The 57,671-nt window shown below is 38.6% G+C and carries 61 protein-coding genes and 2 pseudogenes (1 of these 63 running past the window's edge); 14 read left to right on the forward strand and 49 right to left on the reverse strand.

Translation table 11 applies throughout. The annotated features are described in order from the left end of the window. Positions 1-133: 133 nt before the first annotated feature. The 24 genes and pseudogenes from JOC49_RS08010 to JOC49_RS08115 all read right to left on the reverse strand — a co-directional run bounded on the left by JOC49_RS08010 (position 134) and on the right by JOC49_RS08115 (position 25,756). Positions 134-976, reverse strand: a complete 843-nt coding sequence (locus tag JOC49_RS08010; RefSeq protein ID WP_243423648.1) for a DMT family transporter — start codon at positions 974-976, stop codon at positions 134-136. A gap of 66 nt (positions 977-1,042) precedes the next feature. Then, positions 1,043-1,747, reverse strand: a complete 705-nt coding sequence (locus JOC49_RS08015; protein WP_204664143.1) for an ABC transporter ATP-binding protein — start codon at positions 1,745-1,747, stop codon at positions 1,043-1,045. Continuing rightward, positions 1,740-2,507 carry an ABC transporter ATP-binding protein gene (locus JOC49_RS13260; RefSeq protein WP_243423652.1) on the reverse strand — a complete coding sequence of 256 codons (768 nt, stop codon included), beginning with the start codon at positions 2,505-2,507 and terminating at the stop codon, positions 1,740-1,742. Before JOC49_RS13260 ends, JOC49_RS08015 begins: the two co-directional genes overlap by 8 nt. A 54-nt stretch (positions 2,508-2,561) precedes the next feature. Further along, positions 2,562-2,954: pseudogene (locus tag JOC49_RS13515) on the reverse strand (ABC transporter permease subunit); the annotation flags it as partial. Next, entirely contained in the window at positions 2,923-3,180 is a 258-nt protein-coding gene (locus tag JOC49_RS13520) for an ABC transporter permease subunit (RefSeq protein WP_423875383.1), read from the reverse strand. The gene JOC49_RS13520 and the pseudogene JOC49_RS13515, both read right to left, overlap by 32 nt. Positions 3,181-3,238: 58 nt before the next feature. Then, positions 3,239-4,404: pseudogene (locus tag JOC49_RS08025) on the reverse strand (ABC transporter substrate-binding protein). Between the two features lie 180 nt (positions 4,405-4,584). Then, on the reverse strand, positions 4,585-5,067 hold the full coding sequence (locus JOC49_RS08030) for a hypothetical protein (protein ID WP_204664145.1): 483 nt from the start codon (positions 5,065-5,067) through the stop codon (positions 4,585-4,587). A gap of 76 nt (positions 5,068-5,143) precedes the next feature. Further along, positions 5,144-6,823, reverse strand: a complete 1,680-nt coding sequence (locus JOC49_RS08035; protein ID WP_204664147.1) for a peptide ABC transporter substrate-binding protein — start codon at positions 6,821-6,823, stop codon at positions 5,144-5,146. Positions 6,824-6,881: 58 nt separating this feature from the next. Further along, positions 6,882-7,874, reverse strand: coding sequence for an ABC transporter ATP-binding protein (locus tag JOC49_RS08040; protein ID WP_204664149.1), 993 nt, complete (start codon positions 7,872-7,874; stop codon positions 6,882-6,884). Then, positions 7,864-8,883 carry an ABC transporter ATP-binding protein gene (locus tag JOC49_RS08045; protein WP_204664150.1) on the reverse strand — a complete coding sequence of 340 codons (1,020 nt, stop codon included), beginning with the start codon at positions 8,881-8,883 and terminating at the stop codon, positions 7,864-7,866. Before JOC49_RS08045 ends, JOC49_RS08040 begins: the two co-directional genes overlap by 11 nt. Positions 8,884-8,892: 9 nt before the next feature. Then, a complete protein-coding gene (locus tag JOC49_RS08050; RefSeq protein WP_204664151.1) occupies positions 8,893-10,092 on the reverse strand; it encodes an ABC transporter permease in 1,200 nt (399 codons plus the stop codon). A gap of 3 nt (positions 10,093-10,095) precedes the next feature. After that, the gene (locus JOC49_RS08055) at positions 10,096-11,022 is read right to left on the reverse strand and encodes an ABC transporter permease (protein ID WP_341534669.1); all 927 of its coding nucleotides are present in this window, start codon (positions 11,020-11,022) and stop codon (positions 10,096-10,098) included. 379 nt (positions 11,023-11,401) lie between these two features. Next, positions 11,402-12,022 (reverse strand): B3/B4 domain-containing protein, encoded by a 621-nt coding sequence (locus JOC49_RS08060; protein ID WP_204664152.1) that lies wholly within the window; start codon positions 12,020-12,022, stop codon positions 11,402-11,404. A gap of 9 nt (positions 12,023-12,031) precedes the next feature. Beyond that, positions 12,032-13,843 (reverse strand): ABC transporter ATP-binding protein, encoded by a 1,812-nt coding sequence (locus tag JOC49_RS08065; protein ID WP_204664153.1) that lies wholly within the window; start codon positions 13,841-13,843, stop codon positions 12,032-12,034. Next, positions 13,840-15,864 carry an ABC transporter ATP-binding protein gene (locus tag JOC49_RS08070; RefSeq protein ID WP_204664154.1) on the reverse strand — a complete coding sequence of 675 codons (2,025 nt, stop codon included), beginning with the start codon at positions 15,862-15,864 and terminating at the stop codon, positions 13,840-13,842. The genes JOC49_RS08065 and JOC49_RS08070 overlap by 4 nt, the downstream gene beginning before the upstream one ends. Continuing rightward, a complete protein-coding gene (locus JOC49_RS08075; RefSeq protein WP_204664155.1) occupies positions 15,857-16,303 on the reverse strand; it encodes a MarR family winged helix-turn-helix transcriptional regulator in 447 nt (148 codons plus the stop codon). Before JOC49_RS08075 ends, JOC49_RS08070 begins: the two co-directional genes overlap by 8 nt. Before the next feature lie 115 nt (positions 16,304-16,418). Then, positions 16,419-17,816: a sigma-54 interaction domain-containing protein gene (locus JOC49_RS08080; protein WP_204664157.1), complete on the reverse strand. Its 1,398-nt coding sequence runs from the start codon at positions 17,814-17,816 to the stop codon at positions 16,419-16,421. An 84-nt stretch (positions 17,817-17,900) separates the two neighbouring features. Further along, positions 17,901-18,551, reverse strand: coding sequence for a 3-oxoacid CoA-transferase subunit B (locus JOC49_RS08085; protein ID WP_204664159.1), 651 nt, complete (start codon positions 18,549-18,551; stop codon positions 17,901-17,903). An 11-nt stretch (positions 18,552-18,562) separates the two neighbouring features. After that, positions 18,563-19,210, reverse strand: a complete 648-nt coding sequence (locus tag JOC49_RS08090) for a CoA transferase subunit A (RefSeq protein ID WP_204664161.1) — start codon at positions 19,208-19,210, stop codon at positions 18,563-18,565. A 243-nt stretch (positions 19,211-19,453) separates the two neighbouring features. Further along, on the reverse strand, positions 19,454-20,863 hold the full coding sequence (cysS, locus tag JOC49_RS08095) for a cysteine--tRNA ligase (protein ID WP_204664163.1): 1,410 nt from the start codon (positions 20,861-20,863) through the stop codon (positions 19,454-19,456). Between the two features lie 21 nt (positions 20,864-20,884). Next, positions 20,885-21,553, reverse strand: coding sequence for a Crp/Fnr family transcriptional regulator (locus JOC49_RS08100; protein ID WP_204664165.1), 669 nt, complete (start codon positions 21,551-21,553; stop codon positions 20,885-20,887). Positions 21,554-21,618: 65 nt separating this feature from the next. Further along, positions 21,619-22,377 carry a pyruvate formate-lyase-activating protein gene (pflA, locus tag JOC49_RS08105; protein ID WP_204664167.1) on the reverse strand — a complete coding sequence of 253 codons (759 nt, stop codon included), beginning with the start codon at positions 22,375-22,377 and terminating at the stop codon, positions 21,619-21,621. Between the two features lie 3 nt (positions 22,378-22,380). Continuing rightward, positions 22,381-24,597: a formate C-acetyltransferase gene (pflB, locus tag JOC49_RS08110; RefSeq protein WP_341534670.1), complete on the reverse strand. Its 2,217-nt coding sequence runs from the start codon at positions 24,595-24,597 to the stop codon at positions 22,381-22,383. Between the two features lie 160 nt (positions 24,598-24,757). Continuing rightward, positions 24,758-25,756 carry a lipoate--protein ligase gene (locus JOC49_RS08115; protein WP_204664171.1) on the reverse strand — a complete coding sequence of 333 codons (999 nt, stop codon included), beginning with the start codon at positions 25,754-25,756 and terminating at the stop codon, positions 24,758-24,760. 125 nt (positions 25,757-25,881) lie between these two features. Here JOC49_RS08115 and ung point away from each other — a divergent pair, with 125 nt between their 5' ends. After that, positions 25,882-26,553: a uracil-DNA glycosylase gene (gene ung / locus JOC49_RS08120; protein ID WP_204664173.1), complete on the forward strand. Its 672-nt coding sequence runs from the start codon at positions 25,882-25,884 to the stop codon at positions 26,551-26,553. Here the strand turns inward: ung and JOC49_RS08125 are convergent. The 6 genes from JOC49_RS08125 to JOC49_RS08150 all read right to left on the reverse strand — a co-directional run bounded on the left by JOC49_RS08125 (position 26,550) and on the right by JOC49_RS08150 (position 32,399). After that, on the reverse strand, positions 26,550-27,080 hold the full coding sequence (locus tag JOC49_RS08125; protein WP_204664175.1) for a permease: 531 nt from the start codon (positions 27,078-27,080) through the stop codon (positions 26,550-26,552). The two genes, ung and JOC49_RS08125, sit on opposite strands and share 4 nt — an antisense overlap. After that, positions 27,077-27,553 carry a permease gene (locus JOC49_RS08130; protein WP_204664177.1) on the reverse strand — a complete coding sequence of 159 codons (477 nt, stop codon included), beginning with the start codon at positions 27,551-27,553 and terminating at the stop codon, positions 27,077-27,079. The genes JOC49_RS08125 and JOC49_RS08130 overlap by 4 nt, the downstream gene beginning before the upstream one ends. Positions 27,554-27,556: 3 nt before the next feature. Continuing rightward, positions 27,557-28,510, reverse strand: coding sequence for a dTDP-glucose 4,6-dehydratase (locus tag JOC49_RS08135; protein ID WP_204664178.1), 954 nt, complete (start codon positions 28,508-28,510; stop codon positions 27,557-27,559). Positions 28,511-28,518: 8 nt separating this feature from the next. After that, entirely contained in the window at positions 28,519-29,601 is a 1,083-nt protein-coding gene (locus JOC49_RS08140) for an aminotransferase class I/II-fold pyridoxal phosphate-dependent enzyme (protein ID WP_204664180.1), read from the reverse strand. An 82-nt stretch (positions 29,602-29,683) separates the two neighbouring features. Beyond that, positions 29,684-31,456, reverse strand: coding sequence for a rhodanese-like domain-containing protein (locus JOC49_RS13270; protein ID WP_243423650.1), 1,773 nt, complete (start codon positions 31,454-31,456; stop codon positions 29,684-29,686). 28 nt (positions 31,457-31,484) lie between these two features. Further along, entirely contained in the window at positions 31,485-32,399 is a 915-nt protein-coding gene (locus JOC49_RS08150) for a sulfurtransferase (RefSeq protein WP_204664182.1), read from the reverse strand. Positions 32,400-32,721: 322 nt separating this feature from the next. Here JOC49_RS08150 and JOC49_RS08155 point away from each other — a divergent pair, with 322 nt between their 5' ends. Next, positions 32,722-34,149: an ArnT family glycosyltransferase gene (locus tag JOC49_RS08155; protein ID WP_204664184.1), complete on the forward strand. Its 1,428-nt coding sequence runs from the start codon at positions 32,722-32,724 to the stop codon at positions 34,147-34,149. A 1-nt stretch (position 34,150) separates the two neighbouring features. Here JOC49_RS08155 and JOC49_RS08160 read toward each other — a convergent pair whose 3' ends face one another. Continuing rightward, a complete protein-coding gene (locus JOC49_RS08160; RefSeq protein WP_243423655.1) occupies positions 34,151-35,416 on the reverse strand; it encodes an ATP-grasp domain-containing protein in 1,266 nt (421 codons plus the stop codon). Continuing rightward, positions 35,367-36,134 (reverse strand): glycosyltransferase, encoded by a 768-nt coding sequence (locus tag JOC49_RS08165; RefSeq protein WP_204664188.1) that lies wholly within the window; start codon positions 36,132-36,134, stop codon positions 35,367-35,369. The genes JOC49_RS08160 and JOC49_RS08165 overlap by 50 nt, the downstream gene beginning before the upstream one ends. A 50-nt stretch (positions 36,135-36,184) precedes the next feature. Here JOC49_RS08165 and JOC49_RS08170 point away from each other — a divergent pair, with 50 nt between their 5' ends. Further along, the gene (locus JOC49_RS08170; RefSeq protein WP_204664190.1) at positions 36,185-36,406 is read left to right on the forward strand and encodes a sulfurtransferase TusA family protein; all 222 of its coding nucleotides are present in this window, start codon (positions 36,185-36,187) and stop codon (positions 36,404-36,406) included. On the opposite strand, the gene JOC49_RS08175 is transcribed toward JOC49_RS08170, so the two are convergent. After that, the gene (locus JOC49_RS08175) at positions 36,403-37,302 is read right to left on the reverse strand and encodes a LysR family transcriptional regulator (protein ID WP_204664192.1); all 900 of its coding nucleotides are present in this window, start codon (positions 37,300-37,302) and stop codon (positions 36,403-36,405) included. The two genes, JOC49_RS08170 and JOC49_RS08175, sit on opposite strands and share 4 nt — an antisense overlap. 171 nt (positions 37,303-37,473) lie before the next feature. Between JOC49_RS08175 and JOC49_RS08180 the strand changes: the two genes are divergently transcribed. The 4 genes from JOC49_RS08180 to JOC49_RS08195 all read left to right on the forward strand — a co-directional run bounded on the left by JOC49_RS08180 (position 37,474) and on the right by JOC49_RS08195 (position 40,321). Then, on the forward strand, positions 37,474-38,157 hold the full coding sequence (locus tag JOC49_RS08180; protein ID WP_204664194.1) for a YeeE/YedE thiosulfate transporter family protein: 684 nt from the start codon (positions 37,474-37,476) through the stop codon (positions 38,155-38,157). Positions 38,158-38,209: 52 nt separating this feature from the next. Next, a complete protein-coding gene (locus JOC49_RS08185) occupies positions 38,210-38,437 on the forward strand; it encodes a sulfurtransferase TusA family protein (RefSeq protein WP_204664196.1) in 228 nt (75 codons plus the stop codon). A gap of 32 nt (positions 38,438-38,469) precedes the next feature. Next, entirely contained in the window at positions 38,470-39,030 is a 561-nt protein-coding gene (locus JOC49_RS08190) for a YeeE/YedE thiosulfate transporter family protein (RefSeq protein WP_204664198.1), read from the forward strand. A 67-nt stretch (positions 39,031-39,097) separates the two neighbouring features. Beyond that, positions 39,098-40,321 (forward strand): FAD-dependent oxidoreductase, encoded by a 1,224-nt coding sequence (locus JOC49_RS08195; RefSeq protein ID WP_204664211.1) that lies wholly within the window; start codon positions 39,098-39,100, stop codon positions 40,319-40,321. 62 nt (positions 40,322-40,383) lie between these two features. On the opposite strand, the gene JOC49_RS08200 is transcribed toward JOC49_RS08195, so the two are convergent. The 12 genes from JOC49_RS08200 to JOC49_RS08255 form a co-directional block, all read right to left on the reverse strand. Then, the gene (locus JOC49_RS08200) at positions 40,384-40,989 is read right to left on the reverse strand and encodes an ABC transporter ATP-binding protein (RefSeq protein ID WP_204664213.1); all 606 of its coding nucleotides are present in this window, start codon (positions 40,987-40,989) and stop codon (positions 40,384-40,386) included. Then, complete coding sequence (locus JOC49_RS08205; protein ID WP_204664215.1) at positions 40,986-41,729, reverse strand: ABC transporter permease; 744 nt, start codon at positions 41,727-41,729, stop codon at positions 40,986-40,988. The genes JOC49_RS08200 and JOC49_RS08205 overlap by 4 nt, the downstream gene beginning before the upstream one ends. Further along, positions 41,722-42,693, reverse strand: a complete 972-nt coding sequence (locus JOC49_RS08210) for an ABC transporter substrate-binding protein (RefSeq protein ID WP_204664217.1) — start codon at positions 42,691-42,693, stop codon at positions 41,722-41,724. The genes JOC49_RS08205 and JOC49_RS08210 overlap by 8 nt, the downstream gene beginning before the upstream one ends. A 9-nt stretch (positions 42,694-42,702) precedes the next feature. Continuing rightward, positions 42,703-43,026 carry a thioredoxin family protein gene (locus JOC49_RS08215; RefSeq protein WP_204664219.1) on the reverse strand — a complete coding sequence of 108 codons (324 nt, stop codon included), beginning with the start codon at positions 43,024-43,026 and terminating at the stop codon, positions 42,703-42,705. A 17-nt stretch (positions 43,027-43,043) separates the two neighbouring features. Further along, complete coding sequence (locus JOC49_RS08220) at positions 43,044-44,189, reverse strand: PAS domain-containing protein (RefSeq protein WP_204664221.1); 1,146 nt, start codon at positions 44,187-44,189, stop codon at positions 43,044-43,046. A 72-nt stretch (positions 44,190-44,261) separates the two neighbouring features. Further along, positions 44,262-44,723: a MarR family winged helix-turn-helix transcriptional regulator gene (locus JOC49_RS08225; RefSeq protein ID WP_204664223.1), complete on the reverse strand. Its 462-nt coding sequence runs from the start codon at positions 44,721-44,723 to the stop codon at positions 44,262-44,264. A gap of 42 nt (positions 44,724-44,765) precedes the next feature. Then, the gene (locus JOC49_RS08230; protein WP_204664225.1) at positions 44,766-45,131 is read right to left on the reverse strand and encodes a NifB/NifX family molybdenum-iron cluster-binding protein; all 366 of its coding nucleotides are present in this window, start codon (positions 45,129-45,131) and stop codon (positions 44,766-44,768) included. After that, positions 45,128-45,964 (reverse strand): Mrp/NBP35 family ATP-binding protein, encoded by an 837-nt coding sequence (locus JOC49_RS08235; protein WP_204664226.1) that lies wholly within the window; start codon positions 45,962-45,964, stop codon positions 45,128-45,130. Before JOC49_RS08235 ends, JOC49_RS08230 begins: the two co-directional genes overlap by 4 nt. After that, positions 45,961-46,818: a 4Fe-4S binding protein gene (locus tag JOC49_RS08240; protein WP_204664228.1), complete on the reverse strand. Its 858-nt coding sequence runs from the start codon at positions 46,816-46,818 to the stop codon at positions 45,961-45,963. Before JOC49_RS08240 ends, JOC49_RS08235 begins: the two co-directional genes overlap by 4 nt. Further along, on the reverse strand, positions 46,815-47,645 hold the full coding sequence (locus JOC49_RS08245; RefSeq protein WP_204664229.1) for a nucleotide-binding protein: 831 nt from the start codon (positions 47,643-47,645) through the stop codon (positions 46,815-46,817). The genes JOC49_RS08240 and JOC49_RS08245 overlap by 4 nt, the downstream gene beginning before the upstream one ends. Beyond that, positions 47,645-48,013, reverse strand: a complete 369-nt coding sequence (locus JOC49_RS08250; RefSeq protein ID WP_204664231.1) for a NifB/NifX family molybdenum-iron cluster-binding protein — start codon at positions 48,011-48,013, stop codon at positions 47,645-47,647. The genes JOC49_RS08245 and JOC49_RS08250 overlap by 1 nt, the downstream gene beginning before the upstream one ends. A gap of 8 nt (positions 48,014-48,021) precedes the next feature. Beyond that, positions 48,022-48,387, reverse strand: a complete 366-nt coding sequence (locus JOC49_RS08255) for a DUF134 domain-containing protein (RefSeq protein ID WP_204664233.1) — start codon at positions 48,385-48,387, stop codon at positions 48,022-48,024. A gap of 263 nt (positions 48,388-48,650) precedes the next feature. On the opposite strand from JOC49_RS08255, the gene JOC49_RS08260 reads away from it, so the two are divergent. The 3 genes from JOC49_RS08260 to JOC49_RS08270 are packed head-to-tail and all read left to right on the forward strand — an operon-like array spanning position 48,651 to position 51,155. Continuing rightward, the gene (locus tag JOC49_RS08260; protein ID WP_204664235.1) at positions 48,651-49,313 is read left to right on the forward strand and encodes a cobalamin B12-binding domain-containing protein; all 663 of its coding nucleotides are present in this window, start codon (positions 48,651-48,653) and stop codon (positions 49,311-49,313) included. Beyond that, complete coding sequence (locus JOC49_RS08265) at positions 49,310-50,473, forward strand: ABC transporter permease (protein WP_204664237.1); 1,164 nt, start codon at positions 49,310-49,312, stop codon at positions 50,471-50,473. The genes JOC49_RS08260 and JOC49_RS08265 overlap by 4 nt, the downstream gene beginning before the upstream one ends. Further along, the gene (locus tag JOC49_RS08270; RefSeq protein WP_204664239.1) at positions 50,466-51,155 is read left to right on the forward strand and encodes an ABC transporter ATP-binding protein; all 690 of its coding nucleotides are present in this window, start codon (positions 50,466-50,468) and stop codon (positions 51,153-51,155) included. Before JOC49_RS08265 ends, JOC49_RS08270 begins: the two co-directional genes overlap by 8 nt. 3 nt (positions 51,156-51,158) lie before the next feature. On the opposite strand, the gene JOC49_RS08275 is transcribed toward JOC49_RS08270, so the two are convergent. Continuing rightward, a complete protein-coding gene (locus JOC49_RS08275; RefSeq protein ID WP_204664241.1) occupies positions 51,159-51,449 on the reverse strand; it encodes a flavodoxin domain-containing protein in 291 nt (96 codons plus the stop codon). 14 nt (positions 51,450-51,463) lie between these two features. Then, positions 51,464-52,141, reverse strand: a complete 678-nt coding sequence (locus JOC49_RS08280; RefSeq protein ID WP_204664243.1) for a DUF542 domain-containing protein — start codon at positions 52,139-52,141, stop codon at positions 51,464-51,466. 137 nt (positions 52,142-52,278) lie between these two features. Here JOC49_RS08280 and JOC49_RS08285 point away from each other — a divergent pair, with 137 nt between their 5' ends. From JOC49_RS08285 to JOC49_RS08295, 3 genes are all read left to right on the forward strand, one after another. Next, complete coding sequence (locus JOC49_RS08285) at positions 52,279-52,995, forward strand: Crp/Fnr family transcriptional regulator (RefSeq protein ID WP_204664245.1); 717 nt, start codon at positions 52,279-52,281, stop codon at positions 52,993-52,995. Positions 52,996-53,100: 105 nt separating this feature from the next. Beyond that, the gene (locus JOC49_RS08290) at positions 53,101-53,565 is read left to right on the forward strand and encodes a nucleoside deaminase (protein ID WP_204664247.1); all 465 of its coding nucleotides are present in this window, start codon (positions 53,101-53,103) and stop codon (positions 53,563-53,565) included. 36 nt (positions 53,566-53,601) lie between these two features. After that, a complete protein-coding gene (locus JOC49_RS08295; RefSeq protein ID WP_204664248.1) occupies positions 53,602-56,244 on the forward strand; it encodes a cation-translocating P-type ATPase in 2,643 nt (880 codons plus the stop codon). Positions 56,245-56,302: 58 nt separating this feature from the next. Here JOC49_RS08295 and JOC49_RS08300 read toward each other — a convergent pair whose 3' ends face one another. Continuing rightward, positions 56,303-56,503, reverse strand: a complete 201-nt coding sequence (locus JOC49_RS08300; protein WP_279381204.1) for a cold shock domain-containing protein — start codon at positions 56,501-56,503, stop codon at positions 56,303-56,305. A 243-nt stretch (positions 56,504-56,746) separates the two neighbouring features. Here JOC49_RS08300 and JOC49_RS08305 point away from each other — a divergent pair, with 243 nt between their 5' ends. Then, on the forward strand, positions 56,747-57,649 hold the full coding sequence (locus JOC49_RS08305; protein ID WP_204664252.1) for an MBL fold metallo-hydrolase: 903 nt from the start codon (positions 56,747-56,749) through the stop codon (positions 57,647-57,649). Here JOC49_RS08305 and JOC49_RS08310 read toward each other — a convergent pair. Beyond that, positions 57,627-57,671: the 3' portion of a mechanosensitive ion channel family protein gene (locus tag JOC49_RS08310; protein WP_204664254.1), read on the reverse strand. 810 nt of this gene lie beyond the right edge of the window; 45 of the gene's 855 nt are visible here — the last part of the coding sequence; its start codon lies beyond the right edge, outside the window; its stop codon occupies positions 57,627-57,629. The genes JOC49_RS08305 and JOC49_RS08310 overlap by 23 nt on opposite strands.

Raw genomic sequence — 57,671 nt, forward strand, 5'->3', positions numbered from 1 at the left:
TATGTTTTACTACTGAATATAGTATATCATCTTTTAGGGTCAAAAACAAGTCGATTCATCCCCCACCTGCACTCTCACTCCGTGAGCAAGGTGGCGTAGAGGCGGGGGACTTCTCGGCTATTTTAGTTAAAAATCAAACTTTTTTTAAACCATTCACATAATTGATAATCCCAGCGATTACAATTAATATGCCACCAAATAGGGCTATTAAGTCAGGCAGCTCGGACCAAATGATTATGCCAATTCCAAATGAGAACAGGATGTCTGAATAGGTGTAAATTGATAATTCAGATGCAGGCGCATACTGGTAAGCATTCGTCATGAAAAGTTGCGCAATCAAAGCGGATACACCAATTCCAATTAATGAAATCAGTTGTTTTACATCGGGCACAACGAGTCCCTCTACCGCCATTATTGGCAACAAAATAACGCTTGATATTAAGCAAAAATAAAACACAATCAACATGGGGGCATCTGTTTGGGTAAGTTTCCGAACTAGAGTATACGCCGCGCCAGCAAAAGCGGCCGACATAAGCGCAAGCAATCCTGGAAATACCGAACTATACGGTCCCGGTCTAACAACCAAAGCAGCGCCTAAAATTGCAATTAAAAGCGCTGTTTTTTGTTTGCCATTCACTTTTTCATGCAAAAAAAGAACCGCAAAGATTACAACAAAAAATGGAGAAAGTTTGTTAAGCATAACCGCATTGGCAAGTGGTAATCTTTCCAGTGCTGCATAATATAGTCCAACACCTGCCAATCCAAAAAGTGCACGCCCAACCATCAGTACAGGACGTTTGGGCTTAAGTGTTGCCTTTTTTCGATATAAAGTTACCGATATGGCAATCAATCCAATAAAATTTCTGAAAAACATTTTTTCAGTTAATGGTATTTCTGGAATACTCTTTACAAAGGCTGCCATAATTGAAAAAAATAAAGCAGATAACAAAATATAAACAATTCCTTTTTTCTTCATTCTAATTCTCCCATTCCAACAAAAATCCAGCATCCCAATAAAATTTGGGAGGCTGGACAAGATAAATCATGCACCTAAATAAGCTTTTTTAACATTTTCATCTTCAAGTAAGTCTCTTCCCTTTCCTTCAAGAACAATACGTCCGACTTCCATGACATAGCCATAATCTGAAATCTCAAGAGCCACTTTGGCATTTTGTTCAATTAAAAGAATGGTCACACCTAAAGCATTAATCTTCTTTATAATATCAAAAATATCCTTTACAATCAATGGGGCTAGTCCCAAGGAAGGCTCGTCCATTAGCAAAACTTCAGGTTTACTCATTAAAGCTCTCCCTACTGCCAACATTTGTTGCTCACCACCCGACATAGTCCCAGCCTTTTGTTTCTTACGTTCTAAGAGTCTTGGAAACAAACCATAGACCCATTCCATATCCTTTTGAATCACTTGAGCGTTTTTTCTTGTGTAAGCGCCTAGAATCAAATTTTCTTCAACCGTTAAATTTGAAAACACACGACGTCCTTCTGGAACTAAAACCAATCCAGACTGCACAATATTTTGTGTCTTTTCTAGTGTAATATCCCGATCCTTATAAAAAATTGTTCCATTTTTTGGTTTCTCTAAGGTCATGATTGCACGCAAAGTTGTGCTTTTACCAGCTCCATTGGCGCCAATTAAACTGACAATTTTACCTTTTGGCACTTCCAAAGAAATGCCCCTAAGCGCATGTATACCGCCATAATAGACATTTAAATCATTTATTTTAATCATCCTCAACCCCCAGATATGCTTCTATGACTTTTGGATTGCTTTGAACTTCAAGGGGAGTCCCTTCTGCAATATTCACCCCATAATCCAACACATATATTTTTTCACAAACGCCCATTATAACTTGCATATGATGTTCAATCATTAAAATGGATACATTGAATTTTTCACGGACCAACCGCACAAAATGCATAAGTTCCATGGACTCTTGCGGATTCATACCAGCAGCCGGTTCATCCAGCAAAAGAAGCGCCGGATCTGTTGCAAGTGCACGCGCTATTTCCAATTTTCTTTGTTTGCCATAAGGCAATGAACCCGCTTTATCAGACTGATACGCCAAAAGCCCCACTTCATCTAAAAGTTTTAATGACTTCTCATAAATTGCTTTCTCTTTTCGTACATATCCAGGCAAGCGCAATACAGCGGAAAAAATATTGGACTCTAATCTCAAGTGATTGGCAATCACAACATTATCAAGTACAGACAACTCTTTAAAAAGTCTTATATTTTGAAAAGTACGAGCGATACCTCTTTCAGTAATGCGATGGGGTTTTATGTTCAAAATTGACCTATTGTCAAATTTTATATCGCCTGCCGTAGGGGCATAAACACCTGTTATCATATTGAATACCGTCGTTTTGCCAGCACCATTTGGGCCAATCAAGCCAACAATTCCATGTTCTGGAACTTCAAGCGTAAGTTCAGAAACTGCTGTTAGTCCTCCAAACCTCATCGTGATGCCTTCCGCTTTCAACACACTCATGGATTCTGCAGCGACTTCGTCTTCTCGAATGGCCATTAAGGCTTTCCCATAACTGCTTTTTCTTAGGGAGAACATAAAGACAATCACCAAAATCGCAAGCCCCCAACTGTAATAAACATTTGTATATCTTGTAAGGCCTTTTAGGCCCAAAGCCCCGTTGGTTAAAGACATGGTATTGGTAAACACCACCCGAATAATTTCGGAAAATCCCAATGTGGCAATTGCCAAATAATCATCCCTAAGTCTTAAAATTGGTGCTGCAATAAGCGCCCCTAAAATTGCCGCCACTATCCCCGCAATCAGCATAATCTCTGAGAGTCCCAATAGAAACCCGCCCAAAACAGCTAAAATAGACCCTAGAAAAAATGTAATGGATACAATTGTATCTACATTTATGCCCATCAGTCGTGCAGCCTCATAATCTCTTGAAACTGCCCGCATGGCCATTCCTGTTTTTGTTTTGTTGACAATGTAAAGCAACCCACCATGGCATGAAAAAAAGACTCACACCATAAAACATGATATATGTGGAAATCATGAATATATCCCCATGTGCAAAATTAATTAATCGTAAAATACCATAGACCATCGTATAACCAATGGCGATCAAAGCGTATAGACTCCCCAAAGCAAGTCCATTGCTTAAATGTTGAAAAAATGTGCTAAAAGTCATCCCATCCTCCCTAACTTAAAAAGGTGCAGATCCGGAATCTGCACCTTGATCCTTTATATCACTGTGGTGAAATAGTGGTTAGATAAGTAAACTCACCATTCTCTACAGTTTTAATAACTGCATTTTTAACAGCATCACCATTTGCATCTAGTGTTACAACACCTGCCGCACCATCAAACCCACTTGTTTCAGCAAGTGCATCTCTAATGGCATTAGGGTCTGCGCTGCCGGCACGTTCTATCGCATCCACAAGAAGAATATAAGCATCATATGCAAGTGCAGTCACCGACGCAGGCTCTTTGTTATACTTTTCTCTATAAGCCTCTAGGAAAACTTCACTCTCTGGTGTCAGGGGAACTTTAGAATCAAAAAATGTTGAGAATACTGCGCCGTTAACGGCTTCTCCACCTATTTCTATAAATTCTGGTGTTTCCCACGTGTCAGCCCCGAGGAAAGGTGCCACTATACCGAGTTCTTTTGCCTGTTTAATCAACATAGCAGATTCACTGTAATTACCAGGTGCAAATATGGCATCTGGATTTAGGGACTTAATATTTGTGAGTTGAGCTGAAAAGTCCTGATCACCTGTATTGTAATTGGCAATATAAACAACAGCGTCCTCATCACCAGTTAATCGAACAAATTCATCTGTAAAAAACTTGACTAAGCCTACAGAATAGTCATTTGAGATTTCCTGTACAATTGCTACTTTTTTCGCATTGAGTTCAGTAAAAGCGTAATTGGCCATTACAACACCCTGAAACGAATCAATAAAGGTTACTCTAAAATAGTAATCATTGCCCAGAGTCACAAGTGGATTCGTACAAGATGTTCCTACAGCTGGAACTTCAGCTTCCATAACAATCGGGCCAGCGGCCATGGAAAAAGAAGATCCCCAGGAGCCAATAATGGCATTTACTTTGTCCTGGTCCACAAGTTTAGTTGCAGCATTCGCAGCTTCAACTTTGTCAGACTTATTGTCCACAACTACAAGTTCAATCTTCTTTCCCAACACCTCTGGATAAAGCGCCTGAGCAACTTCTAATCCCTCAAGCTCCACATAGCACCACCTGCTGCATTTGCACCAGTTAAAGGCTCAAATACGCCGAATTTAATTACATCTGAATCCGCAGCACTACCACTTGTGTCACCACTGCAAGCACTCATCACCGCAATTGCCGCTATCAGAATCATTAACAGGCCAATTCTTTTTAATGTGTTCATAATAATCCCCCTCTTTACATGTTACATTCTCTTAATTTTTCTGAACATTACTCATTATAATACCATCGTTTATTCTAAAATCAAGACTATTAATTATTTTATATGTATAAATTTTCCTGTACCTTAATTTATAAGGGGTCAAAAAATAAAAAAAACAAGATTTCTCTTGTTTTTGAAACTCTATTTTACTGAAAAATGGATATTGGCAAGAAGTGTCCGAACGGGTTCAACATCATCTGGATTTAACCAAACCATTTCCTGCTTCCGACTTTTATGTTTTTTAAACACAAGATATGGCCTATTTTTGTAATGCTGAATATCAAAAAACGCCACTGCAGTCAAACGCGTATACCAACCTTTTCCAATAACATCTTTCGTAATTAAAGTATCTCCCAATTCAATAATTGTCCAAATAACTGCCATTTCAAGGCTCATTGTTGCTGTCAAAATAAAAGTAAGCATGTCTTCTCTTAATACAAATCCCGAGACAAGAATCACCAAAGGTAAAATCAGTCCAAGACCATAAAACACATATTTTATTTTCCCTTTTTCAACAATTCGATACCGAATCCTATCTTTTTGAAAAAAACGCCTCTTAAAATCATTGCCGATTACCAATAAGCATAAAATATTCAAAAGACCATAACTAAGCGCACTGTTCATATTTTGTCTCCTAATTTTTAAACAGTATACCATAAAAATACCCCAGACAAAAGCGTCTGGGGTATCAGGTTATTCATTACTCCATAATTGAAGCGCCACTAAAGTCAACTGTTCCAAGTACCGATCTATCCCATCCAACTACATTGTCAGATACGAGCATAAAATCTAAGTAGTGATAAACAGGTACGATTGGTAATTCGTTCATTAAAATATCTTGAGCTGCATAAAGTGCTTCAAAGTGCTCTGCACCACCAGTTTGTGTAGAAAGCGACAACAATCTGTCATACTCTTCATTGCTAAACTTAGGATCATTATAAGCATTACCAGTTGTAAAGATACTTAAAAGACCACTTGGATCCATATAGTCAGTCAACCAACCGCCTCTAGCAAGTTCATAGTCGCCGACTTTTCGAGTATCTTGGAATACCGCCCACTCTTGATTTTCAAGAGAAGATTCTAAGCCAAGGTTAACTTTCAACATTTCCTGAATCATCTCAGCAACCATTTGGTGTGCTTCAGATGTATTATACATAATTGTAAATTCTGGGAAACCATCGCCATTAGGGAATCCAGCTTCAGCAAGAAGTGCTTTTGCTTCCTCTAATTGACTAAGATCTGTTACAAGACCATAAGTTCCGGATACTTCAAAGAAGTCATTGCCTTCATGATCCAAGAATCCAGGTGGCACGAAGCCTGCAGCTGGAACTTGTCCTGCACCAAGTGTTTCACAGATTTGCTCACGGTCAATTGCCATATTAATTGCTCTACGAACGCGCTCATCTTGCCACAACTCGAGTTCCATATTGAAGTTGTAGTAGTAAGTTCCCAAAAGTGGGAATACGTAGAAGTTTGGATCTTCAGCGATGAGTCTAGGAATTTCAGCACTAGGAACACCAGGAATAAAGTGTAACTCGCCACTTTGATAAGCTTGATATGCTGTTGATTCTTCATCAATAAAGACTGCATCAATTCGATCAAGTTGAACGTTTTCAGCATTCCAGTAGTTTGGATTCTTTTCGAGTGTTAGCCCTTCACCAATTGTGTAAGAAGTTAACACGAAAGGTCCATTCGATACAGCAAGTGCAGGATCTTTTGCCCAAGCACCTTCTGCTTTAGCTTCTACTGAAGATTGCTTTGTTGGCATAAAGTGATAGAACGAAAGTAATTGAACGATGTAATCAGTTGGGGTCTTAAGTTGAACTTCAAGTGTGTAATCGTCAAGCGCTTTCACACCAACATTGTCCAAAGATTCGCCGTTAACAGCTTCAAAAGCACCAACGATATTTGTATATTCCCAAATCCATGCATACTCAGATGCAGTTAAAGGATCCATACCACGTTTCCATGAATAAACAAAGTCATGCGCAGTAAGTGGAGAACCATCAGACCATGTAGACTCTCTCAATTTGAAAGTAACTGTCATGCCATCAGCTGAAACTTCCCAAGATTCAGCAATACCTGGATATACAATACCGCTTTTCTCTCTTGTGAGGCCTTCAAAAGTTTGATTAATGACGTCACCAGCTTCAGACGCGCCGTTTAGTACAGGGTCAATGGTTTTAGGATCGGCACCTACGTTCCACTTGAGAACTTGTTCAGCGCCCGAAGCTTCAGTCGTTGCAGGTGCTTCAGTTGTTGCTGGTGCTTCAGTTGTTGCTGCAGGTTCTGTGGCCGTATCTGTATTTTCTGATCCACAAGCTGCGAGCATTGCTGTCATCATAACAAGCACCATTAGTAGTGATAAAAATCTCTTCATACTTTCCTCCTTCTTAAAGTTAGGTTATATTAATTGCCTTTTGGCAAATAATATCAAATTATAAGGTGTTAATTTCCCGTACTCTGTGGCACGCTACAAAATGGTTTGGAAGCACTTCTTCAAGTACAGGTGTTTTTTCATTGCAGATTGGTTCACAATACTGACATCTTGAATTAAATCTACACCCTTCTTTAGGGTTTATAGGACTCTTGACATCACCTTGCAATATAATTCTGCTTTGTTTTTGAACGCCTGGGTCTGGAATTGGAATCGACGATAAAAGCGCTTTTGTATACGGATGCAATGGCTTTTCATAGAGTTCATCACTTCCAGCAACTTCCATCATATTGCCTAAGTACATAACGCCAATTCTATCCGAAATATGTTTTACCATAGACAAATCATGTGCAATAAACAAATAAGTTAGTCCAAGCTCTTTTTGAAGATCTTCAAGCATATTGACCACTTGAGCTTGAATGGAAACATCCAGTGCGGATATGGGTTCATCACATATTATCAATTCAGGTTCAATCGCAAGTGCACGGGCGATCCCAATACGTTGTCGTTGTCCACCTGAAAATTCATGTGGGTATCTGTTGGCATGCTCCTTTTTAAGGCCTACGGTTGTCAATAAATATTCAATCCGTTCTTTCTTTTCAGCACCTCTTAAATCCGTGTGAATTTCCAGTCCTTCTCCAATTATGTCTGAAATCGTCATCCGTGTATTAAGTGATGCATAGGGGTCTTGAAAAATCATCTGAATTTTTTTGCGATACGTCAGCATCTCTTTTTCAGAAAGACCTGCAATATCCACACCATCATAAATTATTTCTCCGCCACTAGGCTCATATAACCGGACCAGACACCGCCCTGTTGTGGACTTTCCACAACCAGATTCTCCTACCAGTCCAAAAGTTTCACCTTTATGAATAAAAAATGAAATACCATCTACCGCTTTTAAAAGGTTCTTTTCCTTTTGGAACATTGGTGTTTTAACTGGAAAATATTTTTTCAAATTACGAACTTCCAATAAGGGTCTTTTATTTTCCATCTAAATCACATCCTTTTTTATAGCCTTCCACATCAGGTGCATCTTCATGTAGCAACCAACAAGCTGATGTGTGTGTATTGCTCAATTTATAAAATGGTGCCATCTCTTCAGTACACATTTTCATAACATGCGGACATCTGGTGGAAAATGGACAGCCATTTGGCGGATTCAAAAGATCTGGAGGTGACCCAGGAATCGGAATCAACCGCCCACGATTTCTTTGGTGCATTTTTGGTATAGAATTCATCAATCCTTGTGTATATGGATGTTGCGGACTGTGGAAAATTTCTTCGACAGTTCCTTTTTCCATAATCATACCGCCGTACATAACAATTAATTTTGAGCAAGTTTCTGCAATAACGCCAAGGTCATGCGTAATGATAATAATTGACGTTTCAATTTCCTTTGAGAGTTCTCTAAGAATATCCAGAATTTGAGCTTGAATCGTCACATCTAAAGCTGTTGTTGGTTCATCTGCAATCAACAACTTTGGGTTACAAGAAAGTGCTGTTGCAATCATTGCCCTTTGACGCATACCTCCAGAAAACTCATGAGGATATGATTTGATTCTATTTTCAGGTTCCGGTATGCCAACCATTCTTAATTTTTCAATTGCAATTTCTCGAGCTTCATTTTTGGTAACTTTCTGGTGACGTCTAATCACCTCTACCATTAAATTTTCAATCGTAAATACTGGATTAAGAGATGTCATTGGGTCTTGAAAAATCATTGAAATCTCTTTTCCTCTTAAATTAGACATCTGGTTTTCTGTCTTTGTGGAAATCACTTCACCATCAAAGATGACTTCACCACCAATTATTTTACCAGGATGGTCAATGAGACCCATTATAGAAAGTGCCGTTACAGATTTACCACTACCGGATTCACCAACTATGCCTAATATATCGCCCTTCTCCATAGAAAAGGAATTGCCTCTAACCGCCTTTACTTCCCCAACATGTGTGAAGAAAGACGTACTTAAGTTTTTTACTTCCAATATATTCTTCATGAGTCACCCCTAGCCTTTTCTCAATCTTGGATCCAATGCATCCCTTAAACCATCGCCTAAAAAGTTAAAGGCTAAAATGGTAATGGCAATTGCCATTGCCGGGAAGAACAGCTGATATGGATATGTTGTCAAACCTGATAGTGCATTGTTTGCAAGTGTTCCCCAAGAAGCTTGAGGTGCGGAAACGCCAAGACCGATAAAGCTTAAAAATGCCTCTGTAAATACAGCGGATGGAATCATCATTGTCATAGAAACAATAATTGGTCCAATGGCATTTGGAATTAAGTGTCTCAAAATGATCTTATATTTAGGAACGCCAATAACTCTTGCTGCAAGGACAAATTCCTGTTCCTTCAGAGAAAGCATCTGTCCACGCACCAATCGCGCCATTGAAACCCAATAAACACTACTAAGTGCAATAATGATATTGGTCAGACCATCTGAATTTCTAAACCAAACCATCAAAAGAATGACATAAAGCATTAACGGAATAGAATTGATAATATCAACAATCCGCATCATGACATTGTCCACACGTCCACCTTCAAATCCTGAAATACTGCCGTAAATCACGCCAATAAATAGGTTAACAAACGTTGCAACAAATGCAATTATGAGCGAAATCCTAGCACCGTACATAACACGCGTTAAAATATCCCGTCCAAGGTCATCTGTTCCAAAAGGAAATGACTTATTGAATTTAGATTCATTGGAATATTGGTATACGGAACCTCTATATTCTATCGTATAATCATAATCATAACCTTGCTTATCTTTTAAGGTATTGTAAGAGAAATCCAAAATAACAACTTCATCAGAATTCTCTGCATCTAGTGAATACTCATAAATTTTATTGATTACGTCTCGCTTATCTATTTTAAGCTTCCTAACCATTTCGCCATTATCGGCAACCAAAAACATATTGTAATCACTTGATAAATAAAGGTTCACACCCTCGTCCACATTAAACACATCCAACATGGGTGGTAAATTTCTAAAATCATTGCTCTGATCTGAATAACTATATGGTGTGAAATATGGCCCAAATACGCCAAATAAAATTACAAATATAATAATTACAACACCAATCATCGCAAGTTTATGTTTCTTTAACCTTCGCCAAGCATCCTGCCAATATGTCAAACTTGGTCTGACGATTTCATTGTCCAACTGTTTTTCGTCCAAAAAGACAAATCGTTCATCTCTCATCTGCTATTTCCCCTTTCCAAGTCTAATTCTAGGATCAATAAATCCATAGGCGATGTCTACAATCAACACCATAATGACATAGAAAGCTGCATAAAAGACAGTCATCCCCATAATGGTTGTATAATCTCGATTGGTAACACTTTCCACGAAATATCGCCCCATGCCTGGGATTGCAAATATCTTTTCGACGACAAACGATCCTGTCAAAATCGCTGCAATCATTGGTCCAATATAAGTTACTACAGGAATAAGCGCATTCTTTACAGCATGTTTTCCAATAACTTTAAATTCTTTTAGGCCATTGGCGCGCGCCGTTCTAATATAATCTTGCCTTAGAACTTCAAGCATACTTGACCGAGTAAGTCTGGCCACAAAAGACAACGAATATCCTGTAAGGGCAATCACTGGTCCAACATAGCCAAGAGGTGAACTTACCCCAAATGTTGGCAGCCACCCTAGTTTTCCTGCAAAAAAGTAGATAATCAAAGTGGCAATGACAAAACTGGGAACTGTTACACCTAACGTTGCCATGAACATAACCAGGTAGTCAATGAACTTATTCTGTTTCAGTGCGGAAATAATGCCAAGTGGTATGCCTAGAACAATAATCAAAACAGTAGACATCAATCCAATTTTTGCGGATTCAGGAAAACCGCCAGCAAGTAATTCATTAACAGTTGTTCCTATTTTAGAATAGGATGGTCCTAAATCAAATGTAAATAGACCCTTCATATAATCAAAATACTGTACGTATAGTGGTGCATCTAAATTGTATTTTTCATTTAAAGCTCTTATAATCTCATCTGGTACAGGCCTCTCACGTGTAAAAGGTCCTCCAGGAATTGAGTGCATCATAACAAATGTCAATGTCGCAATCAATACAATGGTAACAACTGCTGATACAAATCGATTAAAATAGTATGATCCCACAATATCTCTCCTTCCAACGCCCAAAATGGGTTTTCTAAAATAATGTCTTGCATTTTAGGTCATGTTTTTGTCATCGTTTCCCCCCTCCTTTTTTTCATCCCCCGATGAAAAAAGAGTCTGGTGTCAAAGAGAAAAAGATTAATAAATCAATGATTGTACTATTCTCACCTCTTTATTATAACACCACTTATGTTATTAATATATATCAACTTAATGGATTATTCAAATATTTCTGATAAATGACGCTTTTAATACATGTTAAATCACGTATAATTTTTTTTGGATGCAGTGTTTACAATTGTTCACAAATTTCTAACAAAAATGAAACAAAAGGACGCCAAATTTTCAGCGCCCTTTTGTTTCATTTCTCTCCATATGCTTACAATTTATTTAAAAATTGCACCAGTATCTGTTCATATTCACGTGTAGCTGCATTTAAATCAAACTTATAAATACAAGCAAAAATATGCCTAGTTTCTTTTGTGATAGATGTCCTAATCGAATCCGATGTTGGGCTTCCAAAAGGTCCTAAATCATCTCTTAAGAGGGGGATATTTTCTAAATTCAAATCATACCCTGCAAGGCAAGAATAGGATTCCCCTGGCCTCCCAAAATCCAATGTGACATCGCCTTTAATCAGATTCCTATCGTAAACACCAATTGGCGCTTGTAACTCAATTGAAAGCCAGTTCATGACATCAACGACATTATTAATTGAGGGTACCCTCTCACCTTTTTTTATTCGACGCAACAATTTTTCGCTTGAAAGTCTGTAACGGGTTGGATCTTTACCAAGACGCCTATAGGCTGCCCGTCCATATTTAATCGTCTCAAGTTTACTGAGTTCAACCGATTGTAGCCCAATCTCAATTTGTTTATACCGCTCTGTCAGTGCATACTCAACAGCAGAATCAATCTTGCCGACAACCACTTTCCTGTCTGCATAAATAAGCTCGATTCCAGGAACTCTATTTGCAATGTCGTCACTTATGTTAACCATATACGCCTCCTACTTTGCAAATTGACTGGTATAAAGGTCATAATAAAACCCATTTTGAGCGATTAGCGTCTCATGATTTCCTTGCTCTACAATGTCACCTTTGTCCATAACGAGAATTAAATCTGCATCTCTTATGGTGGAGAGCCTATGGGCAATAATAAAACTTGTCCTATTGTTCATTAGTTTAAGCATGGCCGATTGAATTTGTTTTTCTGTCCGGGTATCTACAGAACTTGTCGCTTCATCTAGGATCATAACTTTGGGATCTGACAATATGGCTCTTGCAATTGTAATCAATTGCTTCTGTCCCTGTGATACGTTGGTGGCATCTTCATTTAAAATCATATGATAGCCCCCCGGTAAAGTGTGTACAAAAGAATCTACATGGGCTGATTTTGCCGCTTCAATCACTTCCTCATCCGTTGCATCCAAGCGCCCATACCTAATGTTTTCCATAATAGACGCATTGTATAGCCATGTATCCTGTAGAACCATCCCAAACTGATGTCTTAGACCATGTCTTGAATACGATTTCACATTCCGATTGTCCAGTAAAATATCACCATTTTGAACGTCATAAAAACGCATTAACAGTTTAACCATCGTGGTTTTTCCCGCACCTGTTGGACCTACTATAGCTACCTTTTGACCAGGTGCTACTTCAGCAGAAAAATTATTAATAACCACACGCTCAGGAGTGTAGCCAAAGTGTACATTCTTAAAAACAACATGACCTTTAACGTCTTCTGTAACCGCATCAGCTTCTGCATCAGAAATTTCTTCTGCTTCATCCAAAAATTCAAAAACACGCTCTGCTGCTGCCACCGTTTGCTGGAGTATATTTGACACATTTGCAAGTTGACCAATAGGTTGGGTAAAATTTCTTACATATTGGATAAAGGCTTGAATATCACCCACTTCTATTAGCCTTCTCGTTGCTAAAGTAGCTCCAAGCACTGTAACAGCAACATAACTAAGATTTCCCACAATGTTTATAACCGGCATCATCATTGACGAAAGAAATTGCGCCTTCCAAGATGTGTTGTATAAGGCATTGTTATAACCATCAAAAGTTTCAGCACGCTCAGCTTCTGCACCAAAAGCTTTTATTTCAATATGACCACTAAAAGACTCTTCAATATGCCCGTTTACATGGCCAAGTTCTGCCTGTTGACCTTTAAAATATTTCTGGGAGTTTTTAATAATCATCATAACCAGTATCATGGAAATTGGAATGCTTAAAAGTGCAACCAGCGTCATAGTACCACTAATAGATAACATCATGACCAAGACGCCAATAACAGTTGTTGCAGACGTAATAAGTTGTGTCAAACTTTGATTCAGTGTATTACTAACCGTATCCACATCGTTTGTGATTCTGGATAAAACTTCTCCATGATTCGTCTCATCAAAGTATTTAAATGGCATCCTGTTCATTTTCTGTATAATTTGATTACGCATATTGTAACTCACTTGCATAGAGACACCGGACATAACAAACCCTTGAATATAGGAAAAAAGTGCACTCAACCCATATAGTCCAGCAAGTGTTAAAAGGATTCCAGATATATAGTTAAAATCAATGCCAACAGACGCATCAACCATACGCCCCATCACGCCTTGAAAAAGTCGCGTAGTCGCTTTACCCAGCAACTTAGGCCCAACAATCCCAAAACCTGCACTTGCAGCCGCAAAAATAACGACAATGATGATTTTTATTTTATAGGCACTCAGATAAGACCAGAGACGCTTCAAAGATTTTTTGAAATTCTTTGGTTTTTCGCCCATTGCTACTTGACCATGTTTTCTTTTTTCACTCATGACAGTTCCTCCACATTTAACTGTGAAAGCGCAATTTCACGATAGACAGAACACGTCTCCATTAACAGACTGTGTGTTCCTTGGCCCACCAATTGTCCTTCATCCAGCACCAAAATCTGATCTGCATTCTTAATAGAAGCTACACGCTGTGCAACAAGTAATACTGTAGCCGTTTCAAGTTCTTCCTTTAGAGCATGTCTCAGATTTGAATCTGTTTTAAAATCTAGTGCAGAAAAACTGTCATCAAATAAGTACAGTTTTGGTTTTTTTGCAATCGCGCGTGCAATCGCGAGTCTTTGTTTCTGCCCTCCAGATAAGTTTGCACCACCTTGTGAAACTTGCGTTTGCATCCCATCAGAAGATGCCTCCACAATATCTTTTGCTTGAGCAATACGTACAGCCTGATCCATTAAATCAGTTGAGACATTTTTATGCCCTAGTTTAAGATTGGATTCTATTGTCCCCTGAAACAGTAAAGACCTTTGAGGCACATAACCAATCATTGCTCTTAAATCAGCAAGTTTCAAATCCTGAATCGAAGTCCCATCTATCGAAATTTCACCTGAAGAAAACTCATAAAACCTTGGGATTAGTTTTACCAACGATGATTTTCCAGATCCCGTTGATCCAATAACACCCGTAAATGTTCCAGGCTCTAGGGTAAAGGAAATATCTTTAAGAACTTCCTCTTCTGCACCTGGATATTTGAAACTCACTTGATTGAATTCCAATTTCCCTAGGCCATTTTCCTTGAGATCTTTGGGTTTAATGGGATCTAAGATTTGAACTTCAGACTCCAAGACTTCCGCTATTCTTGCAGCCGATACCGATGCACGTGGCACCATAATAAACATCATTGAAAGCATTAAAAACGACATGATAATTTGTATTGCGTACTGCATAAAAGCCATCATATCCCCTACTTGCATTGCCGATGCATCAATTTGCTTTGCACCAATCCACACAATAATCAAAGTTACGCCATTCATGATAACGGTCATGGCAGGGAATAAAAACACCATAATACGATTGACAAACAAATTTGTTTGAGTCAATTCTTTATTGGCAACATCGAATCGATTTTCTTCAAATGCTTGAGTATTAAAGGCCCGAATCACCATCATGCCCGTTAAATTTTCACGTACAACTCGGTTTAACCCATCCACCATTTTTTGTATGGCTTTAAATTTAGGCATTGTAATTGAAAAAATCAAAATTACAAGACCCAATAAGATAAGAACGGCAAGTGCTATAATCCAGGACATAGATGTACTCTTTTCAAGTGCTTTCAAGATACCACCAACACCTAACAAGGGGGCATAAAAAAGCATTCGAATCATCATAACCATCAAATTTTGTATTTGAGTAATGTCATTTGTGCTTCTGGTAATTAAGGAAGCCGTTGTAAAGCGGTCCATTTCATAACTTGAAAATTTAGATACCTTTTCAAATACAGATTTTCTAAGATTGCGTCCCATACCAGCTGCGACTCTTGCAGCTATAAAGCCTACTGCAATGGAAGCGACCGCACCCAAAAGCGCAAGCAAGAGCATTTTACCTCCAACACCCAAAATATATGTTCTTTGAATGGATTCAATATCGACACCTATGGATTCAGAATATGTCACTATACCAGCAAGGGTCATCTTCATTAGAGTTGCTTCATCAACTTCATTGGCATTTGTCATTTTAGCAAAAATAGATACCGTGCTCTGCTCAAGTGCCGATAAAGAGGCTTCATCCAAATCTTGCAGCTCATACATAGAATTAACTTCTATATAGGAAAGACGCCACAAATCTTTTTCAGAGTCTGTAAGAAGGGCCTGCATGTCTAAAAAATCATCCCCTTCAATCACTGGGAAAACGGCCCTTTCGAACCCACTTTCCTGTATGCCCACATCAACCATATCTGACATATAATCCGGCAGTGCCAGTTCAGCAGTCACCTGCAAGTACAACAAGCCAATCGCCACTATCAGCAGCAGTGTGAAAGGCTTTACGAATTTCATTAACTTAGTCATGTTTATCACCTTTTGTCAGTAAGCGTTCCAAAACACTTAGCCCTTCCTTAATCTTTTCGCGTTCTTCAACGGTCGCCTTTTGAATTCGGTCCGTCCAAGCGGACTCAACTTTCTTAAATTTCACTTGAGAATCTTTCTGAAAAGTATCTGTTAATGCCACCAGGACAACCCGTTTATCTGCTTGAAGTTTTTTCCTGCAAACCGTTCCAGACTTTTCCATTCTATCCACTAGTTCAGATACCGTGCTCGGAGAAAGACCCATTTTGTCTGCAAGATCACTCATTCGCAAAGGACCTTCATGAATCAAAAGTCCAATAATCATGCCCTGTGGTCCAGTTATAGAAGGGTCTTCCATTTCCTTCACCATAATTTCATGCAAGGACATCTTAATTTGCTTCATAAGTTTTAGAATATCCATAGCCGATTCAAATTGATCCATATTCACCTTCAAAAAAAAATATTTCGCACCCGAAGTTTCGGATACGAAATATATTTTACGCTTTTTGCTTTAACTTGTAAACTCAAATTCAACAAATTCACAAACTGTTTAATATTTAATCCAAACCATATTTGGTCATTTTTTTATAAAGAAGTGTTCTGTGTATGCCTAAAATCAACGCCGCTTCAGTTCGATTGCCTTTAGCCTTTTCAAGCGCTTTGAGAATGACACGTTTCTCAACAGTTTCCATAACGGCTTTCAAATCCCCTTCTAAAGTTTCCGAAAGTTGTAAATCCTCGAGCACAAGCCCACGCTCATTTGATACACTCACAACGTAATCTGGCAAATCAGCAATGGTTATGGTTTTTGTTCGTGCTACTTGAACAGCGCTTTCCACAACATTTCGAAGTTCTCTTACATTACCAGGCCAAGCATAGGATTCCAAACAGTGTCTGGCTTCCCTTGAAAACCCACTTGGCCCACTTTCCCTGGTAAATTGTTTTAGAAAATGTGACATCAAAAGCGGAATATCCCGCTTACGTTCCACCAAGGGTGGCAATTTAATTGGGATTACATTTAGCCTATAATACAAATCACTTCGAAAACGTCCTGTTTCCACGCAAGTTATTAAGGATTCATTCGTCGCCGAAATAAATCGAACATCCAAATTGATTCTTTGATTTCCCCCAACACGTTCCAGTTCTCTTTCTTCTATTACCCGAAGAAGTTTTACCTGCATATCCATAGGCATGGCACTGAGTTCATCTAAAAAAATCGTCCCCCCATTGGCAAGTTCAAATTTTCCAACTTTTCCATGTGTCAAAGCACCAGTAAAAGCACCTGGTTCGTATCCAAATAATTCAGACTCAAAAAGCGCTTTGGGTATACTGGCGCAATTAATTCTGATAAAAGGTCCATACCGCCTATGACTGGCTTCATGGATTGCATGTGCGAAATATTCCTTACCCGTACCACTGCCACCTTCAATCATAACACTTGAGTTTGTTTCAGAGGCTCTTTTCGCTAAATCAATAAGCGTTAGCATGGTTGGATCATTTGTCAAAATCTGTTCAAAAGAGTACTTTGCCAAATTCAGCCGTTTTAGTTCCTGTTTGTATCGCTTTACATGGGCCTTCATTTGCTCCAAGTGATCTGATAAATGCTTAATTTCAGCAATATCTTTAAACAAAATTGTTCCAACAGCACCAATAACCACACCTGACCTAATAATTGGAATTCTAGACGTTAAAACCTGATGACCGTTTATCTTTTGTACGTCTCCCATCTCAGGGATACCCGTCTCTAAAACAATATGCAATCTTGTATTTTCAATCACTTCAGTCACATGCTTGCCAATTACATCTGCCTCTTTTACATGAAGGAACTTCTCATACTTAAATTTAACAATCTTGCCTGCACCATCAATGATAATCAAGCCTTCATATGCTTTTTCAATAAATTCATCTAGAATTTCCATTTCCCACTTTAGTTGTTCATACGATTTTTCAGACATAATTCCCTCTATTAGCGTTCTTTACTGTTACTATACCATATGTAAAAAACTCCGGCTATAATTTTAGCCGGAGTCAAATCCACTTTATACTTCCATTTCTCTAATATCTTCTGGAATAATTAACTTCGCTTCCGTAACCTCTTGTATGTCTTCAATTGAAAATTCAGGGTTGAATTCCACAAGTTTAAGGCCTTCTGGCGTCACATCTATAACGCCCATTTCAGTTACAATTTTGCTCACTTTTCCAGCGGCTGTCAGTGGCAATGTGCATTTTTTCATAATTTTAATGTCGCCTTTGGCAGTATGTGTCATGGCCACTATTACTTTTTTAGCACCACCGACCAAGTCCATAGCACCGCCCATTCCAGGAACCAATTTCCCCGGAATCATCCAATTGGCAAGATTCCCTTCTTCATCCACTTGTAGTGCACCGAGCACAGTTGCATCCAAGTGTCCACCCCTTATAATTGCAAATGACATGGCACTATCAAAAAACGATCCGCCCGGCAAAATTGACACAGGCATTCCGCCGGCATTAACAAGGTCCATGTCTACATTTTCTTCAGAAGGCACAGGCCCTATACCTGTAAATCCATTCTCAGAGTGCAATATAATTTCAACACCCTCTGGAATATAATTTGGAATTAACGTTGGCAATCCGATACCCAAGTTCACAACATCGCCATCTTTAAATTCTTTTGCAACACGACGTGCAATTCGTTCTTTTACATCCATTTTAACCCCTCCTATGCCTTCACAATATAGCTAACAAAAAGTCCAGGTGTCATTACCAAATGTGGATCTAGCGTTCCGGTTTCAACCATTTCCTGAGCTTCTACGATCACTGTCTCTGCCGCCATAGCCATTAATGGATTGAAATTTCGAGTTGCTTCATTATAGAATACATTTCCCTTTTCATCTACTTTTGACCCATAGAGCAAGGCCACATCGGCTTTTAAAGCTTTTTCCAGCAAATAGGTTTTTCCATCAATAATCAAATGATCTTTACCTTCTGCAACCGGTGTTCCCACACCTATGGGTGTTAAGACACCGCCCAATCCAGCGCCACCTGCTCTGACCTGCTCTGCCAATGTTCCTTGAGGCACCAAATCTACTGCTAATTTTCCCTCATTCATCAATCGGCCTGTCTCTTTATTGGTTCCAATGTGAGAAACAATCACTCTTTTCGCCTGTCCACTTACAACAAGCCTTCCAATGCCCCGATCAACAAACCCCGTGTCATTTGCAATAATTGTAAGATCTTTAACGCCGCTTTCAATTAAAGCATCCACTATAGCATGTGGCGTTCCACATGCTAAAAAACCACCAATCATAACAGTCATACCATCTTTAACATGAGCAACAGCTTCTTTCATGGATATGAGTTTTTTCATAGTCTAAACCTCCTGATTTTTTATCTTAAATAGATATCGCAAAATTCATGCCAATAAAAAAGGATACCCCCAATACATTAGAAATACCCCTTTTTATAACCCATACACGCCAACCGTATTTACTTTTCAGCATAGCTTGTATCATTTCTACTACATTATAAAATAAAATAGCTTTAAACCATCGTGGCGAACCATTTTTGATACACAGAAAACCTATGTTTTGTTCATTTTCCGAACATATTTTTAATCAAACTTCCAAGTAACACCATCAGGTGTGTCTATTAATACAATGCCTTTAGACTTAAGTTCATCTCGAATTGCATCAGCAGTTGCCCAATCTTTTGATTGTTTCGCTTCATTCCGCTTCTTAATTTGAGCTTCAATCCAAGCTGTTTGTTCTGCATTCACATCCGCTTCAGAATCTTCAACCGTAAGCAAATCTAAAGATAATACGCCGTCCATCTCATGAATAAGATACGCTTTTTCCGGTTCAGAGATATCAGACTTAAGAACATCGTATAAAACTGTAATTGCATTGGCCGTGTTTAAATCATCTTCAAGAGCCTTTTTAAAGTTATTTCGCAAGGATTGGGCAGAACTTGATAACGATTCTATGCCCTCTTCTAGATTGGCATACTGGGCTGTCCTGCGTTTGAGCTTTCTATATGCAGATTGTGCCATTTCCAAACTATCAAAACTAAAAGCAAGTTGCTTGCGATAATGAGAATTCAAAACATAATATCTGTAACTCAAAGGCTCAAATCCCTTTTTCGCCAACAAACTAAGTGTTAAAAACTCACCTGAAGATTTACTCATTTTACCACTGTTGTCTACAAGAAACTCTGAATGCCACCAATATTTGGTCCAGTCTTTCCCAGTAAAAGCTTCAGTTTGGGCAATTTCATTGGTATGGTGAACCGGTATATGGTCTACCCCACCACAGTGGATGTCCATCTGGTCGCCCAAATTGGTTAAAGAAATAACCGAGCATTCAATATGCCAGCCTGGATAACCAACGCCCCAAGGAGATTCCCACTTCATGGCTTGATTCTCAAATTTTGATTTCGTAAACCACAAGACAAAATCTTGTGGGTTTTTCTTATGCACGTCAATTTCAACATCATCTCTATGCGCAACTTTAAGTGTGTCAAGATCCAATTTAGACAATTTGGTATACCCTTCAAATTTAGAGATATCAAAATAAACATTCCCATTGGCAAAATAAGTGTATCCCTTTGCTTCAAGTCCTTTAATAAACTTTATATAGTCCTGAATATAATCTGTCGCTTTTGCGACAACACTTGGTTTTTGAATCATCAATTGCTTACAATCCTCAAAAAAAGCTTCTGTATAGTAAGCCGCAACTTCCCAAACTGTCTTGTTTTCTCGAAGGGCGCCCTTGAGCATCTTATCTTCCCCTTCATCAGCATCAGATTCCAAATGCCCAACATCTGTGATGTTCATGACACGATTGACCTCATAGCCAATGTACGCAAGTGTTTTTACCAAAATGTCTTCATGAATATACGTTCTCAAATTACCGATATGTGCATAATTATAAACCGTTGGACCACACGTATACATTGAAACCTTTCCAGGTACGATTGGCTCAAAATCTTCAAGACTTCTACTCATTGAATTGTAAAGTTTCATATTCTCCCCCAGTATAAACGATTAAATTAAAGCCCTCAATTTATGGACGTCGTAAATGCATATTTTTCTAGAACTCACGAGCTTTATAAGCCCCATTTCTTGAAAAAGTTGAAGTTTTCGAGACATTGTTTCACGCGCAATACCCGCATAACTTCCCATTTCTTCTCGATTCATGGTTAAAGTCAGTAGAATTCCCTCATCTGTGCTTTCGCCAAAATTTTCAATTAAATCTAGTAAAAGCCCTATCACTTTTGCATCAGGATTTGTACTCGATAGGCGTTCAACCAAACTTTCAGCCCGTGTAATCCGTTCATATGCTTTTTCAAAAATTTTAAGCGTAATCTCCGGATTGGATAAAACAATTGCGTCAAAAGAAGATTTTTCTAGCATACTTACAGTTGTTGGCTCTAACGCAACCGCATTAAAATCAAACTCATCCGCCTTAAGCAAATTGAAGGCACCAATAAAATCGTCTTCTGCCAGTATATAGAGAATCTGTTCCCGACCATCCGGCATCGTTTTATAAATTTTTATTTTACCGGCACAAACAATATAAAGCTTATTGGCCATTTCACCTTGTCTAAAAACAAATTCTCCTTTTTTAAAAGTCCCAGATGAAACCCCTTCGGAAACTTTTTCAATTTCAGAATCCGTAAGCGCAGACAAAAGCGGTACGTTATGAATACACATAAGTTTGCCACATTTGATACAATTTTCCCGATTACACTTTTTAGTTACGATAACGTCACCATTTCCTATACAGCTTTTTGTGAAGGCGATGCCATTTGCATCCTTTTTAAATGTTGATTAACATATGCTTCAAACAATTGCGCACGTTCTGGATCCATTTCAGGCACACTTGCAAAAACATAAGGAAGATTCATCGCCTCATATTTTTCTACTCCTGATTTATGATACGGCAAAATTTCAATTTTATCAACCCTTGAAACCACGGGTTCTATGATTTCAAGAAGCCTATCCATCACATCATAGGCGTCCGTTTCTTTAGGGATCATCACATGCCGCACTGTAATTTTACAATCCGATTCTTTGAGCGACTCAATGAAATGCCTAAGCCCCTTTAAAGGCTTTCCAGTTAACGCTTCATGTGCTTTGTCTGTTACATGCTTAACATCCAAAAGAACATGATCGGTATGCTTTAATACAGCACTGTAATATTTTGATGCTCCATAACCCGACGTGTCTAAACACGTATGAATACCTTCTGCCTTAAGCGCTTCAAAAGCAAGGGCGACGAACTCACCCTGCACAAGCGCCTCGCCCCCTGAAAACGTAACACCGCCTCCAGAAGCGTCATAATAAGATTTATAGCGTTTTGCTTTTTCCACAACTTCTTCTATCGAAAGTCGTTTTGTGCCCATAAAATGCTGGGTATCTGGATTGTGACAATAGTTGCACCTTAGGGAACACCCTTGAAGAAAAAAAACAGTACGTATGCCTGGACCATCCACAAGGCCCATTGTCTCTATAGAATGATAAGAGGCTGTTATCATAACTTACACCCTTTCATGAAATGTTCTTTGAATAACTTCCAGTTTCTGTTCACGGGTCAAACGGTTAAAATGCACTGCATATCCAGAAACCCGAATGGTTAACGTTGGATACTTAGATGGATTCTCCATAGCATCTAACAGGCGCGCTCTAGAAAGTACATTCACATTTAAATGAAATGCCTTTTGATTGAAATACCCATCTAGTAAACCTACGAGATTTGTTCGCCTGTCTGTTTCAGTTCTGCCCAACGCACTGGGGACAATTGAAAATGTATTTGATATGCCATCTTGGCAAACATTTTCAAAAGGAAGTTTGGCAACTGAGTTCAGTGACGCTAACGCACCATTATCATCTCGCCCATGCATCGGGTTTGCACCGGGGGCAAATGGGGCACCCGATTTTCTGCCATCAGGTGTGGCACCCGTTTTTTTACCATAAACCACATTAGACGTTATGGTTAACACAGACAAACTATGTTCTGCTTGCCGATAGGTTTCATGCTTTTTAAGTTCGCTTGAGAAAAACTCAAGTACTTCTACTGCCAAATGATCCACACGGTCATCATCATTTCCAAATTTAGGATAGTCCCCTTCTACTGTGTAGGAAACTGCAATGCCATTTTCATCTCTTATAGGCCTAACTTTAGCGTACCGTATAGCACTTAGTGAATCCGCCACAATTGATAGCCCTGCTACACCAAAAGCCATATACCTGTGAACACTTGAATCATGTAGGGCCATTTGACCACTTTCATAAGCATAATGATCGTGCATATAGTGGATGGTATTCATGGTGTTGACATAGAGCCCAGCCAACTCACGCATTACCTTTTTAAAATTAGCCCAAACCGCTTCGTATTCAAGTTGGTCTAAGTTCATAGGCTCAATTGAATCAATTACTTTGATTGGAAGTCCTTCATGGTCTTTTTTCATTTCGTCTTGCCCCCCATTAATGCCATAAAGAAGGGCCTTGACCAAGTTTGCTCGGGCACCAAAAAATTGCATGTCTTTTCCAATTCGCATAGGCGATACACAACACGCAATCCCGTAATCATCCCCATAAATCGGTCTCATAAGGTCATCATTTTCATACTGTATTGCGCCCGTCTCTATGGACATTTGCGCGCAATACCGCTTAAAATTTTCTGGAAGATCTTTTGACCAAAGCACCGTCATGTTTGGTTCCGGTGCAGGTGTTAAATTGGTTAACGTGTGTAAAAACCGGTAGGCTGTTTTAGTCACAAGCGGTCTACCATCTTCACCCATACCACCTATTGACTCAGTAACCCATGTTGGGTCACCCGCAAATAAAGTGTTGTAATCAGGTGTTCTCAAATGTCTAACCATGCGCAATTTAATGACCAACTGATCAATAAGTTCCTGAGCTTCCGCTTCCGTCAAAACCCCTAAACGAATATCTTTTTCAATATATATGTCCAAGAATGCCGTGTTTCTGCCCAAAGACATGGCTGCGCCGTTGTTCTCTTTAACAGCAGCCAGATACCCGAAATAAAAATGTTGAATGGCTTGTCTGGCATTTTCTGCTGGATGAGATAAGTCATAATTATAGGATTGAGCCATCTTTTCCATTTGTTTAAGTGCCTTGACCTGCATTGAAAGTTCTTCTCTTTTCCGAATGGTTTCAGAATTTGCAGGCAAGTTTTCTAAATCTTTTAAATCAGATTTTTTAAACTCAATTAGGGCTTTAGTGCCATAAAGGACAATTCTACGGTAGTCACCAATAATTCTGCCACGTCCGTAAGCATCTGGAAGCCCTGTCAGCAGGCCGACACTTCTTGCCGTTTTCATATTTGACGTGTAAGCATCAAAAACACCATCGTTGTGCGTCTTTCTTTGTTTTTTGAAATTTTCAGCCATTTCTGTGTCAATTTCCACATCATAAGCATCTAAAGATGCCTCAAGCATTCTAAAGCCCCCATAAGGGTTCATGATTCGCTTTAGAGGTTCATCTGTTTGAAACCCTAAAACCACCTCGTTTTCCACATCTAAATAGCCCGCATCAAAAGCATCAATTCCAGAGAATACTCGCGTTTCAATGCCAATAATACCCGCTTCAATCTCTTTTTCAATTAGCTTTTCTGCTTTAGACCAAACCTCTGACGTCTTTTTACTTTTGCCTACTAAAAATGAAGCATCCCCATAATAAGGTGTGTAATGGTCTTGTATAAATTCTCTCACATCAATTCTATTTGTTTGCACAGCATACCCTCCTACTGAATTCATTTCATTTAATTTTCTTGAGTACAGTATACAATATGCAAAATAAAATTAATGTGACTCGGCGCACGGTTTTCATTTTAAATAAAAAAACCTTTTCTATGCTTCACACGTCAAACATAGAAAAGGTTCTCTATTCCCTCTACAGTGTCCAAGTATCAATCCAATTGTAAATTTCATCCAACATTGGTTGATGGTCATTTGACACTTTTAAATCTTTTACAGTTGCTTTCAATAAAGTTTTATCAAGCTTCATACCATTAAAAAGTGTTCCAACAGCATCCACCAAATCCGTAGACATGGCATCGGAATAAACTGCGCTTTCTTCTATAATACCACCTTTGAGTTTAAAGCTTATAACAAGCTCGCCCCATGTAAACTTTTCTTCAAAAGTCACATCGAAATCCGGCGTTTTTCCAAACAACCAGTCCCATGATGCGTAATGGTGATATCGATCTTTGGCATCTTCAGGTGCATCGTTCTCTGAAATATAAAAAGTATCTTGTGGCTGTGTGTAAACAGCAGAAAATGCTTCCGATACAGCTTGAATGGTGTTCTCTATGGTCATTTCAGGATTGAGTTCTTTTAAATTTATAACTCTAGATTTAACAGATTCAACACCTTTCGCATTGAGTTTTTTCATTGATACGTTAAGATATTTCCCCAAATTGGGCATATCCACGTCAATTAATAGGGTTCCATGATGGTAATAATTCTCTTTTCCATAATAAAAAGCATTTCCAGAGAACTTTCGACCCTCAGCCAAAATATCATTTCGTCCTGAAAATTCGGCTTCTATTCCCAGTTTTTTTACACCTTCCAATATAACCTCAAGCTGTTTGTGCAAGTTTTCATGCTTCTTATGCATCACAAATGTAAAGTTTAAATTGCCTAAATCATGATAAACAGCGCCACCGCCTGAAAGCCGTCTGGCCACTTTCCCACCGTCAGCTTCTAATTCACTTACACGAACTTCACGCCAAGGGTTTTGGTGTTTTCCGATTACAACGGTATGCTGATTTTGCCATAAATATAAAATCACTTCATCTGGATCCACACAATTCACTAAATATTCCTCAAACGAAAGGTTGAACCACGGATTTGTAGATTTTGAAATATAGACTTTTGTTCTTAAAGACATGCACGCCTCCTTCATAGTATATGTATTTTCTTCAACTTCTGTCATTATAGCATAGGATTCCATCAAGATTGAATCCTTTATACAAATTATGTTAAACTAAATCATCAATACTTTGGAGGCAACTCATGACGCATAAAATTAATTCCGAATGGATGGCAGCCCTATCAAATGAATTCAACAAGTCTTATTTTAAAACCCTTATGGACTTTGTTGAGAATGCTTATAAAACAAAAGAAGTCTTCCCACCCAAAGATTCTGTTTTTAACGCCCTAAATAGGCCCTCTCTAAAAGAAATAAAAGTTGTCATTTTGGGACAAGATCCCTATCATAACACAAATCAAGCCCATGGATATGCCTTTTCTGTTCCAAAAAATGAAAAAATACCGCCTTCTTTAGCGAATATTTATAAAGAGCTTGAAGTCGATTTGGGCTGTCCAATCCCAACGCACGGCAACTTACTTAAATGGGTAGATCAAGGTGTCCTTCTCCTCAATACCGTTTTAACCGTGGAAGCCCATCAAGCGTATTCTCATAGAAAAAAAGGATGGGAGCAATTTACAGACGCCATCATACAAATTCTAAACAACCAATCTTCACCCATTGTATTTTTGCTTTGGGGAAAACCAGCACAAGAAAAATCTAAAATGCTTAACAACCCAAACCATCTTATATTAAAAGCACCCCATCCAAGCCCACTATCTGTTTATAGAGGCTTTTGGGGGTGCCGACACTTTAGTAAAACCAATGCTTTTTTAGAGTCAAAAGGCCTAGATCCAATTGATTGGTGTATCTGCTAAAAGGGTGCAGCTTCGTAAATTCGATTCACTTCATCCGGACTCAATCGCCGTGATATAATATGGGCAATTATGAGAATACCTGGAATGTTTATGAGCATTCTTGTAATGGCAAATACAGGGCCCAGCGCTGTTAATTCAAAGATAAACATAGGAATTTTCATAGTAGACCATGCCCCTATAAAAATCAATATGTTGCTGAATTTCACACCTTTTTTCATAAAGACAGCCGCTACCGGAAAAGCACCATATAAGGGACCCGCTGCTGCTGCCCCAACAACAAATGAAAGCACTATTCCCCGCACACCTGATTTATCGCCCATGAACCGGGTCATGGTTTCTTTGGGAATCCAGACATCCAGCAAACCCAAAAGAATAAAAACAGGTGGAATCACCAAAATCATTTCCTCAAATGAGAAAAGTGTCACATCTATGGCGCGTAACCCCATTTCATGATTGAAAAGATATAAGCCACCCAAAGCCAGAAGTGCAAGTCCAACAAACCGATATCTCATGAAAGCATTTTTCATTGCATCACCGCCCCAATTATTACTGCAACAACAAATGAAAACACAAGTGCCAATCCGTTGCGCGCCACTGTTACTTTTTTCCCAAAATACTTTACTTCAACCGGTATCGTTACAACGCCAACCATCATTAAAGATGATACAAACGCACCAATTTGCATATAACCAGCACCACTCTCCAGGAGCATTGAAGCAGTTGGAAAAGCAACAAATCCCGGAATCAAAGTTACAGCGCCAATCAATCCAGATAAAACAACTCCGCCAGCACCTGACTCAGGGCCAATCAATCCAGATATGGTTTCAGGATTTACAAGCGCCAGCATAACACCAACAAAAACAATCACCACTAAGAACTCAGGCAAAATATTTTCAAAAGCTTTCCACGCTTTTTTAAGCGCCTTATGGGTTTTCTTTCGATCTTTATAAAGTGACACTGCTAAAAGCAAACCCGTAATGCCATATAATATTGTATTCATTTCCTACCCCTTATCAAAGATTTTTCCGGACTTAACGTAGGCCTCTAAATTTGTAAACTCAAATGGCCCTATCACGTCCATAATTTTGGACGCATCCATGTTATAATACACATCATGCATTTTTCTGTCTGTAACATAAGTTACGAAAGAATCTGTCTTCCCAACCCATTTTTCATAGGCCAATTTTAATATGGAAACGGTTTCAATATTCCTTAAAGCAGATGGCCCTGCCACATTAAAAATCTCACCAACTTTATGCAAATCCATAAGTTTATATAAAATCTTACAGTAATCTTCAACAAATAACCAGCACCGCATTTGATCTCCTTTTCCATAAACCGGAATCGGAAGGTCATTTTCAAGGCAATGGATTACTTTAGGAATCAACTTTTCCGCATGCTGATTACACCCAAAATTATTGCTACTTCTTACAATGCTTGCTGGAAATCTCTTGCCTAACATCTTACCAATCACCAACTGATCTGCTGCTGCTTTAGATGTAGCGTATGGGTTGGCGGGCTTTAGAGACGCTTCTTCTGTTACGGGTTGTTTTCCAAATTCAATCCCCCCATAAACTTCATCCGTTGAAATATGCAAAAAAAATTTTCCTTCATATTGCGTAGTGGTTGTAGACCAATACGCATCTGCCGCCTCTAGCACTGTATGCGTTCCATTCACATTGGTATCTAAAAAAATAGAGTGATCAATCAAGCTTCTATCCACATGACTTTCAGCCGCAAAATGGACCACATGCGTAATTGCATAGCTTTTGAAAATTTCATCAAGTAAGTCACGGTTCCTGATATCCCCAACAATGAAGGTTCCATTAAAATTGCGCAAACGCTTTCGATCACCAGCATATGTCAGTGCGTCTAATACCACTACGTTATTTTCTTTTATTTGATTTACAAAATGGCTGCCTATAAACCCAGCACCACCTGTTACAAGTATATTCATAAAGAGCCTCATTTAAAAAAATGTTTGATTTTTTCAATCACATACGCCTGTTCCATTTCAGTCATTCCACTATATATAGGCAGTCTCAAAAGTTCAGACGCTGCTTTTTCAGTTTGACTTAATCGTCCCCTATTTTCACTTAACTTCTGGCCGATTTTTGTTAAATGAAGCGGTTCATAATGCGTATACGCTTGTATTCCAGCTTCTGATAAGTAATTTAAAAGCGCCTGCCTATAAGGGGTTAGCACATAAAAAATATGGGCATTAAACGTTGCATATTTGGGGATTTTCGCGAGTTTTAACACGCCTTGATCCTCAAGTGTTTTTAGACCATCATAATAATTCTGCCACACTTTTTGTCTTTCAAGGGTCACAGCCTCAATGAAATCGAGGGTCTCATACAATGCTTTTAAGGAATAGGGATTCATAGTATAAGCCCCCCCTAGTCTTTGCCATGTATATTCTGAAACGTCACCCCTATAAAAAGCCATTCGGTCCGTCCCTTGATGCAGGCATTCTTTAGCTGGCTCTTCCCAAAATTCGCGATTGATAAAAAGTGCGCCACCTTGTCCACATGAGATATTTTTTGTTGGATGAAAACTCAAACACCCCATATCGCCAATTGTGCCCAGTAGACGATTGCCATTTTTAGCCCCGATACAATGGGCCGCATCTTCTAAAATTGGAATATTATTGGCATGTCCAATTTTTGTGAGTTTATCCATATCCGCTGAAACACCACCATAGTGAATGGGAATAATGGCTTTTGTCCTGTCGGTCACAGCACCTTCTACAGAAACGGGATCAAGATTCATTGTGTCAGGGTCAATGTCTCCAAAAATAAGCTTTGCACCTGTTCGCGCAAAAGCATTTGCAGTTGCTGCATAAGTAAACGAGGGCAGGATCACTTCATCTCCTGCTTTTAAATCAAGGAGTAATCCCATCATTTCAAGTGCACCAGTTGCCGAAACCGTCATTAAGGTTTCCGTTTCATATCCATAAATTTTCATCTTTCCACTGACTTGTGATGGTAAAATAGCCGTATCGTCATGAATTTTTTTTACAAAGGGTTTGCTAAAAGGAATGTTCATCTATTCGCCTCGAATTCCGTCATTAAAAAAAGTGCCTCATCACAAATTATATCATGACTCGGCACTTAATCGTCTTTAAATATTATTGTACAACTGGAAATCCAGCATTTGCCCAACCTTGTGGTGCATTTGCTTCCATACCCATACCGCCATTAAGTGATACAGCTTCATAACCCATTAATCTTAGAGCTGCTGTAGCTTGTCCTGCAGTTTGACCGGTATAGCAATAAACCACAATGGTTTTATCCATTGGCAATTCTTTGAAAGCATCAATCATAGTTGTTCCAAATGGAATATTAATTGCGCCTTCAATATGACCTGCTGCATAATCATCTGCTTTTCTAATTGAAAGAATTTGAATGCTGTCATCACCTGCTTGAATTTTATCGTACAAGTCTTGTTCCGAAATTTTATAGTTTTTATATTCAGTATCCTTTAGTGCAACCATGCCCTCATAGTAGTCAGTGATTGCTGTTTGTATTGCACCTTGAATTTCTGTAACACTACCATCAAATGTGGCAGCATCTGTTGTTGTAACTGCGTCAACACCTTCAACTTTTGAAATACCAAAGTTCCAGCCTAAATTAACACTGTAAGCTTCAAATCCAGCTACATTATATGTGGTTACTGCTTGACCAGCTGTTTGACCTGTATAGCAATAAATATAAACTGGCTTGTCAGAAGGAACACTTGAAAGCGTTTCTGCAATTGCAGTTCCCCAAGGTACATTAATCGCACCCTGTACGTGGCCTTTTTCATAATCAGCCGCGCCCCTAATGTCGAGGATTGTCATTTCTTCGCCAGCTTTTACTTTTTCTACAAAATCAGCTTGACCAATTTTGTAGATATGTCCTGGCATATTTTCATACAGCATTTCAACTTTTGCCGATGCGCCACCAACAACAGGCATGCCTTGATTTAACCAACCTTGAGGTGCATTGACTTCTTTGCCCATACCACCATTAAGTGATACTGCATCATACCCCATTACTCTAAGTGCTGCTGTTACTTGTCCAGCCGTTTGACCGGTGTAGCAATATACAACTATGGTTTTATCCATTGGCAAGACGTTAAACCCATTTGCCATGCCTTTCGCATACGGTATATTTGAAGCGCCTTCGATATGGCCCGCTTCAAAGTCTTTGGCTTGTCTTACTGAAAGAATATAAATACTGTCATCTTTCGCATCAATTTTTGCTTTTAAATCAGCTTCAGAAATTTTATAGTTCTTATAAACAGAATCTGCCACTTCTGAAAGACCATTATAGTAGTCATTAAGTGCTGCTTGTACCGCTGGATCAATTTCAGTTGCATTACCAGCAAATGTTGAAGCTTCAGTTGTGGTAATGGCATCAACGCCATCAACTTTTGAAATTCCAAAATTCCACCCTAAAGAAATACTCCTTGCATCAAATCCAGCAAGATTAAGTGTCATCACAGCCTGACCTGCTGTTTGACCTGTATAACAATAAATAAATACTGGTTTATCCGTTGGTATAGATGAAAGTCCTTCTGCTATTGCTGGACCCCAAGGCAGGTTTACCGCACCTTCTACGTGCCCTTTTTCATAATCGCCTGCACCTCTGATATCCAATATGGTTATCTCATCGCCCGCTTTTACCATTTCAACAAAATCACTTGCACCAATCATATAGCTATGATCTGGCTTGTTATCGAAATAAGAAACTGCAAGCCCACCTACATCTGATAGCTCAACAGGAGCATTCGTTTCTTCTGGTGCCTGTGTCGATACACCACCAACATCCATAGAAGATGCAGGTTCATCTGTTTGTCCACATGCAGTAATGGACAATACCATTACCAATGTCATTAAAAGTGCCAACCACTTTTTCATAATTTCCTCCATTTGTTTCTGAATTCAATCAGGACCCATCAGACGCGCCTACAGGTGCATCATTAGAAGGTACTGTAATTACATCTGTTTTGGACTCCCATTCAAGCCAAGCCCCATCATATACTTTCAAATTTTCATAACCCGCTTCCTCAAGCAATGCTGCTGTTTGAGTTGCTCTAAATGAAGATTTGCAATAAATGATGATTAGGTCCTCTTTCTCAATGCCTTCCTCTTTATAGAAAAGGCCAAGATCTCTACTGGACATAAACGTGCCATCAGCGTACACATTTTTTGTATGCGGATACAAAATTGCACCTGGAATAAAACCAGCTTCGTATTCCGCAATTGATCTTACATCAAGGATAACAACATCCTCAGCTGGGTTTTCAGAATAACCTAAAACTTCTTCGTATGTAGCAATCATTTCAGTTTTAGGCGCCTTAGCTGTATAAGTTGTTTCAGGTCGATTGGCAGGTTCTGTGCTCAATTCAATATCAGCGTTTACAAGTGCTGATTCCCCACCATTGACAATCATAACATTTTCATGTCCATACACACGAAGTGTCCACCAAATTCGACCCGCACTTACACCACTGTTGTTATCATAGATGTAGATTGTGTCCGAATCAGATATCCCCTTTGCGCTTAAAACGGTTTCAATTTGTTCTTTAGATGCGAGTGTCATTGGAACAGGTCCATCTGCCACCAATTCAGTTGGTGACAACATTACAGCCCCTTTGGCATGACCTTTGTCATACGCTTCCTGACCTCTAGCGTCTACCAATACTACACTTGAATTTGTCATGTATTCTTCGACGACTTTAGAAGCTTCAACGACATTCATCGTTCCAGGATAAGTTGTATCCACAGCACATGATGTGAGTGCCGCCACCAAAATCAATGACAAAACAAGCAACTTGACTGTGTTCAATCTTTTTGTCATGTAAACCTCCATCAACTAATTTGTGAGATTGTTCAATTGGAGTATATTGTTAATCTTGTGACAAAAAGTGTGATAAATTATTCACACTATAAGGTTATTATACAGTACTGTTAATTTTTTGGTTATCACGTTTACTTATATAGCATTCTTAAATTAAATGATACAAGTTTAACAATTATAATGCTTGTCTCCACACCATTCTCTTGATAAACTGACAAAAACACCCTATGAGGAGCTCATAAAGATGAAGAGAAAACACTTTAGTACCGTTATAATTTTGATATTCTTATGCCTTTACTTGATTCTTAACTGCCTCACCCTTATGCATTTTCCCAATGTCCACTCAGATGAACTTTGGCTCATGGGGCTCACAGAAAAAATGATTGATGACAAAACTGTGTTTACAACAGAAGCCTTTTTTGATCTCTACCCACGTGTTGAACACCCGTTTCGGTGGTTTTACCACGGCATATATGCCATTTTCATGTTCTTATTTGGCCCAACAGTCTTTACAGGTCGTTTTGTTTCCCTTGTTGGCGCACTATTTTCTCTCTACATTTTTTTTAAGTGGCTAAATGAAAAATGGGGCAATTGGATCCCCGCTATTTTTGCAACTTTAATACTCTCATTAAACAGTCAACTTATCTCAAGTGCACATACTGGTCGCCAAGAGACCTGGATTCTATTTGTTCTAATTCTCCTAGTCTATTGGGTTGATCTGCTTAAATTTACGCCAATAGTGTATGCCCTGATTACAGGTCTAGCCATTGGTATACATCCCAATAGCTTTATAATTGGCGTGGTTGGCGCAGGTCTTTTAACCGCGCAGATTATAAAAAAAGATCGCCCTATTAAAGATTTGTTCAAGTATGTGATTTACACAAGTCTTCTGGCGGCATTGTATCTTTTTATAGGTTGGCTAAATGACCCAGAATTTTTATCTAAATATATGCAATTTGGCGCATCTCTAGGCATTGACTCAGAGCCTATTTCAAGAGTTGAGGGCTTTTACTGGTTTTTCTACAAGCTGTTCAATCAAATTGGGGGTACCTATGACCTTTATAACATTAAGAGTGACCTATTTTTAGTTGGCACCTCCATTCTTATAGGCATCGCTTATTACAAAAACAAAACTGCCTTCAATATGCTTGCAGTAACTTCAGGGATTTTGCTTGCCCTATTTCTAATTGGACGCTATAATCAAACTTCCATACTATTCTTAATGCCATGGTATGTGATAATTTTCTGTGAAATTCTACAAAAAAACAGGCTGAAGACACTTGTTCTCTATTCAGTCCTGTCCGTTTATTTACTCTATTCAAATGTTATAACCTATTATGAAAACATGCCTTATTACAAATCCTACGCCACTATGCGCCATGAAATTGATGCCTATATTCCGGAAGATGCTGTTGTTTTAGGCAATCTGAATTTGCTCGAAGTGAAAGGAAAGGCTTTCTATGATTATAGAAACCTCGGTTTTCTAAACACCTCTTTTGAAGCGTATGTCCAGTCCCATAACATCGATACCATCCTGTATCATGAAGAAATGGATTACCTGGAAAATACCAGCCCAAAATGGGACTTTCTATATGTCGATTTGTGGTATTTGCCAGAAATGCGTGTTTTTCTTGAAACAAAATGCGACCTTATTGCAACGATAGAAAACCCAGCATATGCCATGCGAATTACCAAATACACGGGCACGTACCCTTGGACGACTAAAATCTACAGGGTTAAGAAACCATAAACTAATACAAACGCTTTCGGTTCCTTTTCTGAGACAAAACAAGTGTGTCACCCTTTGGGTCTAAAATTTTCATTTGATTATAGAAAACACTTAAATTTTTACGTAACGTCTCTTCATCAGGGGCTGTAATAATTGCATAGCCGGCTCGTTGAGAGGCGTTAACCGTTTTCGGAATTATATCGCCAACCTTATAATTATAGCCAGCATCCAAAATAAAAGGAAGCGCCTTAAGGGTTTCTAAAGCTGTCATTGAAGCAATACTGCCAGGTCTACAGAAAAAAAGCTGTGTTGTGTAGACACTGGTCCGCTCAAAGGTTTTCAGTATTTGGTACTGACGTTCAAATTCTTTTATATACAACACTCTATCCGTAACGCCCAGGATATTAAGCTTTAGCAAATCCATTCCTGTGGCAAACGGAAGTGACAAATCTTCATAAGCGCCTCCCAGTCTACAGGCGATTTCGTTGACGTAGATTCCATCATTGCCAATCAAAAATTGAAAATAAAGTGGCCCTTCATAAATGTCAAAACCACTACAGATTTTCTCAGTTAAATCAACAATGATAGCTTCAAAACCCTCTAAATATTTTGAAGGATATTCATGCGCCGTACAAACACCAACACGCTCATGCAAGGGAAAGGTAACACGATCGGTTACGGTTACAACAGACACTTGGCCTTCATGCACCCATCCTGTAACTGTGATTTCCTCATTGTTATAAACCTGTTCAACCAAGATTTCATCTTCCCTTGAAAACCCTAAAACATAATCTATTTGCCTTTGTATGTCACGCTTGTCTTCAGCAATTACAATTCCACGCTGGCCCTGTGAATCCATGGGTTTTAGAACATAAGGTCCATCAAAGTTAACACAAGACTCTATGTCAGATTGCTTAGAAACAAATGCAAAAGGTGAAGTCGGAAGACCTAAGTCTCGAAATTTAAGCTTCATCGCTTTTTTATGTGTTACTGCATACGCCGTTTCAACAGACAAAAAAGAAGGCAGCCCCAGTTTGGCTGCAACTTTTCCAATCGTAAGTACAGGTTGGTCTGTTCCCATTGTCATAATCGCTTGTATTCCAAATTCAAGACAGGCGCTTTCAATAGCCTCTGGTGAAAAGGCATCTGCCAAAACACCATGGTCTGCAACCGTTTTTCCAATGGATTGATCCGTGTAATCTGCTGCATAGACCTCATGACCCATCGCCTTAAGACGCTTAATACCACTGATTTGGCAACTGCCCGCACCAACCATCAATACTCGCATCACTTCTATTATCCTTTCTATTAAACCTAAGCGGTAACCGCCCATAGTAATACACCAATTTTAGTGCAATCCCAGCACATTTTATAAAAGTATAGCCCGATTTCCCGTAGACTCTTTTTCGGCGTTTAACCTGAACATTGCCTATCGTTTTTGCATAAGGTATCAGTTCAGCACTTAGATAGACAAACTTGCCTGGCACTGCCGGTAGTGCCTTGTAGACAGATTTCGAAATCAAGCGCATGGCACTTACCCGGTTGCCTTTTAGTTTTGGGAAACGCCACTTAAAAAAAGCACCTATAAATTTCGAGCCCATCAGCCGCAGATCAAATGTGCCATATGTCTCATAAATTCCAAAGATTAAATCTCTTCCACCTTGAGCCATTTCAAGCAATTGGTTCAAATCGTAAATATCATGTTGTAAATCGTCATCCATGGTCAAAACATACCGACCCGAACAGCAGCCCAGCCCCTTATATAGTGCCATCTGCTGACCATAATTTCGATTTAGTTTAAGCCCTTTAAGTCGAAGATTGTCTTTACATAACTGCTCAAGTTTTTCCCAACTGTCATCAAAACTTCCATCATCAACACAGATAACCTCATAAGACATCTTAGTGCCAGCCATATATCGGTCAATCTCATTTATAAGATGTTTTATTGTTTGCCCAGAATTGTATATCGGGATTAAAATAGAGATGTCTAAATCAGTATTTGACATATTGTTTACTCCTAACGCTTTATGCTATACTCAAACCGGAGGTCATGCATATGAAAAAATTAGATTGTTTTGGCGATATTTGTCCAATACCACTTTTAAAAATGAATCACGAAATAGAAACGCTAAAGCCCGGTGAATCCTTTCAAATGGTTGTGGATCACAGCTGTGTTATTGAATCTATTCGAGAGTCTCTTGCTAAATCTAACATAGAATTTAAAATTGACGAAGTCTTAAATGGCGTTTGGGAAATCACCTTAAAAAAAACCATTTAGCAAAAATCTTTTTCCCCGTTGTCCACAAAATAATGAAACACATCTGTTGTCGGTTTGTCGCGTTCATTTCTATTGCGCGTCACAAGGTAAATGTCATAATCCAGATTAATGTGTTCAATTTCAATCATCTTAAACCGTTTTTCATAAAGTTCTTTTTTAACAGACATATACGGCAAGAAACAGATTCCTAAATTATTGCTTACCGACGACTTTGCAGCCGGTATGGAATCTACCTTAAACATGATTGGCAAATCGTCCATTTTCATGTTTATTTTTTTGAGTTCATGTTTTAAAAAATTTGAGATGGTTAAAGAATTGTCATCTAGAAGCACCATTTCGTGTCTTGCTAAATCTTTCACATCTAAAACATCTGGAATTCGAGCACTGTAATTGGCCACAAGCACAATACGCTCTTTTCCGATCTTTTCATAATCCAAACGGTTGTCACAAGGCTCTTCTGTAACGAAACACATGTCAGTCAGCTCATTAATCAAGTCCGTAATTGAATCCGCATTCCCTTTTGCATGCATTTCGAAAGTATATTTTGGAAACTTCTTTTTAATCTTGTAAAGAACACAAGGCAGAGAATAATCCACAAGAGATAAATAGCCATTAATCCGAATATGTTCTGTGCTATGTGTCAGTGATTCAAGCTCTTCCTGCATCTTCTTATAAATCCGAAGCATTGTACCTGAATACGTAAACAGAATCCTTCCAGCTTCTGTTGGGTCAACGCCTTTGTTACTCCTTTCAAGCAATTGATGTCCAATTTCATCTTCGAGTTTCTGAATGTTTTGGCTAAGTGCAGATTGAGATATATGCTTATTCATTGCAACTTTAGAAATACTTTTTGCTTCAACAACTTCTCTAAAATACTCAAGTGCGGTTAAATTCATAAGACACCTCTTCCTTTAAATCTATCATGCCCGACTTTTCTTTTATCTTGCTATCGGTTTTTCTTATACTACTTCAGAATTAAAATGCGTTAAAACACTTGATAAAATGTTATCATAATCTTGTGAGATTGTTAAGAGTATAGCAAACTTTTTATGTAGGAGTGTGAAAACATGGCTGAACAAACAAGAACAGCATCATCAAGACGCTCTTCAACAAGACGCAAGCCAAAGAAAAATCAAATTCCATTTGGTTTGCTGACGGTAGCGGCAATTGTTCTAATCGGATTATGGTTAAATACGCGGTCCACTACGATAGCATTCTTCTGGATGACTGGTAATATCTTCGGATATATCCTTCAAAAAGGAAGAGTCTGCTTCACAGCGTCCATGCGTGATCCATACTTAACGGGTGGAACAACTTTAACAAGAGCGATCATAATAGCCCTTGCAGTAACCACAATTGGTTTTACAGCAATCAAATATGGCTATTCTGTAGCAGGCCTTCCAATTCCAGGAATGGGATTTGTACAGCCTGTAAGTATTGCCACAGTTCTCGGTGGTATCATCTTTGGCACTGGTATGGTTATTGCTGGTGGATGTGCATCTGGAACCTTGATGCGTGTTGGTGAAGGTTTTATCATGAACACCATTGCATTGGTCTTTTTCGTTGTCGGTTCCCTTTGGGGCGCACATGATTTTGGCTGGTGGTCTGAAAAATTCATTTCAAATGGCCCAAGAATATTTTTACCAGATATATTCGGGTGGTTTGGTGCAGTAGCTCTACAATTATTGGTTTTATTTGCACTGTATGTCTTTGCTGAAAGATATGAAATTAAACGCGGTGCATCACATTAAATATTTAATTAAATCTATTTTATCATTATTTTAAACTTAGGAGGATAAGAAAATGAAAGAAGTTATGTTGGATTGTTATGGCGAAGCGTGTCCAGTACCTTTAGTAAAGGCTCAAAACAAAATTAAGGAACTTGAAGTTGGCGATGTTTTAATCGTGCAAATCGACCACAGTTGTGCAATGAAAAACGTTCCTGAGTGGGCTAGAAAAGAAGGCTACAATGTTGAAGTTGAAGAAATTGATGACGGTGAATGGGAAGTAATCATCGAGAAAAGCAAGTAATAAAATCAGCACCATATTTGGAGGTGTCGTAATTGGCAGAAAACAAAAAGAAATTTTTTGATAAGGTTAAAACCAACGAATACTACGTTCGATGGGGTAAGAATCCTTACACCTATGTAACTGCTGCGATATTGCTCTCCTTGTTCCAAATTGTAACCTTCAGTGTCACTCGAAATCCTTGGGGTGTTTCCAATGCATTTGCTTATTGGGGCGCGTGGGTATTTGAGGCACTTGGTGGAAGCGTGGACAAGTGGTACTTTTTCGCAAGTTCCGGTGCTCAATCCATTTTAGAAGAAGGATTTTTAAACCATGCAGCTACATGGCGAAACATTGGCGTTATAACAGGGGCACTTGCGGCAACTTTATTGGCGTCAGGATTCAAAATTAAAAAGATCAAATCTCCAAAACAAATTGTTGCTGCTGTAATTGGCGGTTTAATGATGGGTTATGGCGCTCGACTTGCACTCGGTTGTAATATTGGCGCTTTCTATAGCGGGATTTCATCTCTTGCACTTTCTGGATGGGTATTTGCAATTGGATTATTTATTGGGGCAATATTCGGCAGCAAATTGCTCGTTAAGTACTTTATGTAAAATTCAAGAGCGACTGACAAGGAGTTGCCTTGTCAGTCGTTTTATTCTTATTGGAGGTTAATGTATAATGGCTAGAGAGAAAAAAGTAGAACACTATGATGTCGTCATAATCGGTGGCGGCCCAGCAGGACTAAGTGCTGCTATTTACACAGGACGTGCACGTTTAAAAACACTATTACTCGAGAAATCACTCATTGGTGGACTTGCAACTTATACAAATGAAATTGCAAACTACCCTGGCTTCCCAACCGCACCTAAGGGAGAAGCAATTACAAACCTGATGAAAGACCAAGCAAAAAGCATGGGCGTTGACTTCAAACTTACTGCAGTGTCTACTGTTGATTTAACTGGTGAAGAAAAAATCGTTGAAACGTTTAGAAATAAATATATTGCTAAATCTGTTATTATTGCAACTGGTGGTCGTCCAAGAACTACAGGTGCAGAAAATGAAGAAAAATATCTTTTTGACAAGGGAATTAGTTTCTGTGCAACATGTGATGCTGCTGCAAACACTGATAAAACAGTTGTTGTAATTGGATCAGGGGATGCTGCAATTGAAGAAGGTATGTTCTTAACACGTTTTGCTAAAAAAGTTATCGTTTCTGTTATGCACGATGAAGGCATTATGGATTGTAATGAAATTGCAAAAGAAGCTGCACTTGCAAATGACAAAATGGAATTTGTATGGAACACTGTTGTTTCAAGATTTGAAGGCGAAGAACACCTGGATACAGTAGTTCTTAAGAACATTAAATCTGGTGAAGAAATCCCAGTAAAATGTGATAACTGTTTTGAATTTATTGGATACCTCCCAAATACAGAATTATTTGAAGGTCAGCTTGACTTAACACGTCAAAAATACATTCCAGTAAACGACAAGAAAGAAACTAAATTAGAAGGTGTTTTTGCAATTGGTGATGTTACTGAAAAATGGCTCAAGCAAATTGCAACGGCAGTTGGCGATGGCGCAATTGCAGGAACAGCAGCTGAAAAATATATTGCTGAAAAAGAAATCTTTGAAAATAAAATTATGCAAAGTGAGAAACCAGGCTTGGTTTACGTATACAATGCAATTGACGCACCATCAAGAGAATTCCTCGGAACAATTGAAAAAATTGAAAAGGAACAAGCGGGTGCTATCTGTGTCAATCGAATTGATACTTACAAGTCAAACGGACTTGCTGTTATGTTGAAATTAGACCAAGTCCCAGCAATTGTCATCACAAGAGAGGGTAAAATCACTGAAAAAATTTACACCCTTGATGAAGCAGCAATCAAAAAAGCACTTTAATAATACCTTATAAAACAAAACCTCGAGAAGTAGAGTTATAAATCTACCCCTCGAGGTTTTTCTTATGCCAGTTTTATGATTCGATTTCCAATACGCTCTGCTTCATTTAAATCATGCGTTACAAACACTACGGAAAGTTTGAATTTTTTCTGAATTGACATCAGCAAGTCCTGTAATTTCACCCGCATCTCTAAATCTAAACTCCCAAAAGGTTCATCCATCAATAAAACCTTTGATCGACAGGCCAAGGCTCTGGCTATGCCAACTCTTTGTTTCATACCGCCGGAAAGTTCCCTTGGGTATTTGTGGGCATGCTTTAATAAATCAACACGATCAAGCAGCGCATCTATTTCATCATTTAACATATGGTCAGTCACTAAAATAACATTCTGACGAACTGTTTTCCACGGCAATAAAGTGTCCATTTCTTGGAAGACAAAGGGGAAGGGTACTTTAACATTCTCATATAAAACCGGGTCACAATAAATTTCCCCAGACTCAAAGGGGGTTATACCGGCAATGCAATTCAAAAGGGTACTTTTCCCAACACCTGAAGGTCCCATAATACATAAAATTTCGTCTTCGAACACGTCAAGACTCAAATTATGTATAACAGGTATCTCTTCAAATGATTTGGTTAACCCTCTAATCTTAAGTATTGGCTTCATGACACCCTCCCAAGTTTCAGCTTTGTAAAAACAAGGGCTTCAAAAAACACCCCACAAAGACCGATTGCGATTAACCCTGCATATAAACCCTCTGTATCCATATACATTCTCCGCTCATATATCAACCAGCCAAGTCCTGTTTGATTGCCTACCATTCCAAAAATCATTTCAACACTGATTAAGGCGCGCCACCCACGACTCCATGAAACACTAAGGGCTGATTTTAAATCCAGTAATGACCCTTGAACATAAATGTGAAAAAATCGCTTAAACTTAGACAAGTGAAACACCGTTTCTAGTCGATTGTACTGTTTATGCAGTCGATCAACTGCCAAAGCCAATTGTCGCCACATAGGCCATAAGGTTGCATGAACTAAAATAAACAGCATAGCCTCGACGTTTATCCCAAACCATAAAATGACAAGTGGCAAAATCGCAATCCCCGGGAGGGGTGAAACGATTGAATGAAGTAACTCTATGTTGGTACCAACCCACTTGTATTTACGCCCCAAAATAATTAAAACAACAGTTATAATGACACTTAAACCCATAGCCAGTAAAACCATGAATATACTGTATAAGGTTGTTTGAATCAGCTTCTCATAAAAAAGCATCTCTCCAAATCTTTTCACAACATCAGAAAAAGGTGGCAAAATTCCAGCATGTATCAAGCCACTTTGACCCATAATTTCCCATGCAGTTAAAATGAACAGTATGAAAAAAATTCTAGCTTTATTCATTGTCAGAACCCCAGTATAGATCTGAATTTAAAATAGAATCAGACAAGATTTCTTCTTCAACCATAAAAGACACAAACGCATCAAGACCTCTAACGTCTGTTTCATAAATCATTTGTGGGTGGTCCATATAAGCTTTTAAATCTGCTTCACTATAGTCATATGACTCTGATAGTACTTCCAACGCGTCTTCTGGGTATGTTCCAATGAATTCTATTGACTTTTCAAGCGCATTTTTAAAAGCAGTATAAATCTTAGGATTGTCATAAATACGTTCAGGACAAATCCCGACTATAAACGTAAAAGGGCCTCCAAAGCACGTTTCACCATCCAACAAAACAGTGGCATTCTCCAGTTTCATTTCCTGTTGCATAAAAGGTGGCGTTGTGAAATGAAGGGTGTTAGAAGCACCTGTACGCATAGCCGTGTAACCATCAGGATGTGACATGGCCACCAATTGATGGTCATATTTTTTAGAATCCCCATACATGCGTTTTGCATACATAGAAAGCAAAATATGTTGAATAGATCCCGGTTGAGGGACTATAATCCGAGTTGAATCGTCTATGGCTTCTAAAGAATCAACCGCCTTACTACTGGCTATTAAAGCTGAAGGTGTTTGAGAAATCCCGGAAATAATGCGCCAATCCATGCCATTATCTACACCAATTAAAAACGGCGGAATGCCTACAAAACCAATATCTAAATCTTCCGAAAGCATTGCTTCCCTAATAGCTGTTGTATTTCCAAGTCGCTTCCACTCTATGGTCACAGTGCTAAGTCCAGCACCATCTAACGCTTCTCTTAAAAAACCCTGATTCTTCATAATCTCTATAGGCGCATACGCCAGTCCAAATTGATCTGCAATAATCAAAGTCTCTTTTTCAGTATCATTTGAGCACCCAAGAAGCAACAGTACAACCACAATCATAATTAAAGCAAAACTCAATCTATTATTAGTCTTCATAGTCACCTACTAAAAAATCATCTGATAATATCGATTTACAGTACTTTCCAAATCGTCCAAGGAAAAAACACGCTCAAAGCGTTTGGTTTCTCTACCCTGTGCAAAAACAACAAGTGTTGGATAAACGAAAATCAAATGCTTGCCAACCAGTTCTTTCATAACTTCCACATCAGCGGTCATAAAATGAGCTTTGGGATATCGCTTTGACATATCCTCTAAATCTGGGTAAATGGACAAGCATACATTACACCCCAAATCGCTAAACAGCATCACAACCAAATCATCATTTTCGATGCTTTCAGTCACTTTTATCAAATCATTTAAGTGTTCCATATCAAATTCACTCCATCTTATTTATTTGCCGACCATTCCAATAACCTTCTTTGGCCTGTCAACGCCTTGATTTCTGTAATGTCTTGACTAACTTCAAGCGTTCCTTTATAGGTCCCTTTTGAATCTCTAATTGCAAAATACCGAATATGCAAGTGTTTGCCTTTAACCTCTATCCAAAATTCAGCTTTATCTTGACTGCCTGACCTAAACGCTTCCAATATTTCTGTCACAACATGAACACTTTGTGGTGGGTGACAGTAGGCCACATCACGTCCGATAACAGCAGAAGAACGCGGGAAAATTCTGTCCTCAGGTTTAGAAAAGAACTTAACTTTATTATCCGCATCAACAAACGTTAAATCCACTGGGAGCGCGTCAAAGATCATTAATATTTCTTCCATCTCCAATTGACCATTTTCTTCATCAAAAGTCACCTTTGGTTTTATTGGTTCTTCAATCCATGCAAATCCATAATCAAAGCTCTGCTGGTGCATTTTAGGCCATACTTTTTCATCAATTTCCTGCAAAACAGTTGGAAAAAGAATTAGCCGTTCTTTTTTTTCAAGCCCGACTAAAGCAAAAATTAATTTCGCCACACTGTCATTGACAGCATGTAGAGATGTCGTTGGTTCAATCATGGTACTTTCGGCTGTTTTTAGCAGATTTCGAATGTCATTATGTAAAGCCCACATAATGGTTACCCCTGTGTATTCAGGCGCAATACGTTCCAAAAACGGAAATAATATATTCTCTTTTTTTTGAAAATGAACTTCAATTGGTTTTAGCGCTTTAATGACTTCCAAACAAGCGGCTTTTTTTGAATCTAAAGCCTCTTTGGAAAGTGCCGTCTTTAGGGCCTCTACCAATTTAAGCAGTTCACTATTTTCAGATTCTAAAAATTTAAGAAACAAAAAATCATCGGGAATATCAACTTTTTTTGAAGAAAATGATTTGAAAAAAACATTTATCACTTTGTCTAAATAAATCAACACGTCTTGTGCTTCATGCGTTTCGCTCAACTGATTATGAAAAATCTCAAAAGCTTCATTTGGTTCCACCGAATCAATATCCGAACGGTACAAATCATAAAGTGTCTTGCCATCCTCACCACGAGCCAAGCGACTGACGTATTCAATTAAATTGCCAATCCGTTTTTCTTTCATAAGCTCCTCCTAAATATGATTATCAATTTTATCATATCACAAATCTACAAAGGCCACCAAAAAAACTACCGCCTATTTCGCAGTAGTTTTTGTTAAACCATTCAGTTTTTTCAAAAGGTCTCGTAGCTTCTCTTTCTCTGCCTCTTCCAGATTGGAAAAAAATGTTTCAATAAAGGCCAAATGCTGGTCAAAAATATCTGCTATCAATCGACGCCCCGACTCAGTTAGCACAATCTTAAAAGCCCTCTTGTCCTCTTTGTCCAACAACCGGTCAATCCAACCAGCCTTTTCAAGATTCTTTATGACAACAGTCATATTGCCACTTGTGGATAAAGTTTTCGATATAAGCTCAGATATTCGCATGGGCCCTAAATGATACAAGGCCTCAAGCACGCCAAATTGTGGGGCTGTCATCTTATAAGCATTCAAAAAAACCTGAAGCTGTCTGGAAAATTCCAAATGCGTTCTCGATAATGCAATTACCAATTTCAAGTTTTGGGTATCTTTTTCATCATAATCATATTTAGTCTTCATAAATCCATCTTACAATTAAATGCAATTAGAATCAAGCGAATTCTAGGAGTGAGCCCCACAAGATGCATCATGATAATCATGGCTGTGACATACAGAACCTGTGGATTCTAACTCGCCTTTTAAATACAGTTCTACCATATCTTTCGCTTTTCCTTGAATGCCAATAACCACTTCGATATTTTTCTCGTTAAAAATATCGATGGCACCGCCACCCATACCGCCTGAAATAATCACATTTACACCCAAATCATGTAAAAAATTCGGGAGAAATCCAGGACGATGGCCAGGATTTTCAACACATTCTTCTTTGATTATTTTCCCATTTTCTTCTGTATAAACATTAAAACATTCACAGTGTCCAAAATGACCTGCTACTTGATCAATCATACTTGCTACTGCTATTTTCATAAACCTACCTCCTCAAGCATTTCTGCAGTTTCATCCAACCATTCTCCATCAAAAAGTTCTATTGCACCACGGTCACACGCTGTCGCCAAACGTGGGTCAATTGGCAATTTCCCAAGCACCTTCACATTGTGGTCTTTTGCTACTTTTTCAATATGACTTTCTCCAAAAATTGCATGTGATTTACCACATGAATCACATTTAAAATAGGACATATTTTCTATAAGACCCAAAACCGGAACATTCATCATTTCAGCCATTTTTACAGCTTTAGATACAATCATAGAAACCAGTTCTTGAGGTGAAGTCACAACAACAATTCCATCTACTTTTAAAGATTGGAAAACAGTCAACGAAACATCGCCTGTTCCAGGTGGCATATCAATAAACATATAATCCACATCGCCCCATATTACATCTGTCCAAAACTGCTTAACAGCACCGGCAATCATTGGTCCTCTCCAAACAACTGGATCTGTATCGTTTGCCAACAGCAAATTGATTGACATAATTTTCGTCCCCATTTTGCTTTTCACTGGAAAAATTCCCAGTTCATTGGCGTCTGCTTTTGTTGTTATGCCAAATGATTTTGGGATTGAAGGGCCTGTCACATCTGCATCAAGAATCGCAGTTTCATAGCCTTTTCGCGCCATAGACACTGCCAATAAAGAAGTCACGAGAGATTTTCCAACACCACCTTTCCCGCTGACAACACCAATCACCTTTTTAATTTTGCTGAGTTCATGCGGATGTTCCGTAAAATCATGTTTGGGTTCTTGACGTTCTTCACACTCTACTGAACATGTACTGCAACTCATATTACAACTTTCACTCATTTAATTACGCTCCTCACTTCATGATATATTTTTTCAATTGCTTCTCCAGATGGACACCTTTCAGAAACAACTGACTTTCCATGATTAATTAATCGAATTGCATTGACATCATATGGGATTTCACCTACAAAAGGCAATCCTACATTTTCACAATACTTTTTAATGTGTGCTGAGTTGTCCAAATTTATATCCGCTTTATTAATACAAACAGCGGTCTTAACGCCCATTCTCACAGCAGTCTTAACAATTCGATCCATGTCGCTTATACCGGATACAGTTGGTTCTGCAACGACCAATATCAAATCAACACCACTAATTGATGAAATAACTGGACATCCAATTCCCGGCGACCCATCAATTACTGCAAATTCTACAGTTTCCTTATAGGGCTTTAGTTGATTTTTTACTTCTGTAACCAAAAGTCCAGAATTTCCCTCACCCATTTTAAGTTTGGCTGTGGAAAAAACAGCTTCATTCTGATAAACTTCCACATAGCCGGCCACATTATCCACCATTTTTATGGCGTCAACAGGGCAAACATATTCACAGACGCTACACCCTTCGCAACTATTTGTGTCTACTTTAGCTTTATCTGTCATATCAATGGCATCGAACCTACAATGTGATGCACACAGACCACATCCAATACATAATTCAGGGTCCACTAAAGCTTTCTGCATTCCTTTATAATCATATGATATCGTCTTATTGTGGTGTTCCGCCACCAAGTGTAAATTTGGCGCGTCTACATCGCAATCTGCATATGCTTTTGCATTTGATAAGTCAATAAATGCACTGGCAACAGTTGTTTTGCCGGTACCACCTTTACCGCTGAGTACCAATAACTGTTTCATGAACGTCCTCCAATCTCAATCTTTTGATACAGCTGCTCAAACAAAGTTTTATAATGCACATCTTCTCGAACAGCAATCAACCCCTCTGAATTGAGTCTTCCCAATTTTTCATCATAGGGAATTTCCATTAAAATTGGTATATTTTCTTCAGTACAGTATTCCTTTGATGGGTTGTCTTGATCCGTCGTCTTATTGAGAACAACACCAAAAGGTTTACCATATCCTTTTAAAAGTTCATGAACCATGGCTAAATTATGTTTGCCAAATTCAGTTGGTTCTGCTACGAGCACGCAGTAGTCCACGTTTTTAATCGTTTCCATAACTGTGCAGGCACTCCCTGGAGGACCATCTATCACAACAGGATCTTGAATGTCCTCAAGTAGCGCTTTAATAATAGGCACACCTGTGGACTCGCCTAAATTCATTTTACCAAGTTTTAAAGAAACGGATTGCGAATTCCCTGTCACGATCTCTCCTATAGGCTTTTCCTTTTCATTAAGCGCATTTTCTGGGCACACCAAAAGACAACCGCCACACGAATGACAGATGTCTTCAAATACCATGAGCCTATTATGGATGTAGGCCAGTGCATTGAATTTACAAAATTCAACACATTTTCGACATCCCGTACACTTTAAATCGTCTACATAAGGAATCTTAACCGTCACATTGCGAGACTGCGTTTCTGTAGGTTTAAAAAACAAATACCCATTTGGTGCTTCCACATCGGCATCGATATACGTACACTTTTCAGCAGCTGCTGCCAAGTTGACGGCTACAAGAGTTTTCCCTGTTCCACCTTTTCCACTTAACACTGCTACCTTCATTAGTTGCCACCATGATGATGAAACCCTTCATGAATTTCACCCAAGGTCTTTAGTTTTCCTGCTTCAAAGGCTTCTATATTGTTTTTGATTCCAGTGCCCTCTGTTTTAAAAAGTTGAATACCTGCAGGCACCAAAACATCTGCTGAGTTTTTTCCCATACGTGGTGTTAAAACTGTCGTTACTTTATAGTCAATCACAATTTGGGCTGCTTTTACCCCAGCACCGCCTGGTGAAGTAGAAGCTGAATTCTCATGAAATTCCGCTTCTTTTGTCTCGGTATCATAAACCATAAAAAATGGTGCTCTTGCGAATGAAGGACACACGTTACCTTCATAATGTTTGTCTTCTACTGGTATTGCAATTTTCATAATGCCTCCTATTCGACATCTCCTCTTCGTTGATGCCGTCTTCTTCTGCACCTACCACATCCAGTATTACAGGTATCAGGATCACAGAGTTCATAATTGCCACCTTCGATTTTAAGAACCCGACCATGTACCAATGCATCTGCAACTTTTTTTCTTGCATCCACATAAATTCTTTGAACAGTTGTGCGCGCAACATTCATTCTTGTGGCACATTCTTCCTGCATCAAACCTTCATGGTCCATTAATCTTATGGTTTCAAATTCTTCAATGGACATCACGATGGCATCCTCCATGTGGACTGGACGATTCAATGCTCCAAATAAATTTACATCTGGCAGTTCACATACCCTTCTGTGTTTTACCGGTCTTGGCATTTCACACCTCTTTCTTAATGGACATATGCCTTCCACCTTTATTATACGCTCTAAAAGACATATGTCAATAACGTTATTTGATAATGATTTCACAACTGTAACCTAGGTTACTCTTTTTCTCTCTTTTATTTTATACTAAATAAAAAAATTTAAAAGATATAGTCTTTTCTAAAAAAAGATTTTGCACAATTTGTTTGACGTCTATTCAAAAGGGTATTTCTATACTGTTATTTTAATATAATACTATAGGTTAGGTGATGACAATGACTAAAGAAATAATGAAGCTCAGCCAAAGTTTTACTGAGGCGCTGAGAAGTTTGGACAAAAAAAAGGCAGTTCAGCTTACAACAGATGCACTGGACGCCAAAACCATCAACATTGTGGATTTATACACTTATGTTCTTGCGCCAGGATTAAGTGGCATTGCAAGCAATGATACCGAGCAAAAAATTTCAATCTGGGAAGAACACGTTCAAAGCAGTATTGTTCGTACTGTTTTAGAAATCGCTTTCCCATATGTTTTAAAGGAGGCAAAAGCCTCTTCTATCAAGCCACTAAACGCAATTGTTTTTTGTTTAGAAGAAGAATACCATGAAATGGGCGCACGTATGACAACAGATTTTTTGACACTTTTAGGAATGAAAGCCACTTTTATTGGTGCCAACACACCTAAAGATGAAATCCTAGACGCAATGAAAACACTGACACCAGATTTAGTATGTGTCAGTGTAACAAACTATTTTCATCTCACAAGGCTAAAAGACTTGATTGAGCAGATTCATGCCAATTTCAAAGATGAAACCTATAAAATTGTTGTTGGTGGATACGCTGTTGAACACACACCACATGCAAAAGAAATCCTAGGTGCAGACTATTATGCCGCATCTTTTGAGGACCTAAATTCTATAAAGGAGGCACTTCTATGAGATTGGCTTTTAAAATTGCACTACGCTTCCTAACTTCAAGCAAAGGACAAACAGCACTTATTGCAATAGGTATAGCGGTTGGAATTTCTGTGCAAATTTTCATTGGTTCCTTAATTGAAGGATTACAAGTTAGCCTTTTGGATGCAACGATTGGAAGTGCATCACAAATAACAGTAAATCCAGAAGAAAAAAACACGCCTATCGATGATTTGCAAGATATTGAAAATTGGCTCACAGAAACTTATGATGAAATAACTGCCATAACACCTACATTGACTCAGGGTGGATTCCTAAAAATTGGAGACAACACAGAACAAGTTGTTTTTAGAGGTTTTGATTTAAACAAGGCCAATGAAATCTATAAGTTCGATGCTGCAATTACCGAAGGGACCTATACACTAAAGGAAAATGAAGTTATTCTAGGTGTTGATTTGGCAAAAAACAACAATTTGAAAATAGGGGAAACCTATGACATAATCACACCTGAAGGTACGATTTCGGCCCTTAAGATAGTGGGATTTTTCGATCTTAAGGTTGCCTCTATCAACCAATCTTGGATTATTGGTTCCATTGATTTAGCCAGAGACATATTCGATTTCAGTTCTTCTCAAGGCACTGCAATTGAGTTGCAAATATCAGAACCTTTTGATGCAGATCTTTTAACTGAAGAAATGACACTTACGTCTACACAAAAAGATGTAAAATTTGACAACTGGAAAGTTCAAAACGAACAACTCCTAAGTGGTTTGAACGGGCAGAGCACATCAAGTCTCATGATTCAAGTTTTTGTTGTCATATCTGTTGTCCTAGGCATTGCAAGCGTCCTTGCCATAACAGTGCTTCAAAAATCAAGGCAACTTGGAATTCTTAAAGCAATGGGACTCAATGATAGAACATCCAGCTTTGTTTTTCTCTTTCAAGGTATAATTCTCGGCATACTAGGTGGCATACTTGGTATAATTTTTGGTTTAGGCCTCCTTTGGAGTTTCACAAAATTTGCCCTAAACCCCGATGGAACACCTGTGGTTCCAATCTTTGTAAATTATGGATTCATCGGTTTGTCAGGACTAATTGCTGTTGCAGCATCAACTTTAGCTTCCATCATTCCAGCACAAAAATCTAAAAAACTTTCTCCAATTGAGGTGATTAAAAATGGATAGTGTAATTAATTTAAGCGGGGTTAATAAAATATATGGAACTTCCGTTAAAACGCAAGTTCTTTTCGATGTGGATTTGGCCATAAGTCAAGGCTCTTTCAATGGGATTATTGGCGAGTCTGGAAGTGGAAAAAGTACCCTCCTCAACATTGTCGGCACACTCGATAAACCAACTTCGGGTGAAGTGTACATTAATGGAAATCGCACCGATCAGATGAATAAAAATCAGCTTGCCATGTTAAGAAATGAAACCATAGGCTTCATTTTTCAATTTCATTATTTACTTCCAGAATTTACTGCTTTTGAAAATGTCTTAATGCCTTATTATATTAAAAACAAGAAAATAGACACTAAACTAGAGGCTCGCGCACATGAACTTATGGAACTCGTTGGCCTATCAAAAGTTAAAAACAATCTGGCTGGTAATATGTCCGGCGGACAACAGCAAAGAACTGCCATCGCTCGATCTTTAATCAACAACCCAAAAATTATTTTGGCGGATGAGCCCACAGGTAACCTCGACTCAGGCACGACAGAAGTTGTCTATGACCTATTAAGGGATATCAACAGGGACTTAAACACAACATTTGTCATCATCACGCATGATCGCCGGATTGCTGAAAAAACGGATCGTATCATAGAAATCAAAGATGGCAGAATCTTTACCGATTTGTCTCGGACTTAACGTTTATAGTTTTTGTGCGAGCTCGACGCCGTATTTTCTACAGTTTTCAAGCGCATCTGCATCAGGTTGCCACAAAACGCCTAAACCCTCTTCTAAGACATCAAAGCCACACGCTTTCAAGGCTTCTGTCATAAGTTTAGGAGATTCTCCGCTCCAACCATAGCTGCCGAAACCGGCGGCTTTTTTGTTTTTGAATTTCAAGCCCTTCATTATTTCAAGCGTTGATGCCATGCCAGATAAGATTCCTTTATTGATTGTAGAAGACCATTTGACTCTGTCATTAATTTTAAACATTTTCAATCTCCTTTCTAAACAAATCTTTTAAACAAAACGTTGTTTTCTGTATGAACATGCATGTACATATCCGCCACCAAGATCTTAAGTTTTTCATATACCAGTTGATAAGTTCCACATCCATCTTCCGGCACTTTGAAGTGACCTGTTAAATCGGTCAACTCATGCAACGCCTCACCTGCGCCATCGTGCTCATCTTCAAGTTCTTCAATAAGCGCTCTGCAGTCTGAGCCCCCTTCACTTAACTTTGGAAATAATAAAACCTCTTCCTTTACTAGATGCCCTTCCAACTCAGTTTTCAAACCACCAAAAATTTGGTGAATCTTATAGAGCTCTGGGTGTGCTTCTCCATGGACCATCAGAATTTTAAACATGAGTTCTGAAATAATGGGTAGTTCCATTTTCAAGTAGCCATGGTGTTCTCTTACAATCCTGTCTATCAACTGATGTGTTGTGAAATCTGAGAGTTTCAGTTGCTTTGAATCCACAGAAAATTGAGTTGCTGCAGCCATTGCTTTGTCAGCATCAACAATTAAATTTTCAACATAATCTGTATCTCTTTCAATCGCTTCTTTAACACTTCGATTACCACCACAACAAAAATCCACACCATAGTCCATATAAACTTTTACAAGTTCTGGATATAGGGTCACACTTTCACCAATTGACATTTTCAAATTTAATGTATTCATTTTTTTCCTCCTTATGATGAGACACTCTGTTTAAGTAGAGTTTAACACCTTTTAATTCTCAATACTGTGATTTATATCACAGTATTGAGAACACTAAAAAAATGGTATACTTAATACAACACTAAGGAGGTGATCCGTTGAAACATACCTTTCATTTGCCAACAGGATGTGCATCATGTGGTCATAAATTATGTGCAAAAAAAGTATCCCTTTTTTCAAATTTAAGTGATGACCAGTTACATACCCTCATTAATTTAGTAGAGCGGAAGTCATATAAAAAGGGTGATACAATTGTACATTTAGGGCTACCCTTTGATCGTTTGTATATTGTAAACCAAGGTAGTCTTAAAGTTTCTACCTTTAACGAGGAAGGAAAGGCTCAAATTCTTTACATTTTAAATGAGGGAGACACTTTTGGAGAATTATCACTCCTTAAAAGTATGGATTCTCCTTATGAAATCAATGCCTTAAGGGCGTGTCACCTTTGCACAATTCCCAAAAATGCGTTTGATGCCTATTTAAAAGAAAATCCTGAAATTATTTTTGCAATTTTAGAGTCTGCACATGAAAAGATTACATCTTTAGAAAAACTTGTTGGTGCAATTGCAACAAATGATGCAGACACTAGACTTAGATTTTTAATTCACAGATTGATGCTGCAAAATGGACAAGTCACTCCAAATGGCGTTCTCATTAAATTCCTTCTCACAAGGGAAGATATGGCTAATTTCGTTGGGGTAACACGGGAAACAATTAGCCGAAAACTATCAACGCTCTCACAAGAAGGTATATTGGAACTTAAAGATAACAAACAGCTTCTCATTCTGAATGAAGACTATTTTATGCGCTCATAGAACGGTATCGTCTGATTGAATTTTATATATTTAGTAGATTTTACCAATGAATATTCCCCGACTATTTCGGTATAATCAATTATAGAAGACTCAAGGAGGATTAAAATGGACGATAATATGAAAAGAGCCATCGAAGAGGCGTTTACTGGAATCGAAAATAAAGACGGTGGTCCTTTTGGTGCCGTTATTGTACAAAATGGTAAAATCATTGCTACAGGTCACAACTGTGTAATCTCATCTCATGACCCAACAGCTCACGCAGAAATTGTAGCGATTCGTGCAGCAACTCGAAAACTTGAACGGTTTGACTTGTCAGATTGTACTTTATATACAACCTGTGAGCCCTGTCCAATGTGTTATAGCGCTGCGCATTGGGCAAAAATTAAAACGGTTGTATATGGCGCTACTCGAAACGATGCTGCAAATATAGGTTTTGATGACAATTACCTATATGAAGTTCTTTCTGGAGTGCATGAAAATACCCAAATGACACTTGAACAAAAAGACAGAGACGCTTGTCTAGATCCCTTTCGAAAATATGAAAAGGATGTCAACAGAACGCCTTACTAGACTCAACAAACAGTTTATATGAAATGAGGTATTTAAATGTGGTATAAAAAAAACATAGAAACAAGTATTCAAGACTTAAATGTAACACCAGAAAAAGGACTATCAGATGAATCCGTCCTCAAAAATCGTGAAACCTATGGACAAAATAAGCTAGAAGGCAAACCCAAGAAAAGTCTCTTGGCATCATTCGTGAGTCAATTAAAGGATGTCCTAATATATGTCCTTTTAGGGGCTGCTGCAATAACAATGATTATTGGCCACTATACAGACGCCATTATAATATTGGCAGTTGTGTTGCTAAACGCAGCCATTGGTGTCTTTCAAGAATTTAAAGCAGAAAAAGCCATCGAGGCTTTACAAAAAATGAGCGCACCAAAAGCTCTGGTTAGGCGGAACGGAGAAGTAAAAGAAATTGATTCCATTGAATTGGTACCAGGAGATATAATTCTGTTGGATGCAGGCAGATATATCCCCGCAGATTTAAGACTAATTGAAAGCAGCAACCTGCAAATTGAAGAATCGGCACTTACTGGTGAATCAGTCCCTTCTGAAAAGGATGCTTCCATTACACTTGATTCAGAAAAGACACCTATAGGTGATCAAGTGAATATGGCATTCATGTCAACACTTGTAACATATGGTCGAGGCGAAGGCGTTGTCGTTGCAACAGGTATGGAAACTGAAATGGGTAAAATTGCAAAAATACTAGATGAAGACCTTGATGAACTTACCCCCCTTCAAAAGAGACTTGAAGAATTGGGAAAAACACTTGGTATTATCGCTATTTCTGTATGCGTTTTAATCTTTGCAATTGCTTTTTTCCAAAAGAGAGACCTTTTTGAAATGTTTTTAACTGCCATAAGCCTTGCAGTTGCAGCAATCCCAGAAGGTTTAGCAGCAATAGTAGCGATTGTCCTTGCACTTGGTGTCACTCGAATGTCAAAAATAAATGCTATTGTTAAAAAGTTACCCGCTGTAGAAACCCTTGGGTCTGTAAATATAGTATGTTCAGATAAAACAGGAACATTGACTCAAAATAAAATGACTGTCGTTAAAATGTACAATGGAACACTTTGGGAAAACAGCAATGAGAACCCAGACCCTAGCTTTGATGATTTGATGCGTACCATGGTCCTTTGCTCTGATGCAACTTATGACAATGGAGAAGCAACTGGTGACCCTACTGAAGTTGCCCTTGTGGTTATCGCTGCCGAGAATCAAATGAATCGATCAGATTTGGTGAGCAAGCACCCTAGAGTCGATGAAAAACCCTTTGATTCGGATCGAAAACTCATGTCCACTCTAAATAAAGAAGATCAATCCTATCGTGTCCATGTCAAAGGCGCTTTGGATCAACTCTTAAAAGTAGCGACACATAAAATTCAAGATGGTCACCGTGTTGAAATGACTGAAAAAGATAAAGACGCTTATATGGCAGTTGCAGAAAGCATGTCTGAAAACGCACTCCGTGTTCTAGGTGCTGCTTATAAAGATGTATCTACTCAAATCAAGCCGGATGATATGGAATCCGATTTAACCTTACTTGGATTTGTGGGCATGATCGACCCACCACGTGAAGAGGTAAAAGCAGCTGTTGATGATGCAAAATCTGCTGGTATTACCCCAATTATGATAACTGGTGACCATAAAACCACTGCTTTTGCAATTGCCAAAGCTCTTGGAATTGCGGATTCACTTAATCAATGTCTCACAGGTCATGATTTGGACCACATGACAGAAAAAGAACTTATTGATCAAATCCATGATTATCGAATATTTGCAAGAGTTTCACCTGAACATAAAGTTCGAATTGTAAAAGCTTTTAAAGCACATGGACATATTGTTTCGATGACTGGAGATGGTGTCAATGATGCACCTTCACTAAAAACTGCAGACATTGGCGTTGCCATGGGTATTACAGGAACAGACGTCTCAAAAGGTGCTGCAGATATGATTCTCACAGATGATAACTTTACAACCATAATTCATGCAATTGAAGAAGGACGAAACATCTACAACAATATTAAAAAGTCCGTGATTTTTTTACTCTCCTGTAATCTTGGGGAAGTGATTGCCATTGTAACCTCAATTTTATTCTTTTGGCCAATTCCACTCCTTCCAACACAAATTTTATGGATTAATCTGATCACAGATTCCCTCCCCGCCATTGCACTTGGCATCGACAAGGGAGACCACGATGTGATGCGCAAAAAACCAAGAGATCCAAAAGAAAGTTTTTTTGCAGAAGGCGCTTGGTTAAAAGCCCTAATGGGTGGTGCTCTAATTGGAGGATTGACACTTTTTGCATTCTATTACAGCATACACAGTGCCGGATATGCCATGACAGACAAAAATCTTCCAGAGGCATTATTGACACACTCAAGAACAATGGCCTTTGTTGTCCTAGCAGTATCACAACTTTTTTATTCGCTTTCAATGCGTCACTTTGAAAAATCCATTTTCCAAGTTGGACTATTTTCAAATCCGCTCTTGATTGGGTCCATTGCACTTGGTATATTGCTCCAAGTAGGCGTGATTTCTATCCCTTTCCTTGCAGATGCATTTAAAGTCAGTCCGCTTGCACTTCAAGATTGGGGACGTGTTCTATTAATAGCCCTTATTCCAATGGCACTCTCTGAAATCGTAAAAGGGTTTAGGCGCGCACTTAAAAACATATAACAAAAAAATAAAAACCCGGAAATTCAAATGAATTTCCGGGTTTAATTATTGGTTTAAATTATCTTACTACTGAAATATTTTCAGCTTGAGGACCTTTTGTTCCTTGAGTTACTTCAAAAGTAACATTTTGTCCTTCTTCTAAAGTTCTAAAACCATCAGAGTTGATTTGTGAAAAGTGTGCAAACACATCTCTTCCGTCTTCTCCTGTAATAAAACCAAATCCTTTATCAGCGTTAAACCATTTTACTGTACCATTCATCATAATAGTACCTCCTAATTTTTTTTACTCTTGAATCATTGGTCAAACGAACTTAAACTAGGACATACGATGAATCTGTACCCTTTGTAAAACTTGTTGTTTCCAATCACTTCTTTTGAGCATTAAGTAATGATACCATTAAAAATCAATTCTGTCAAATTTATTTTCAAAGTTGACCTTGCTTAATTGAAATGCTATGCTAAATTCAACCTTTAACCCACATATATACACAAGGAGAAGCCTATGGAACACTTGACTGGGAACACTTATTTTTCCCCTTCTAAAGGGCCATCAATTGGTGGCTATCTTGTAAAGGATCAACTTTTACTTATTGATACAGGACTTGATGACTCTAGTGTCCGAAAAGCCATTCGTGATTTTTCCGATATAGATGTTGCCTATATTTTCAACACCCACTCTCACGCTGACCACTGCGGTGGCAATGCCTACATACAAAAGCAATATACTGCCCATACTTTTGCGCCCGAACTTGAAGCCACATTTATTGAACAACCCGTTCTAGAACCAATTTATCTATATGGCAGTTGTCCACTCACTTTTATGAAAAACAAATATACTATGGCCAAACCCTCAAAAGTACATCAACACCTCCACACTAGCGGCCCATTTACAATTGAATTTGATGGCAAACCCCATCGCTTTCAGTTGCTTAAGCTCCCTGGACATTCACCAAATATGATGGGCATTGTAACACCAGATCAAATTGCCTTTTTAGGAGATGCTTTAATTTCAGATGAAGCCATTGAAAAACATCCTCTTATTTTCACATATGACGTGGCGGATCACCTTAAGACCCTTGAACAACTTGAAAAGTTAGATGCCAAAGGCTATATCATTGCGCATGGCGGTTACTACACACATATTGATCACTTAATTGCTTCTAACCGAAATGTTTTAATTCGCACACAAAATTACCTTATTGATCGCCTTCACCGAGGTTCCTATACAATTGAAGAACTGCATGCTCACATAACAGAAGTGTATCGATTAGAGGAAACACCCCTACAATACAGTTTAAATCACTCTGTTATCAAAGCACATTTAAGCACCCTTGAAAAGCAAGGTAAAGTATCAATAACTGTTACTGCAGGCAATCTGAAATTTACAGCTGAACCCGGCGCATAGTTGGATATGCAATATCAATATC

The sequence above is a fragment of the Fusibacter tunisiensis genome, assembly GCF_016908355.1.
Taxonomy (GTDB): Bacteria; Bacillota; Clostridia; order Peptostreptococcales; family Acidaminobacteraceae; genus Fusibacter_D; species Fusibacter_D tunisiensis.

Coding starts and splice junctions, on each gene's coding strand:
- JOC49_RS08010 (WP_243423648.1), bottom strand. CDS start 976: ATGAAGAAAAAAGGAATTGTTTATATTTTGTTATCTGCTTTATTTTTT.
- JOC49_RS08015 (WP_204664143.1), bottom strand. CDS start 1,747: ATGATTAAAATAAATGATTTAAATGTCTATTATGGCGGTATACATGCG.
- JOC49_RS13260 (WP_243423652.1), bottom strand. CDS start 2,507: ATGAGTGTGTTGAAAGCGGAAGGCATCACGATGAGGTTTGGAGGACTA.
- JOC49_RS13520 (WP_423875383.1), bottom strand. CDS start 3,180: ATGACTTTTAGCACATTTTTTCAACATTTAAGCAATGGACTTGCTTTG.
- JOC49_RS08030 (WP_204664145.1), bottom strand. CDS start 5,067: ATGAACAGTGCGCTTAGTTATGGTCTTTTGAATATTTTATGCTTATTG.
- JOC49_RS08035 (WP_204664147.1), bottom strand. CDS start 6,823: ATGAAGAGATTTTTATCACTACTAATGGTGCTTGTTATGATGACAGCA.
- JOC49_RS08040 (WP_204664149.1), bottom strand. CDS start 7,874: ATGGAAAATAAAAGACCCTTATTGGAAGTTCGTAATTTGAAAAAATAT.
- JOC49_RS08045 (WP_204664150.1), bottom strand. CDS start 8,883: ATGAAGAATATATTGGAAGTAAAAAACTTAAGTACGTCTTTCTTCACA.
- JOC49_RS08050 (WP_204664151.1), bottom strand. CDS start 10,092: ATGAGAGATGAACGATTTGTCTTTTTGGACGAAAAACAGTTGGACAAT.
- JOC49_RS08060 (WP_204664152.1), bottom strand. CDS start 12,022: ATGGTTAACATAAGTGACGACATTGCAAATAGAGTTCCTGGAATCGAG.
- JOC49_RS08065 (WP_204664153.1), bottom strand. CDS start 13,843: ATGAGTGAAAAAAGAAAACATGGTCAAGTAGCAATGGGCGAAAAACCA.
- JOC49_RS08070 (WP_204664154.1), bottom strand. CDS start 15,864: ATGACTAAGTTAATGAAATTCGTAAAGCCTTTCACACTGCTGCTGATA.
- JOC49_RS08075 (WP_204664155.1), bottom strand. CDS start 16,303: ATGGATCAATTTGAATCGGCTATGGATATTCTAAAACTTATGAAGCAA.
- JOC49_RS08080 (WP_204664157.1), bottom strand. CDS start 17,816: ATGTCTGAAAAATCGTATGAACAACTAAAGTGGGAAATGGAAATTCTA.
- JOC49_RS08085 (WP_204664159.1), bottom strand. CDS start 18,551: ATGGATGTAAAAGAACGAATTGCACGTCGTGTTGCAAAAGAATTTAAA.
- JOC49_RS08090 (WP_204664161.1), bottom strand. CDS start 19,210: ATGAAAAAACTCATATCCATGAAAGAAGCTGTTGCTCATGTTAAAGAT.
- cysS (WP_204664163.1), bottom strand. CDS start 20,863: ATGAAACTTTACAATTCAATGAGTAGAAGTCTTGAAGATTTTGAGCCA.
- JOC49_RS08100 (WP_204664165.1), bottom strand. CDS start 21,553: ATGTGTATTCATAACGTACCGCTTTTGTCTGCGCTTACGGATTCTGAA.
- pflA (WP_204664167.1), bottom strand. CDS start 22,377: ATGATAACAGCCTCTTATCATTCTATAGAGACAATGGGCCTTGTGGAT.
- JOC49_RS08115 (WP_204664171.1), bottom strand. CDS start 25,756: ATGTCTTTAAGAACAAAAGTCTATATTTCAAAATCTACAAATCCGTGG.
- ung (WP_204664173.1), top strand. CDS start 25,882: ATGACGCATAAAATTAATTCCGAATGGATGGCAGCCCTATCAAATGAA.
- JOC49_RS08125 (WP_204664175.1), bottom strand. CDS start 27,080: ATGAAAAATGCTTTCATGAGATATCGGTTTGTTGGACTTGCACTTCTG.
- JOC49_RS08130 (WP_204664177.1), bottom strand. CDS start 27,553: ATGAATACAATATTATATGGCATTACGGGTTTGCTTTTAGCAGTGTCA.
- JOC49_RS08135 (WP_204664178.1), bottom strand. CDS start 28,510: ATGAATATACTTGTAACAGGTGGTGCTGGGTTTATAGGCAGCCATTTT.
- JOC49_RS08140 (WP_204664180.1), bottom strand. CDS start 29,601: ATGAACATTCCTTTTAGCAAACCCTTTGTAAAAAAAATTCATGACGAT.
- JOC49_RS13270 (WP_243423650.1), bottom strand. CDS start 31,456: ATGAAAAAGTGGTTGGCACTTTTAATGACATTGGTAATGGTATTGTCC.
- JOC49_RS08150 (WP_204664182.1), bottom strand. CDS start 32,399: ATGACAAAAAGATTGAACACAGTCAAGTTGCTTGTTTTGTCATTGATT.
- JOC49_RS08155 (WP_204664184.1), top strand. CDS start 32,722: ATGCATTTTCCCAATGTCCACTCAGATGAACTTTGGCTCATGGGGCTC.
- JOC49_RS08160 (WP_243423655.1), bottom strand. CDS start 35,416: ATGCGAGTATTGATGGTTGGTGCGGGCAGTTGCCAAATCAGTGGTATT.
- JOC49_RS08165 (WP_204664188.1), bottom strand. CDS start 36,134: ATGTCAAATACTGATTTAGACATCTCTATTTTAATCCCGATATACAAT.
- JOC49_RS08170 (WP_204664190.1), top strand. CDS start 36,185: ATGAAAAAATTAGATTGTTTTGGCGATATTTGTCCAATACCACTTTTA.
- JOC49_RS08175 (WP_204664192.1), bottom strand. CDS start 37,302: ATGAATTTAACCGCACTTGAGTATTTTAGAGAAGTTGTTGAAGCAAAA.
- JOC49_RS08180 (WP_204664194.1), top strand. CDS start 37,474: ATGGCTGAACAAACAAGAACAGCATCATCAAGACGCTCTTCAACAAGA.
- JOC49_RS08185 (WP_204664196.1), top strand. CDS start 38,210: ATGAAAGAAGTTATGTTGGATTGTTATGGCGAAGCGTGTCCAGTACCT.
- JOC49_RS08195 (WP_204664211.1), top strand. CDS start 39,098: ATGGCTAGAGAGAAAAAAGTAGAACACTATGATGTCGTCATAATCGGT.
- JOC49_RS08200 (WP_204664213.1), bottom strand. CDS start 40,989: ATGAAGCCAATACTTAAGATTAGAGGGTTAACCAAATCATTTGAAGAG.
- JOC49_RS08205 (WP_204664215.1), bottom strand. CDS start 41,729: ATGAATAAAGCTAGAATTTTTTTCATACTGTTCATTTTAACTGCATGG.
- JOC49_RS08210 (WP_204664217.1), bottom strand. CDS start 42,693: ATGAAGACTAATAATAGATTGAGTTTTGCTTTAATTATGATTGTGGTT.
- JOC49_RS08215 (WP_204664219.1), bottom strand. CDS start 43,026: ATGGAACACTTAAATGATTTGATAAAAGTGACTGAAAGCATCGAAAAT.
- JOC49_RS08220 (WP_204664221.1), bottom strand. CDS start 44,189: ATGAAAGAAAAACGGATTGGCAATTTAATTGAATACGTCAGTCGCTTG.
- JOC49_RS08225 (WP_204664223.1), bottom strand. CDS start 44,723: ATGAAGACTAAATATGATTATGATGAAAAAGATACCCAAAACTTGAAA.
- JOC49_RS08230 (WP_204664225.1), bottom strand. CDS start 45,131: ATGAAAATAGCAGTAGCAAGTATGATTGATCAAGTAGCAGGTCATTTT.
- JOC49_RS08235 (WP_204664226.1), bottom strand. CDS start 45,964: ATGAGTGAAAGTTGTAATATGAGTTGCAGTACATGTTCAGTAGAGTGT.
- JOC49_RS08240 (WP_204664228.1), bottom strand. CDS start 46,818: ATGAAACAGTTATTGGTACTCAGCGGTAAAGGTGGTACCGGCAAAACA.
- JOC49_RS08245 (WP_204664229.1), bottom strand. CDS start 47,645: ATGAAGGTAGCAGTGTTAAGTGGAAAAGGTGGAACAGGGAAAACTCTT.
- JOC49_RS08250 (WP_204664231.1), bottom strand. CDS start 48,013: ATGAAAATTGCAATACCAGTAGAAGACAAACATTATGAAGGTAACGTG.
- JOC49_RS08255 (WP_204664233.1), bottom strand. CDS start 48,387: ATGCCAAGACCGGTAAAACACAGAAGGGTATGTGAACTGCCAGATGTA.
- JOC49_RS08260 (WP_204664235.1), top strand. CDS start 48,651: ATGACTAAAGAAATAATGAAGCTCAGCCAAAGTTTTACTGAGGCGCTG.
- JOC49_RS08265 (WP_204664237.1), top strand. CDS start 49,310: ATGAGATTGGCTTTTAAAATTGCACTACGCTTCCTAACTTCAAGCAAA.
- JOC49_RS08270 (WP_204664239.1), top strand. CDS start 50,466: ATGGATAGTGTAATTAATTTAAGCGGGGTTAATAAAATATATGGAACT.
- JOC49_RS08275 (WP_204664241.1), bottom strand. CDS start 51,449: ATGTTTAAAATTAATGACAGAGTCAAATGGTCTTCTACAATCAATAAA.
- JOC49_RS08280 (WP_204664243.1), bottom strand. CDS start 52,141: ATGAATACATTAAATTTGAAAATGTCAATTGGTGAAAGTGTGACCCTA.
- JOC49_RS08290 (WP_204664247.1), top strand. CDS start 53,101: ATGGACGATAATATGAAAAGAGCCATCGAAGAGGCGTTTACTGGAATC.
- JOC49_RS08295 (WP_204664248.1), top strand. CDS start 53,602: ATGTGGTATAAAAAAAACATAGAAACAAGTATTCAAGACTTAAATGTA.
- JOC49_RS08300 (WP_279381204.1), bottom strand. CDS start 56,503: ATGAATGGTACAGTAAAATGGTTTAACGCTGATAAAGGATTTGGTTTT.
- JOC49_RS08305 (WP_204664252.1), top strand. CDS start 56,747: ATGGAACACTTGACTGGGAACACTTATTTTTCCCCTTCTAAAGGGCCA.